Source organism: Streptomyces sp. NPDC014006 (assembly GCF_043088925.1).
Lineage (GTDB): Bacteria > Actinomycetota > Actinomycetes > Streptomycetales > Streptomycetaceae > Streptomyces.
This window is the reverse complement of sequence record NZ_JBICAJ010000017.1, coordinates 1-57,671: the sequence shown is the minus strand read 5'-3', so window position 1 is coordinate 57,671 and position 57,671 is coordinate 1. Positions and strand designations below refer to the sequence as shown.

The 57,671-nt window shown below is 67.6% G+C and carries 42 protein-coding genes and 14 pseudogenes (1 of these 56 running past the window's edge); 28 read left to right on the top strand and 28 right to left on the bottom strand.

Going from position 1 to position 57,671, the window contains the following annotated elements; translation table 11 throughout:
* Together ACF1GV_RS37805 and ACF1GV_RS37800 are read right to left on the bottom strand one after the other, a co-directional pair.
* Positions 1–2,047, bottom strand: the 5' portion of a protein-coding gene (locus ACF1GV_RS37805) for a WD40 repeat domain-containing protein (RefSeq protein WP_391690592.1). The gene continues 251 nt to the left of window position 1, outside the view; 2,047 of the gene's 2,298 nt are visible here — the first part of the coding sequence; its start codon is at positions 2,045–2,047; the stop codon falls past the left edge of the window.
* The gene (locus tag ACF1GV_RS37800; protein WP_391690589.1) at positions 2,044–4,194 is read right to left on the bottom strand and encodes an AAA family ATPase; all 2,151 of its coding nucleotides are present in this window, start codon (positions 4,192–4,194) and stop codon (positions 2,044–2,046) included. The genes ACF1GV_RS37805 and ACF1GV_RS37800 overlap by 4 nt, the downstream gene beginning before the upstream one ends.
* An 18-nt stretch (positions 4,195–4,212) precedes the next feature.
* On the opposite strand from ACF1GV_RS37800, the gene ACF1GV_RS37795 reads away from it, so the two are divergent.
* Entirely contained in the window at positions 4,213–5,700 is a 1,488-nt protein-coding gene (locus tag ACF1GV_RS37795; protein WP_391690587.1) for a hypothetical protein, read from the top strand.
* A gap of 148 nt (positions 5,701–5,848) precedes the next feature.
* Positions 5,849–5,980: pseudogene (locus ACF1GV_RS37790) on the top strand (MerR family transcriptional regulator); the annotation flags it as partial.
* 182 nt (positions 5,981–6,162) lie between these two features.
* Here ACF1GV_RS37790 and ACF1GV_RS37785 read toward each other — a convergent pair.
* Positions 6,163–6,291: pseudogene (locus ACF1GV_RS37785) on the bottom strand (IS256 family transposase); the annotation flags it as partial.
* A gap of 233 nt (positions 6,292–6,524) precedes the next feature.
* The gene (locus tag ACF1GV_RS37780; RefSeq protein WP_391690584.1) at positions 6,525–7,208 is read right to left on the bottom strand and encodes a hypothetical protein; all 684 of its coding nucleotides are present in this window, start codon (positions 7,206–7,208) and stop codon (positions 6,525–6,527) included.
* Positions 7,209–7,385: 177 nt separating this feature from the next.
* Here ACF1GV_RS37780 and ACF1GV_RS37775 point away from each other — a divergent pair, with 177 nt between their 5' ends.
* The 3 genes and pseudogenes from ACF1GV_RS37775 to ACF1GV_RS37765 all read left to right on the top strand — a co-directional run.
* A complete protein-coding gene (locus ACF1GV_RS37775; RefSeq protein WP_391690722.1) occupies positions 7,386–8,705 on the top strand; it encodes an IS630 family transposase in 1,320 nt (439 codons plus the stop codon).
* Positions 8,706–8,776: 71 nt separating this feature from the next.
* Positions 8,777–9,043, top strand: a complete 267-nt coding sequence (locus ACF1GV_RS37770) for a hypothetical protein (protein ID WP_391690581.1) — start codon at positions 8,777–8,779, stop codon at positions 9,041–9,043.
* A gap of 49 nt (positions 9,044–9,092) precedes the next feature.
* Positions 9,093–9,533 (top strand): annotated as a pseudogene (locus ACF1GV_RS37765) (transposase); the annotation flags it as partial.
* 169 nt (positions 9,534–9,702) lie between these two features.
* On the opposite strand, the gene ACF1GV_RS37760 reads toward ACF1GV_RS37765, so the two are convergent.
* Positions 9,703–9,843 (bottom strand): GIY-YIG nuclease family protein, encoded by a 141-nt coding sequence (locus ACF1GV_RS37760; protein ID WP_391690578.1) that lies wholly within the window; start codon positions 9,841–9,843, stop codon positions 9,703–9,705.
* Between the two features lie 455 nt (positions 9,844–10,298).
* Here ACF1GV_RS37760 and ACF1GV_RS37755 point away from each other — a divergent pair, with 455 nt between their 5' ends.
* Both ACF1GV_RS37755 and ACF1GV_RS37750 read left to right on the top strand, forming a co-directional pair.
* Complete coding sequence (locus ACF1GV_RS37755) at positions 10,299–11,258, top strand: DUF4240 domain-containing protein (RefSeq protein WP_391690576.1); 960 nt, start codon at positions 10,299–10,301, stop codon at positions 11,256–11,258.
* A gap of 350 nt (positions 11,259–11,608) precedes the next feature.
* On the top strand, positions 11,609–12,964 hold the full coding sequence (locus tag ACF1GV_RS37750; RefSeq protein WP_391690573.1) for a hypothetical protein: 1,356 nt from the start codon (positions 11,609–11,611) through the stop codon (positions 12,962–12,964).
* A 109-nt stretch (positions 12,965–13,073) separates the two neighbouring features.
* Here ACF1GV_RS37750 and ACF1GV_RS37745 read toward each other — a convergent pair whose 3' ends face one another.
* Positions 13,074–13,841, bottom strand: a complete 768-nt coding sequence (locus ACF1GV_RS37745) for a transposase (protein WP_391690718.1) — start codon at positions 13,839–13,841, stop codon at positions 13,074–13,076.
* Positions 13,842–13,964: 123 nt separating this feature from the next.
* Here ACF1GV_RS37745 and ACF1GV_RS37740 point away from each other — a divergent pair, with 123 nt between their 5' ends.
* Both ACF1GV_RS37740 and ACF1GV_RS37735 read left to right on the top strand, forming a co-directional pair.
* Positions 13,965–14,372, top strand: coding sequence for a hypothetical protein (locus tag ACF1GV_RS37740; protein WP_391690570.1), 408 nt, complete (start codon positions 13,965–13,967; stop codon positions 14,370–14,372).
* Positions 14,373–14,527: 155 nt separating this feature from the next.
* The gene (locus ACF1GV_RS37735; RefSeq protein WP_391690567.1) at positions 14,528–14,731 is read left to right on the top strand and encodes a helicase associated domain-containing protein; all 204 of its coding nucleotides are present in this window, start codon (positions 14,528–14,530) and stop codon (positions 14,729–14,731) included.
* 82 nt (positions 14,732–14,813) lie between these two features.
* Here the strand turns inward: ACF1GV_RS37735 and ACF1GV_RS37730 are convergent.
* Together ACF1GV_RS37730 and ACF1GV_RS37725 are read right to left on the bottom strand one after the other, a co-directional pair.
* A pseudogene (locus ACF1GV_RS37730) lies at positions 14,814–15,624 on the bottom strand (IS5 family transposase).
* Positions 15,625–15,781: 157 nt separating this feature from the next.
* Entirely contained in the window at positions 15,782–16,096 is a 315-nt protein-coding gene (locus ACF1GV_RS37725) for a CPCC family cysteine-rich protein (RefSeq protein WP_391690565.1), read from the bottom strand.
* A gap of 282 nt (positions 16,097–16,378) precedes the next feature.
* Here ACF1GV_RS37725 and ACF1GV_RS37720 point away from each other — a divergent pair.
* Positions 16,379–17,217, top strand: a pseudogene (locus ACF1GV_RS37720) (IS5 family transposase).
* Between the two features lie 659 nt (positions 17,218–17,876).
* Here ACF1GV_RS37720 and ACF1GV_RS37715 read toward each other — a convergent pair.
* Both ACF1GV_RS37715 and ACF1GV_RS37710 read right to left on the bottom strand, forming a co-directional pair.
* Positions 17,877–18,350 (bottom strand): hypothetical protein, encoded by a 474-nt coding sequence (locus ACF1GV_RS37715; protein ID WP_391690562.1) that lies wholly within the window; start codon positions 18,348–18,350, stop codon positions 17,877–17,879.
* 693 nt (positions 18,351–19,043) lie between these two features.
* Positions 19,044–19,783: pseudogene (locus tag ACF1GV_RS37710) on the bottom strand (transposase); the annotation flags it as partial.
* A 95-nt stretch (positions 19,784–19,878) separates the two neighbouring features.
* Here ACF1GV_RS37710 and ACF1GV_RS37705 point away from each other — a divergent pair.
* Positions 19,879–20,429: pseudogene (locus ACF1GV_RS37705) on the top strand (hypothetical protein).
* Between the two features lie 445 nt (positions 20,430–20,874).
* Here ACF1GV_RS37705 and ACF1GV_RS37700 read toward each other — a convergent pair.
* The 4 genes and pseudogenes from ACF1GV_RS37700 to ACF1GV_RS37685 all read right to left on the bottom strand — a co-directional run.
* The gene (locus tag ACF1GV_RS37700; protein WP_391690559.1) at positions 20,875–21,270 is read right to left on the bottom strand and encodes a DUF6009 family protein; all 396 of its coding nucleotides are present in this window, start codon (positions 21,268–21,270) and stop codon (positions 20,875–20,877) included.
* On the bottom strand, positions 21,267–22,772 hold the full coding sequence (locus ACF1GV_RS37695; protein WP_391690715.1) for a phage/plasmid primase, P4 family: 1,506 nt from the start codon (positions 22,770–22,772) through the stop codon (positions 21,267–21,269). Before ACF1GV_RS37695 ends, ACF1GV_RS37700 begins: the two co-directional genes overlap by 4 nt.
* A 23-nt stretch (positions 22,773–22,795) precedes the next feature.
* The gene (locus ACF1GV_RS37690; protein WP_391690556.1) at positions 22,796–23,911 is read right to left on the bottom strand and encodes a bifunctional DNA primase/polymerase; all 1,116 of its coding nucleotides are present in this window, start codon (positions 23,909–23,911) and stop codon (positions 22,796–22,798) included.
* Positions 23,912–24,610: 699 nt separating this feature from the next.
* Positions 24,611–24,847, bottom strand: a pseudogene (locus ACF1GV_RS37685) (DUF5701 family protein); the annotation flags it as partial.
* 753 nt (positions 24,848–25,600) lie between these two features.
* On the opposite strand from ACF1GV_RS37685, the gene ACF1GV_RS37680 reads away from it, so the two are divergent.
* The 3 genes from ACF1GV_RS37680 to ACF1GV_RS37670 all read left to right on the top strand — a co-directional run bounded on the left by ACF1GV_RS37680 (position 25,601) and on the right by ACF1GV_RS37670 (position 27,495).
* A complete protein-coding gene (locus ACF1GV_RS37680; RefSeq protein WP_391690553.1) occupies positions 25,601–26,230 on the top strand; it encodes a hypothetical protein in 630 nt (209 codons plus the stop codon).
* Entirely contained in the window at positions 26,227–26,715 is a 489-nt protein-coding gene (locus tag ACF1GV_RS37675; RefSeq protein ID WP_391690550.1) for a hypothetical protein, read from the top strand. The genes ACF1GV_RS37680 and ACF1GV_RS37675 overlap by 4 nt, the downstream gene beginning before the upstream one ends.
* Positions 26,716–27,129: 414 nt before the next feature.
* Complete coding sequence (locus tag ACF1GV_RS37670; RefSeq protein ID WP_391690547.1) at positions 27,130–27,495, top strand: DUF4440 domain-containing protein; 366 nt, start codon at positions 27,130–27,132, stop codon at positions 27,493–27,495.
* A 131-nt stretch (positions 27,496–27,626) separates the two neighbouring features.
* On the opposite strand, the pseudogene ACF1GV_RS37665 reads toward ACF1GV_RS37670, so the two are convergent.
* Positions 27,627–28,034: pseudogene (locus tag ACF1GV_RS37665) on the bottom strand (transposase); the annotation flags it as partial.
* A gap of 8 nt (positions 28,035–28,042) precedes the next feature.
* Here ACF1GV_RS37665 and ACF1GV_RS37660 point away from each other — a divergent pair.
* Positions 28,043–28,390, top strand: coding sequence for a helix-turn-helix domain-containing protein (locus ACF1GV_RS37660; RefSeq protein WP_391690545.1), 348 nt, complete (start codon positions 28,043–28,045; stop codon positions 28,388–28,390).
* A 184-nt stretch (positions 28,391–28,574) separates the two neighbouring features.
* Here ACF1GV_RS37660 and ACF1GV_RS37655 read toward each other — a convergent pair whose 3' ends face one another.
* Entirely contained in the window at positions 28,575–28,847 is a 273-nt protein-coding gene (locus ACF1GV_RS37655; protein WP_391690541.1) for a hypothetical protein, read from the bottom strand.
* A gap of 150 nt (positions 28,848–28,997) precedes the next feature.
* Between ACF1GV_RS37655 and fxsT the strand changes: the two genes are divergently transcribed.
* Positions 28,998–32,018 carry an FxSxx-COOH system tetratricopeptide repeat protein gene (gene fxsT / locus ACF1GV_RS37650; protein ID WP_391690538.1) on the top strand — a complete coding sequence of 1,007 codons (3,021 nt, stop codon included), beginning with the start codon at positions 28,998–29,000 and terminating at the stop codon, positions 32,016–32,018.
* A gap of 166 nt (positions 32,019–32,184) precedes the next feature.
* Here fxsT and ACF1GV_RS37645 read toward each other — a convergent pair whose 3' ends face one another.
* Complete coding sequence (locus tag ACF1GV_RS37645; RefSeq protein ID WP_391690535.1) at positions 32,185–32,802, bottom strand: DUF6082 family protein; 618 nt, start codon at positions 32,800–32,802, stop codon at positions 32,185–32,187.
* A gap of 276 nt (positions 32,803–33,078) precedes the next feature.
* Between ACF1GV_RS37645 and ACF1GV_RS37640 the strand changes: the two are divergent.
* The 6 genes and pseudogenes from ACF1GV_RS37640 to ACF1GV_RS37615 all read left to right on the top strand — a co-directional run.
* A pseudogene (locus ACF1GV_RS37640) lies at positions 33,079–33,425 on the top strand (transposase); the annotation flags it as partial.
* Positions 33,426–33,496: 71 nt separating this feature from the next.
* Positions 33,497–34,028 (top strand): annotated as a pseudogene (locus ACF1GV_RS37635) (transposase); the annotation flags it as partial.
* A gap of 399 nt (positions 34,029–34,427) precedes the next feature.
* A complete protein-coding gene (locus ACF1GV_RS37630) occupies positions 34,428–35,693 on the top strand; it encodes a ParA family protein (protein ID WP_391690532.1) in 1,266 nt (421 codons plus the stop codon).
* Positions 35,690–36,763: a ParB/RepB/Spo0J family partition protein gene (locus ACF1GV_RS37625; protein WP_391690529.1), complete on the top strand. Its 1,074-nt coding sequence runs from the start codon at positions 35,690–35,692 to the stop codon at positions 36,761–36,763. The genes ACF1GV_RS37630 and ACF1GV_RS37625 overlap by 4 nt, the downstream gene beginning before the upstream one ends.
* A 78-nt stretch (positions 36,764–36,841) precedes the next feature.
* Positions 36,842–36,973: pseudogene (locus ACF1GV_RS37620) on the top strand (GNAT family N-acetyltransferase); the annotation flags it as partial.
* 64 nt (positions 36,974–37,037) lie between these two features.
* Entirely contained in the window at positions 37,038–37,193 is a 156-nt protein-coding gene (locus tag ACF1GV_RS37615) for a GNAT family N-acetyltransferase (protein ID WP_391690740.1), read from the top strand.
* A gap of 647 nt (positions 37,194–37,840) precedes the next feature.
* Here ACF1GV_RS37615 and ACF1GV_RS37610 read toward each other — a convergent pair.
* From ACF1GV_RS37610 to ACF1GV_RS37585, 6 genes and pseudogenes are all read right to left on the bottom strand, one after another.
* Positions 37,841–38,188 (bottom strand): hypothetical protein, encoded by a 348-nt coding sequence (locus ACF1GV_RS37610; RefSeq protein ID WP_391690526.1) that lies wholly within the window; start codon positions 38,186–38,188, stop codon positions 37,841–37,843.
* 1,104 nt (positions 38,189–39,292) lie between these two features.
* Positions 39,293–39,456 (bottom strand): annotated as a pseudogene (locus tag ACF1GV_RS37605) (IS256 family transposase); the annotation flags it as partial.
* A gap of 260 nt (positions 39,457–39,716) precedes the next feature.
* Positions 39,717–40,028: a replication initiation protein, RepL2 gene (locus ACF1GV_RS37600; protein WP_391690524.1), complete on the bottom strand. Its 312-nt coding sequence runs from the start codon at positions 40,026–40,028 to the stop codon at positions 39,717–39,719.
* Positions 40,025–40,477 carry a MarR family transcriptional regulator gene (locus tag ACF1GV_RS37595; protein WP_391690522.1) on the bottom strand — a complete coding sequence of 151 codons (453 nt, stop codon included), beginning with the start codon at positions 40,475–40,477 and terminating at the stop codon, positions 40,025–40,027. Before ACF1GV_RS37595 ends, ACF1GV_RS37600 begins: the two co-directional genes overlap by 4 nt.
* Before the next feature lie 1,016 nt (positions 40,478–41,493).
* The gene (locus ACF1GV_RS37590) at positions 41,494–41,847 is read right to left on the bottom strand and encodes a hypothetical protein (RefSeq protein ID WP_391690519.1); all 354 of its coding nucleotides are present in this window, start codon (positions 41,845–41,847) and stop codon (positions 41,494–41,496) included.
* Positions 41,848–43,175: 1,328 nt separating this feature from the next.
* On the bottom strand, positions 43,176–43,409 hold the full coding sequence (locus tag ACF1GV_RS37585; RefSeq protein WP_391690737.1) for a hypothetical protein: 234 nt from the start codon (positions 43,407–43,409) through the stop codon (positions 43,176–43,178).
* Here ACF1GV_RS37585 and ACF1GV_RS37580 point away from each other — a divergent pair.
* Positions 43,308–44,177, top strand: a complete 870-nt coding sequence (locus ACF1GV_RS37580; RefSeq protein WP_391690712.1) for an alpha/beta fold hydrolase — start codon at positions 43,308–43,310, stop codon at positions 44,175–44,177. The genes ACF1GV_RS37585 and ACF1GV_RS37580 overlap by 102 nt on opposite strands.
* A 12-nt stretch (positions 44,178–44,189) precedes the next feature.
* Here the strand turns inward: ACF1GV_RS37580 and tpg are convergent, their stop codons facing one another.
* Complete coding sequence (gene tpg / locus ACF1GV_RS37575) at positions 44,190–44,747, bottom strand: telomere-protecting terminal protein Tpg (RefSeq protein WP_391690516.1); 558 nt, start codon at positions 44,745–44,747, stop codon at positions 44,190–44,192.
* A gap of 12 nt (positions 44,748–44,759) precedes the next feature.
* Positions 44,760–47,000 (bottom strand): telomere-associated protein Tap, encoded by a 2,241-nt coding sequence (gene tap, locus ACF1GV_RS37570; protein ID WP_391690513.1) that lies wholly within the window; start codon positions 46,998–47,000, stop codon positions 44,760–44,762.
* Positions 47,001–47,121: 121 nt separating this feature from the next.
* Between tap and ACF1GV_RS37565 the strand changes: the two genes are divergently transcribed.
* The 4 genes from ACF1GV_RS37565 to ACF1GV_RS37550 all read left to right on the top strand — a co-directional run bounded on the left by ACF1GV_RS37565 (position 47,122) and on the right by ACF1GV_RS37550 (position 52,164).
* Positions 47,122–47,382: a type II toxin-antitoxin system Phd/YefM family antitoxin gene (locus ACF1GV_RS37565; protein WP_391690510.1), complete on the top strand. Its 261-nt coding sequence runs from the start codon at positions 47,122–47,124 to the stop codon at positions 47,380–47,382.
* Complete coding sequence (locus tag ACF1GV_RS37560) at positions 47,379–47,624, top strand: type II toxin-antitoxin system RelE/ParE family toxin (protein WP_391690507.1); 246 nt, start codon at positions 47,379–47,381, stop codon at positions 47,622–47,624. The genes ACF1GV_RS37565 and ACF1GV_RS37560 overlap by 4 nt, the downstream gene beginning before the upstream one ends.
* A gap of 832 nt (positions 47,625–48,456) precedes the next feature.
* Entirely contained in the window at positions 48,457–51,126 is a 2,670-nt protein-coding gene (locus ACF1GV_RS37555) for an ATP/GTP-binding protein (protein WP_391690504.1), read from the top strand.
* A 102-nt stretch (positions 51,127–51,228) separates the two neighbouring features.
* Positions 51,229–52,164 carry a phosphotransferase gene (locus ACF1GV_RS37550; RefSeq protein ID WP_391690501.1) on the top strand — a complete coding sequence of 312 codons (936 nt, stop codon included), beginning with the start codon at positions 51,229–51,231 and terminating at the stop codon, positions 52,162–52,164.
* Positions 52,165–53,323: 1,159 nt separating this feature from the next.
* On the opposite strand, the gene ACF1GV_RS37545 is transcribed toward ACF1GV_RS37550, so the two are convergent.
* Complete coding sequence (locus ACF1GV_RS37545) at positions 53,324–53,584, bottom strand: hypothetical protein (RefSeq protein ID WP_391690498.1); 261 nt, start codon at positions 53,582–53,584, stop codon at positions 53,324–53,326.
* A complete protein-coding gene (locus ACF1GV_RS37540; protein WP_391690709.1) occupies positions 53,581–53,886 on the bottom strand; it encodes a DUF6247 family protein in 306 nt (101 codons plus the stop codon). Before ACF1GV_RS37540 ends, ACF1GV_RS37545 begins: the two co-directional genes overlap by 4 nt.
* A gap of 594 nt (positions 53,887–54,480) precedes the next feature.
* On the opposite strand from ACF1GV_RS37540, the gene ACF1GV_RS37535 reads away from it, so the two are divergent.
* Positions 54,481–56,898 (top strand): UvrD-helicase domain-containing protein, encoded by a 2,418-nt coding sequence (locus tag ACF1GV_RS37535; RefSeq protein ID WP_391690495.1) that lies wholly within the window; start codon positions 54,481–54,483, stop codon positions 56,896–56,898.
* A gap of 391 nt (positions 56,899–57,289) precedes the next feature.
* Here the strand turns inward: ACF1GV_RS37535 and ACF1GV_RS37530 are convergent.
* A pseudogene (locus ACF1GV_RS37530) lies at positions 57,290–57,486 on the bottom strand (IS1380 family transposase); the annotation flags it as partial.
* Positions 57,487–57,671 lie beyond the last annotated feature (185 nt).

The following is a 57,671-nucleotide window of genomic DNA, read 5'->3' as shown; positions in this document are numbered from 1 at the left end:
CGGGACTGAGCTGCCCGACCTGATCCGCTGTTAGCGCGTCCCAGAGTTTGAGTGTGCCGTTCTGACCGGCACTGGCAACCAGCATTCGCCTGTCATCTCCTGTGCTGGTGCCGAAGGCGATGTCGTTGACGAAGAACTGACCGCATTTGATGGTGGGGCCGTGCTGCTGTAGCTGCCGCACGTTCCATACCCGCACCGCACCGTCACTTCCGCCCGACGCCAGGTACAGGCCACGTGTGTTGCGGTGCGTAGCAAGGCACCGGACGCTGAAACGGTGGTCGCGGAACTTGGCAAGCAACGTGGTGCTGCGCAGGTCCCATACACACACCGAACCGTCGGCGCTGCCGCTTGCCAGGCGATCGGCATCCGTGTCGGCTAGCGGCACCATGGTCGTAGCGGGCAGATGATGCCCGTGCAGCTCTGCGAGGATGCCTGCCTGCGCGTCGTCTGGGTCGGTCAGGACGATGCGGGAGTCGTCCAGAGCGGCCGCCAGATGAGGGCGTCCGTGCAGCCGCGGCCACGCCAGTGCACTGGCCACGTGCCCCTTCAGCACGGTCCGCGGCTCGCTGGCTCGGTAGACGTCGCCCAGGCTGATCCGGGCGGCTCGTGCGGTAGCCAGGACGGGTGGCTGGCCCGGGGACAGAGCGCTGGCCGTGACACGGTCCCAGCGCGCTGGCGCGGTCTGGAACGTCTCTCTGCTCAGTGGCCAGCTGCGGACCGTGCCGTCGGCTCCGGCGGTGACGAGCAGCGGCTGCCTTCGTCCTGCGATGCTGGTCAGCGCGGTGACGGGCGATGCGCGGCCGGGCAGGGACATTCCGATGGGGTCGAGATGGGGCAGGGCCCAAAGGCAGACGCCGCCGTCGGCCTTGGTAGACAGCAGGGCGGGCTCCGTGCCCATCTCGGAGACCAGAAGAGACGTGATGGCGGATGATCGCTGCTGAAGTGCCGTCTGCTTGGCGCGCCCCCCTTGCGTCGCCTCCCATAGGGAAAGATATCCCTGCTCGTCTGCCACGGCGTAATGGCCGGCAGTGGGGAGTGCCACGATGGATCGCACGCGGCCCGCGTGCCTGGATAGGGGCCGGCTCCAGCGGCCGTTGAAGCAGTACACCCGGTCATGCTGGGCGAACAGCAGCCACTCGCTGCGGCTGTCAGGTGCCGGCAGCGCACTCAGGAGGCAGCGGTCCTCGTCAAGCGTCGGTAGTTCGACGTCAACCGTGTGGAAGACCGCGGGGTGCAGGCTTGCCAGATAGCCGTCGCTGAAGGCTGCCAGAAGGACCGCAGTGTGGTCGGCGGGCCGGTAGAGAGCCAGAGAGCTGACCCAGGTGCCTGGTCGCCGTGGGACGGCGCGCATGACCATCTGGCCCTGGACCGCGTCGACGATGGCAACCGAGCCGTCGTTGCTTCCCGTCGCCACCATGCGGTCACCGGGCAAGGCGAGGATTTGGGTGATCTTCCCGTCGTGGACGTGCAGCGGCGCGTAAGCCGTGTTGCCGTCGTGGTGCAGGGCGTGCAGGAGCCCGCGTTCGTCTCCCGCCATGACCAGGGGCCGTCTGCCGGATTCTCCTCGTACAGTGGCGAGGGCGCTCATGGGTGTGCCATTTACCAGCCATACGTTGTCTGGTGTGGTGCCATCGCTCCATACTGGTGTCACTGGTGACTGGTCGAAGGTGTCCGGGCCCGTCGAGTCCTCTCGTGAAGGTGCCGCCTTGTGATGGGCCAGGCGCAGGCTGCTCGCGCGGGAGAGGGGATCGACGTTGCGGGCGTACGGCTCAAGCAATGCCCAGGCTTGCAGCCAGCGGCTGCCTGGTCCCTGATCGCCGGTCGCGGCCAGCAGTCGCCGCACTGTGAGGCTCGACTCCCAGGGCAGGAGAGCCGGCGGCACGTGCTCGTCGTCCAGGACCTGGCCGTGGGCAGCGTGCTCGGCCAAGTGCCGACGCAGGTAGGGATGCGGTGGGATGCTGGGATCGTCGGGTACGAGCTCTGCCAGCGCCGTGGCGATCTGGCGGTGGATCTCCGCGTGACGGTCGTGCTGCTGCGGATCGTTCACGTCTCGCTCCCGCTGTCGGGCTGCTCGTCGCCGGTCAGGTCGTCATCGGTGTTCATCAGCACATCCGTCAAGGCCTCGTGAGCCGGCCGGTACACGACCCGATTGTCCTCGTGGTCGTGAGCCAGATAGCCGCTCAGCCGCCCGGCCAGGAGCTTCTTGATCAGTGCATCCCACTCGTCGCGCCCCAGCTTGCGGCGCAGGAAGACGCCTGCCATCTGCGGCCAGATGTCCGACCACGGAACTCCTGCTCCCTGGGCGAACGCGGCAGCCCGCAACAGTGACAGGGCAGCGTCGCGCGGGATGCCGTCCTCGTCCTGTTCCACCAGGCGCAGATCCTGAATCAGCAGCCCGCGGATCCCCTGTCTCAGCTTTTGCTGCCACTGGGCGTCCACGGCCAGGGTGGCAGGGTCGTCGGCCTGACGCAGCTGCTCCCCCGCCAGACGGGCGTCGATGAACGAAGGAGTAAGCACCGGGGCGACGTCGGCGGCGATCGTACGGGCGCTCTCCTGATGACCCCCGGCACAGATCAGGGCATACAGGTACTCCTCGATGTCCGCTGCCGTTTCCTCGCCGTCGGTACGCTCCACCGCAGCGGTGCGAAAGACCTGCCGGAGCTCATTGAGCAGACCGTGATCGTCATCCGCTACCAGGCCCTCGGAGACAACAGGTGGACGCGTGGAGCGGATACCGATCAGCAACCTCACCGCCGGTTCCGTCACAGCGGGATCGTCTTCCTGCCGCTGCCCAGGTACCGCGGCGGCCGGCTGGCAGAAGGGACTCAGCGGCCCCAGCACGTCATGGACAATTCGCTGCCGCTCCGAAGCCTCGTCCAAACCGTCGATCACCAGTGTGATCGGGCGTCCCGCGGCTCGTACGAAGTCGAGCAACTGGCCCTTCCACCGCACCACCTGGTCCTCCGCGGGGCCCACCTTCTCGGGCTGAACGCCTAACTCCCTCAGTAGGTCACCCGCCACCTGGGCGGCATTACGGCGATGGGCCAGCACAGCCGCGTTCACGGCGCCTTCCGGCGGGATCGCTTCCGCGTCCGTGAGCTCCACAGCAGCCTTGAACAAGGGGTCGGCACGAAACCGGGAGTCGCTCAGCACGACGGCGCGTGCCACCACGGCCGACTTCCCGCTGCCGGCGCTGCCCGTGATCAGTAACACCCCGCGCTTGTGGTGCGGGCTCAGGAACTCGGCCACCTTCCGGTTCAGCGCCTTGCGGCCACGGAAGTACCAGCCATCGTCGCTTTCATGGGTGCGCCCGGTCGCACGGTCGAGCCAGTAGTGCTCGGTCGTCGTCGCCTGCCGCTCCCCCGCTCCCAGCAGATCCTTCGCATGCCGGTATCCCGGATTAGGCAGGCACGGGCTGGGCGCTTCGTAGCCACTGCCATCGACGAGCCGCCTCAGCCGATGCAACTTGCGATCACCGGCACGCAGCGCCCGCTCGTACTCCGCCATGAACTCGGCCACGCTCAAATACTCGGTGGTGATGCCGGCCGACGTCCGCAGCCGGTCGTACACACTGCGCAGCACTGTGGGGAAGCGGCGTACCTGCACGGTCTGGTTGTGATCACAGGTGACCAGCACGTCCAGCTGGCACTGCTGCCAGCGCTCCGGGCCGATGTCCTTTACCAGGTCTGTGAGTTCCCGATCCAGTTTGCCCGCATAGCAGGCATTGACGATCACCAGAACGTTCTTCACGTGCGAATCCAGTGCAGCCGCGATGATGTCGCTGGTCCGCACCGCCGTCGCCAGCTGGCGCCGCTGCACCGACTGGGGCAACTTCAAGAAGTGGGAGCCAGATGGGCCGGCGATGCCGTGGCCCGTGATGAACAGGACCAGGGCGAGTCCCCGCATCTCTCGCACGCCCTCATCGCGCAGCAGGGCTTCGATATGGTCGCGGGAGGTCAGCTCCCGTGGGGGTACCTGGCGGAACTCGGGCAGGAGACCACCGTCGCCCCACCACTGCGCCACGACTTCGAGTTGCTCGTCGATGCCCTCGGCGAACTCTTCTGCCTCATCCTCGTCCACGTCGTCGTAGTCGCGGACCGCGACGGTCAGCAGCGTCCGCTGCTGATCTAGGTCCTCAACGTCCGCCCCGGCTAACGCGATTTCCGCACGAACGTCGCCCCCCATGTGCTGCATATCACTAGTGTGACAGGTATGACACACCAGTCGCATGGGTACAGCCGTAATCCGTCTCCCGGGATCGAAGCCGAGGTCCTCCCGGACATCACACACGACGCCGTAGTCGTCGTCCCCGGCATCATGGGTAGCGAACTCCGCGACACCACCAACAACAAGGTGATCTGGGGATTATCAAACGCCCGCTGGCTCAGGAAGGCCTGGTTCTCCCGCACCGGCCTCGTCCCCCTCCAGCTCACCGCCGACGAACTGGCAGGAGACTACGGCCGCATCACCGCCCCACGGCTGCTCACCACCCCCGCCTGGAGCCCCTTCTTCAACGGCTTCGAGCCCTACCACGCCCTTCTCAAGACCATCGAATCCGTAGTCGCGCACCCAGACGCCATCCTCACCTTCCCCTACGACTGGCGCCTTCCCGTCTCCGCCCACGCCCGAGCCCTCGCCAAGGCCGCCCGAGACCACCTCACCCGCTGGCGCAACCACGACGCACACACCGCCGCCCGCTCAGCCGCAGTCGACCAGCGCGAAGCACGTCTCGTGTTCATCGCACACTCCATGGGCGGCCTGCTCACCCACGCAGCCCTCACCCTCGGCGGCGACAGCGACCTCGCCACAGACACCCGCGGCGTCATGACCCTCGGCACGCCCTACGACGGATCCGTCGTCGCCGCCAACATCCTCAACGCCATCCAGGGCGCACCCATCCCACTCCCCCACCACCGCCTGGCCACCGCAGCAGCCACCATGCCCGGCGTCCACGACCTCCTCCCCCGATTCCTCTGCCTCGAGGAGGGCCCCAACGTCCGCCGCCCCACCGCATCGGACGTCTCCGACCTGGGTGGCGACAAAGAACTCTTCCTGTCCTCCCAAACCTTCTTCGACACCCTCAACCAGCAGCCCCTGCCCCGGCTACGCCCTGTCGCAGGCATCGGCCAGGACACCGTCCAGTCCTTCCAGCTCACCGCCGGCGTCGTCTACGCCTCCGAATACGCCTTCCGCACCGACAACGACGGCGAACTCAAGCGCGACCTTCACGGCAGGCCGCTGCGCTACTCCGGCAAGGGCGACGGCACCGTCCACCGTAAGTCAGCCTCCCCTGTCCGCAGAGCGATCCCCGTCTACGCCCAACACGGCGCCCTTGCCAGCGGAAAGCAGGCCCGGCGGACCGTCGCGGACTTCCTCGTCGAAGACGACCACCTCGGCCTCGACCAAGCCGACGGCGGCCTGGGCCTCAATCTGCCCGACCTCGTCCATCCCACGGCACCGTGGGATCTGACCGTCACCGGCACGGACGATCCTGCAGGCCTCACCTGCACGATCGAAGCCATCGAGAGCGACTACACGAAGCCTGCTCGCCTCCAGGCCGACGGCGACAGCCACCTTCGGGCACGGATCACTGTGCCTGACGACGGTCTGTACCGCGTCACCCTTACCTCGCCTCACAGCCCCGAACTGACCCAACTGGTCTTCGCCGGCCCTGACACCCTTGACCTTCTGGACGAGTGATCCATCGGCAACTCGCGCAGATGACCGCCACGCATCGCCCGCCGCAGCACTGACGCCCGGCAGTCGGTGCGGAACTGCAGCACCAGAGCCCCAAGTAGCTGAGGGAGCTGGACGCTAACCTCCGTACGCCGGTACACGCGGGGGAGGCCGGCAGGTGCTGGACCGGGAGGTTTCGGTGTCCGAGGTCGCGGCCGCCCACGCCGATGCCCTGGAGGTGCAGATCCGCACGCTGCGACTGCGGCGCGGTGTGCTGCGCGCGGTAGCCAAACGCGGCTCCAGCGCCGGTCACCCCCGCGCGGAACGCTACTGGCACCTCCTCACGGTCATCAACGGATGGCCCCTCCCGCCCAGCCTGGCTCCGGTACACACGTCGTTCATGCAAGCCTTGCGCGCTCGCACCGGGCAGCCATCCCGCGTGGAGTAATCCGGTGTCCGGCGGCCGGCCCGTCATCGCGGCTTCGATCAGGCTCCGAGGGCCTCGGCGCCTTCGACAGGGCGGCCTCCCTCGAAGGGGGCTCCGGCGCGGACGAGGGTGACGAGGTGAGGGGCGTCCACCGCGCGCCATCCTTGCTGGGCGGACTCGACGCGTTTGACTCGAGCCGGCATCCAGATTCATCCAGGACTTCGATGGGGCCATGACCCCCGTCGACTGGACCTCATGCAGCCATCCCGACAGGTACCCCCTCCCTCACCCGGGTGCGGCCCGCCCCCGCCCCTCCCGGGCGAGGGGCGCCGCGGGTACGCCTACACCGCTCCCCCGAGCCGTCGATCTCGCGAACGCGTACCCGCTCTGCCATCCGCACATGATCTCGTTCAAGGCACGGTCATGCGGGTGTCCCGGGTGGCGCGTAGTGGCGCAAGTAGTAACGCACATGAGGCTCGAGTCCCGACAGGTCATCGCCGTTGAGCGCGTGCCAGAGACGGTTCTCGATCCAGAACCGATGCGCGAACTCCTCGAACGAAGCTGCACACCAGAGGATCGCGGCTCTTTGCTCCTCCGGATCGTCGAGATCGGTCTCCGTCTCTTCCCCATCGCGCCACGCCTCGTACTCGTACTCGTAGTCGAGACAGGAGTGCACCACGAACGCCTCACCCGAAGGACGGAGGTAGAGGTACCAAATAACGCAGTCCTGTTGATCCCGCAGGAATCGCACGAGAAAGGCACCAGACTCTGCCGGACAGGGCAGGGGCTCTGAGATATCGGTCCAGCAGCCGGTCACCGAGACCTCATCCAGCGAGCCGTGCAGCTTCGAGTCGGCCTGGAAGGTGACGAAGTCCCGAGGCAACGTCAAGCCCTTGGCCGCAAGGTTCTCTGCCAAGCGATTGAGCGCCGTAACCTGGTCGGGAACAGGTTCGCCGGTACCACCAAGCCATTGAAAGGCGCCCGTGAACTCGGTGGCGAGAGGCGGCAGGCTCTCGCAGGGGTAGTACTCATAGGTGTAGCCGCAGGGTCGGTATTCACCCAGGTCAGTGGCACACCAAGCAGAGTCGAAGCCGACCGAGGACAAGTCAGGCCCTGATCGTTCACCAGGCATCGGCCCCCATTGATCACCGTGAGCGGAGTCGTCGACGTCAGCATCGCACTGCTTCCTGACACTCCCTGCGACGGGTGCTAGTGTGCTGCGCCAGAAATTCTGAGGGTTAGTAAGTACCCTGTTGTCATGTCGCATTCGGGGCCTTCTGCTGTGGAGATCACGTTGTCCGAGGCCGAGCGCGCAGAGTTGGTGCGCCGGACGGAATTGCCGCACCGGCGCTCGGCCGAGAAGGCCCGCATCATCCTGGCGTGTGCTGACGGTATGTCAAACGCGGGTGTCGCACGGATCGTCGGTGTCCAGGCCAAGACGGTCGGCAAGTGGCGTCGGGCATTCGCCGCAGAGCGGATGCCCGGGCTTGAGGACGCCGGCTGGATCGGCCGGCCGAAGGCCGACCTGATCCTCGACGATGCTGAGCGCAGGCAGCTGCAGCAGTGGGCGCGGCAGGCCAAGACCGCCCAGTTCCTCGCGTTGCGAGCCAAGATCGTGCTGCGCTGCGCGGAGGGCGGGACGAACCAGCAGGCTGCGGCCGACCTCGGCATCGACAGGTCGACCGTGGACCGCTGGCGGGCCCGGTTCATCGCGAAACGCCTTGACGGTCTTCATGACGAGCCACGCTCGGGCCGGCCGCCCTCGATCCTCCTCGACCAGGTCGAGGAGGTCGTCGTGGCCACCCTGGAGTCGGTCCCGGGCCAGGACACGCACTGGTCACGGGCCTCGATGGCCCAGCGCACCGGACTGTCGAAATCGACGATCGGGCGAATCTGGAAGCGGTTCGACCTCAAGCCCCACCTGCAGGACTCCTTCAAGCTGTCCACCGATCCGCAGTTCGTCGCCAAGGTCGTCGACGTCGTCGGCCTGTACCACCACCCGCCCGAGAAGGCGGTCGTGCTGTGCGTGGACGAGAAGAGCCAGATCCAGGCGCTGGACCGGTCCCAGCCGGTGCTGCCGATGATGCCGGGCATGCCCGAACGGCGTACCCACGACTATCTGCGGCACGGCATCACCAGCCTGTTCGCCGCCTTCAACATCGCCGACAGCACCGTCATATCGGCACTGCACCGCCGCCACCGGGCGATCGAGTTCAAGAAGTTCCTGATCCGGATCGACAAGGCAGTGCCCGCCGGGCTCGACGTGCACCTCGTCTGCGACAACTACGCCACCCACAACACCGCCGAGATCAGGACGTGGCTCGGCAAGCACCCCCGCTTCCACGTCCATTTCACCCCCACCGGCTCCTCTTGGATGAACCAGGTGGAGCGGTGGTTCGGCCTCCTCACCGACAAGCTCATCCGCCGCGGCGTCCACACCTCCGTGAAGGCACTGGAGGACGACATCACTGCGTGGATCGACACCTGGAACGAGAACCCGCGGCCCTTCACCTGGACCAAGACAGCCGACGAGATCCTCAACTCCCTCGCCGACTACCTCACCAAAGTCGGAACCACCGACCAGAAAACAGAGCAGAACTAACCCTCAGGATTTCTGGCGCAGCACACTAGTGCCGCGGCAGGCAACGTTTGCCCCGCCTGTACGGTCGGGGCATGGATGCCAGCGGCCAACCGACTCTTGATGAGATCGAAGATCGCTTCGTTGAGCTTGTCGCGGGCCGGTTGCCCCGGGATGAGGCTGACCGCTGGGCGGCGAGGTGGGTGATGGAGGACAGGATCGTCTGGGACGACTTGTCCTGGTGGGCTCTGAACCGCCTCTATGGCATCGATCTTCCCACGAGCGATGACGGCGGCTACCTGCACGATGACGAACAGATACGGGAATGGCTCGCTGAGCTGAGGAAACGCCGAGCGATGTGAAGCCGTCGCAGCGCCGTCCTGCAGTCCCGGTCGCTGCCAGGATGTGCGCATGGCCGAACGGGTGCGGGTGCGTGAGATCGATGACGACGAGGGCCGGAGACTGCTGCGGATCATCCGCAGGGGCACGGGATCGGTGGTGACCTGGCGACGGGCCCAGATGGTGCTGCTGTCCGCGCAGGGCATGTCCGTGACGAAGATCGCCGAAGTGACGTTCACCAGCGCGGACCGAATCCGGGACGTGATCCACAACTTCAATACCGACGGTTTCGACTCGCTCTACCCGAAGTACAAGGGTGGGCGCCCGAAGACCTTCACGCTCCCCGAGCGTCGGGAGATCAAGAAGATCGCCAAGTCCAAGCCGGCCGAGCATGGCCTGCCGTTCTCGACCTGGAGCCTGGCCAAGCAGGCCGACTTCCTGGTCGCCGAGGGGGTGGTCGACGACATCAGCCACGAGGGCCTGTGCAGCCTGCTCCGCGAGGAAGGCGTCTCTTCTAGCAGCTGCCCGCGAGGACGAGTGAAGGACGCCGCGTCGTTGAGGGCCTGGATCCGTTGCCAGGGGTCGGGCAGCACGTTGAGGACGAACATCGAGGTGACCAGGTCGAATCCGGTCTGTACGGGGCGGGGCCAGCCGAAGTCGTGCGGGTCGAAGCCTTCGGCGTTCAGGCCCGCCGAGCGGTAGTGGGCGACGTCGGCTCCGCGACCGCGCCGAGGGTGAGCCGCAGGGTCGAGCCGGCCGCGTTGCCCCGGTAGTGGTAGCGCACCCGCTTGCGCAGGTTCTGGGTACTGGTCCGATTCGCCATGTACCGCGGGGCTATGCCGACGTAGAGCAGGCGCCCAGCGTCCAGATCCGCGTGGGGCGGCTGTTCAAAGTGCTACCCGTAAACCCCTGCCGCTGCCGGGACAGGGTTCGGACGCACCAAGACCTCTGGCGCCGACCACAACCGATGGGGACTGACGAGAGCATCAGCTTCCACGAATCCTCCAGGCGTGCCACGAGTGATCGCCGCAGGCTACTGGTCGACGCTGACAGAAGGTCCCGGCTTGCATAGCTACGTGACATCAGCTTGGGAAGCTGCGAGCATTTGCAGCCGGTTCACGTGGTGACCTGGGTGAACGGCTCGGGCGTGACCTCCTCGCGTCCGACCGCTTTCACCGTGGTTCCCCGCTGTTCCCCGCTCGATCTGGTGCGTTTGTGGTGCGGCCTTCGCGACAGCCACAGCCTCCGCTGTCGGATCCGAGTGCCACGATGGCCGGCATGGGCGAGGACGTGTTTTGGGCACTGATCGAGGAATTCCGACCGGCCGGGCCTGACCCCGATGCCGATGGCCTCGCGGCGGCCCTTACCACTCGGCTTGCGGCCGGGCCGGTGTCCTTGATCGCCGAGTTCGCCGAGCAGTTGGCATGGGCGCTGTACCGATTGGACCTCCAGGAGTACGGCCGCGGCCTCTCCGGCGACGCGTTCCTCTACACGCGTGCGGCCGTCGTCGCCGATGGCCGCGAAACCTACCGGCGGGTCCTCCTCGATCCCGCGCGCTTCACGACTTACGCCGCGGGCCTGATGTGGGCCGCGTCTCTGCTCTATGTGCCAGACCGGGCATACAAGGCCCTCACTGGGCAGGAGTGGGATCGCGGCACCCGCTACTCGTACGAGTCCTACTCAAACCGGGCTGGCTGGGGGCGGCAGGCCATGATCGACGACGAGCTTGTCGAAGCCGTCCGTGCCCGCGTCGCCGACCGTGACCTGCCCCCGCCGGCAACGCTGGAGGACGTCGCGGCGGTCGAAGCCGCTGTCGGCCGCCCGATGCCGCAGTTGCTGCGGCGTCTCTACCTCGAAGTCGCCAACGGCGGCTTCGGAGTCTGGGAATGCCTCTCGCTGACGGACACCGGCAATTGGTTCAGCGACGAGCGGGACATGATCGAGGCCCACCGGCTCTTCTCGGCTATGGACGACTCCGGCATCCCCGCAACGCCCGAGGGGGTCGTCCCGCTCATGGACCGCGGCTGCTGTATGTGGACCATGATTGACTTCAGCACTCCCGAGGGCCGCGTCTGGGACTGGGATGCCAATAACTGCTGCGTCCTGGTGCCGACCACCTTGACCCTCGCCCGGTGGCTCACGGGCTGGCTGGAGGGCTGGATAGTCCCAGGGCCGTACTCCCCGTTCCGCATACACGCCGACGGCTGCCCTGACCGGCAACCGTCAGTGTCTTCATAACGGGCTCGGCTCCCAGCACCATCCCGTCATCGACGTCCTAGGGCTCTCAGACACCACCGCTGTTCAGGGCGCTGCGGACGCGACGTCGTATAGGGCTCGCCCCAGGTCGTCCAGGGTGCGTCCGCGTACAGTTCCGCGGTGATCGTGTGGCCCTGGTCGCTGTCGTGCACGACGACCCGGTGAGCGATGACAGCTCAGCGGTGGCGGGGCGGTCCGGGCCGCCGGTGAGGCGGAGCTCGCGGGCGGCAACGGTCAGTACTTCGGCCTGCGCATCGACAGCCACAGCGTCACTACTACGCGATATTCGGAGCTGGAGGTGATGCCACGAGTGGGGGCTACGGTACGTTGCTGTGGGCGCTGCTGATCTTGACTATCGGGCCCGGACGCAGACTGGTTGCATCCCGCCGGGCCTGGTCTCCAGGCTTCTCGAACTCGGCCATGCCGAGAAGGTGGAGTTTTGGGCCGGCCATGGGGAGTGGTTCTGCGCGCGGGAGTGGGCGCGGTTGCTCGGTGAACAGGGCCGATGGGCTGAGGCGCTGGAGGTGCTCGCCCCGTATCTGGCTACGGGCTGGTGGACGGCCACCGAGACCACGGCGGAGTTGCTGGAAGGCTGGGGGCGGGCCGACGAGGCGATGGTGCTGGCCCGCGCTGGTATGGAGGCCGGGCATCGTCTGGCGCTGGAGCCTTATGCGCGATTGCTCGCCCGGCACGGCCGCGGCGAGGAGGCGTTCACTTTGCTGCAGCCACACATCGACGACTGGTTCCTGGCTGCGGCCCTGGTTGCCGTCGCTGAGGGCGCCGGCCGCGACGAGGAGGCTGTGGCACTGCTCGCCGCCCGGATCCCGGAAGAACACCGTTGCGACACGCTGTGGTGCTGTCGCGGCCTCGATCCCGGCACGGCGATCCGTTTGCTCGCCACCATTCGTGAGCGCCAAGGCCGCGTCGATGAGGCCATCGCCCTGCTGCGCACCCGCGACGACACCTCGTTCAACGGCCGGGACCCGCTGGCCGATCTGCTGGCCCGGCATGACCGGATCGGGGAACTGCGCGCCTACGCGGCAACCGAGGAGCTGGGAGATGCCGCGCGGCGCCTCGCGGAACTGCTGGAGGGATGCGGCGACGTTGAGGGCGCGATCGCGGTATACCGGCAGGCCGACCGGCCCTTGGCCCTCGACCCCAACTCGGCTGTCCAGCTGGCGCAGCTCCTGGCCCGGCACGGCCGGGGGGACGAGGCGATCGATGTCATGTGCGGCCTCGCCGAGGCCCGCAACGGGGATGACTGGATCCTCCACACCCTGTCCGACCTGTGCCTCGACCAGGGCCGCCCCGCGGACGGCCTGGCATACCTTGACGCTCTCGCCGCCGCCCGCGAAGGCGAGGAGTACTGGGATCTGTACTGGATACGGCTGCCGCTGATCGCCGCCCGCGACGGAGTCGACCAAGCGATCGCACAGGCCCGCTCCCATCCCGAGGGCGCCACCTGGTACGCGGCTGCGCACGTTGCCGAGCTGCTCGCCAGCGCCGGACGCACCGAGGAGGCCGTCGCCGTCCTGCTCCCCCACGACGCCCCTGCCAACAGCCACGACCTGGCCGGGTACCTCATCGACATCGGCCGCATCGAAGATGCCGTGGCCATTCTTCACAAGCACAAACCTCGTCCGCCGCAGCCATCGACCCCCGCTTGGAGCGAAGAACCCCCGTTCTGAAGAGCTGAGGCGCAGGCCGCGGCCGCGTTCCGGCCGGGAGCGGGAAGCGGGCCGCTCCAGCCGCTCTGCCAGCCCATGCGCCTAGAGGTTGTCCCGTAGGGGGTGTGAGTTATCCGGTGAGGGCCAGGTTGTGGAGCCTGGCGATGCCGAGCATGGCTTGGTGAACGCCGTGGCCCTTGAGCCGGCAGTCCCGCAGGATCTTCCAGTTCTTCAACCGTGACAGGGCGTGTTCCACGCGCGCTCGCGCCCGGCGGTGGACGGCGTTTTCCGCTTCCTGCTGCGGGCTGAGATGCGTCTGGCCTCGTCGTTTGCGGTGCGGGATGAGCAGGCCGGTGCCTTGGTAGCCTCCGTCGGCGATGGTCGGTGCACCGCGGCAGGCCCGGTCGACGCCGGACTCCGTAAACGCCCGGCAGTCGTTGCGGCTGCCGGGCAATGGCAAGCCGATCGCCACCACCAGGCGGCTGTTGGCGTCAATGACGACCTGCAGGTTGGTCGAGTACCGATAGTTCTTGCTCGAGGCGGCGATGCTGCGGTCGCGGGTGGGCACCAGGGTGCCGTCGACGATGTAGACGGTGTCCTTGCGCGGCCGACGCGCTGGCGAGATGGCCAGCAAGGGCGCCAGGTGGTCCAGGATGCGGTCGGCCGCCGACTTCGAGACCCCGAACAACGGCGCCACCTGTCGCAACGTGAGATTCGTGCGCCAGTACGTCGCCACTAGCAATACCCGGTCCTCCAGGGGCAGCCGCCACGGCCGACCCCGCTGCACGTCACCACCACGGCGCCGCACCAACGCGACCAGCCTGGCGAACTGCACCTCGGTCAGTCCCGAGAACGGCTCGATCCACTTCGGATCATCTGCTGAGATCACCCCACCCATGCCCAGCCAACGCACCAACCACCCCACCGGTTACGGGACAACCTCTAGCCTCGTGAAAGACGTGCCGAAGCCGGACTGGGCCCAGTGACACCGAGAACCCCAAGGACAGGAAGAGCACGGAGAATGCCGGATTTCGTACGAGAGGGACGTCTGTTCCGGGTGGTCAGCTTCGCGGCGTCGCACCGGATGCTGCTGTTGCGCAGCGAACCCACTGCCGTCGATGGAACGGACACCCGTATCGAGGTGTACTTCGGCCACGTCGAACTGATGCTGCTCAAGCCCATCTATGAGAAGGGCATTCACATCCGCCGGGCGTCGGAGGCGGAGTTCGCAGTGCTGAAGGAGCGTCATGACCTTCCTGCGGACGATGCGGACTTCACCTGGATAATCGAACCGGACGGGGACAGCTTCATCGTCGCCGGCGATCCCGCGTGGCGTGAAGCGGCCCGCGAGTTCGAGGACCCGTCCTTGTTCGACTTCACCCAGCCCTGGCCGCCGGACTTCCCCGCGGAGTACGGCAGCATCGGCTGATGCGCTCGACACGCTGAGGGCGCCCCCTGCCACAGGGGGCGCCCTCAGCGTTCGGCACATCTGCTAAATCCCTGAGAGATCGTGCTTTCGATGCCGCAGGGCCGACCGCGTCCCGGCCGGCCGCGCCCACAGGGCCTCCGGCCCCCGGGTCCGGCATGACTCCCCCTCCTGTTGGCGGCTGGCTCGCCAGGCAGTTCCACGCCCAGGAAGGGCACCTGCGGGTACGGCGCAAGCACGGCTTCGTCGACGGTGTGCAGCATAAGCTCGGGACCTGGCTCGACAACGCCCGCCGCAGGGCTGACCGGCTCACCCGGGAACGCCGCGCCGAACTCGACGCGCTCGGCACGAGGTGGAGCTGACCTGCTGGGTGGCTGGCTGCGCGGCGCCTCCGAACTCTCAACCCTTCTCACAGCAGACCCGAAGCCCCGCTAACTGATCATTTCAGAATGACGTTCGGAGTCGTCGCAAGCAGATGATGCTGCAGGCGAGTTGCAGCAGGCCGAGATGGAGGTCGGCGCGTATCTCGTAGCGGATCCGCAGCCGTTTGAATTGGTGGAGCCAGGCGAAGGTGCGCTCGACGACCCAGCGGGTCTTTCCCAGGCCGGAGCCGTGGGCGGTGCCTTTGCGGGCGATCTTCGGTGTGATGCCCCGGGCCCGGAGGAGGCTTCGGTACTTGTCGTAGTCGTAGCCGCGGTCTGCGAACAGCCGGCGCGGACGATGACGCGGGCGACCTCGCCGCCCGCGGATGCGGGGGATCGCGTTCAGCAGAGGCATCAGCTGCGTGACGTCGTGACGGTTTCCGCCGGTCAGGGACACCGCAAGGGAAGTTCCGTTCCGGTCGGTGATCAGGTGGTGCTTGCTTCCCGGGCGGGCGCGGTCGACCGGCGAAGGTCCGGTGTGAGCCCCCCTTTGAGGGCCCGGACGTGTGAGCCGCCGATCGCCGCGTCGTCCATCTCCAGCAGCCCCGCCTTGCGCAGCTCGGCCAGGAGGAGCTCGTGCAGACGCGCGGCCAGACTCCGGCCTCGGTCCAGTCCCGCAGCCGCCGACAGGCCGTCACACCACTGCATCCGATCCGCTCCGTGGGTACATCGGCCCAGCTCACGCCCTTGCGTAGCACGTAGACGATCCCGCGCAGGGCGGCCCGGTCGTCCACCGGCAGCCGCCCCGGATACCGGCGACGACGCGGCGGACGAGGAGGGAGCAATGGGGCTAGGCGGTCCCACAGGTCATCAGGCACAAGATCATCCGACATCCGCAGAACTCTGCCGCCCACCAGCCCGACTGCCAAGCCCTGGGCCAACCTCATGGCTCTGTACACAGCTACAGCGCCCACAACGGCTGTTCCGTTCGGCATAGCCGCGGTGCCGGCAAAGGCTGAGGAGATTCCCGGTGTGGACCAATCCCTGTACTCAGATGCGACGACGGTTCGGGCGCGAACGCCACCTGCCCGGGCCGCCATTGGCTGCCGATCTCGGATCTGTTGCCCTCGTTGTTGTGACGTACTGCGCGTAGCGACGACGTGCGTCGCTCAGGCTCTCCGCTCCGTTAGGGCCGCCCCAGACCTCGTCGGCGTTCGGATCGTCCTGGCCATCGTCTTCCCAACTGCACTCGGCACAGATCTGGAACTGTCCGCGGGCTTCCAACGTCAAGAGCTTGCAGCAGGGACAGGCATACGGACCGCAACCGGGCGGGCCGGCTCTGGGCGGTTCTCCGGGCGGTGTCACGCGTCGAGTGTTGCATGATCTGCGAGGAAGCCCTGGGCTGGTCGCTCATTCTGAAACGAACAGTAAAAGAGCGTTTTGTCCCGGCAGAGTTGTTTCCTAGTGTTTCTGTGGCGCATCGCCGTGGGTCCGTTGAGGCCGGAGGGATCTTGCGAGGGCTGTGTGACCACGGAGGCGAGACCTCGGCCCGTTTCGGTGTACTCGCTCCTGTCTGATCCCAACGCGCCCCCGGATGCCGCCGTTTGCGCCCTGCGACGGTGCCGTTCCTGCCACTACTACCGAAACATGACGCGACCGCGGCCGTATCCAAGCGACCTGTCCGACGCACGCTGGAAACTGATCGGACCCGCGCTTACTTCCTGGCGGGCAGAACGCAGAGGCAGGGGCTTGGACATCGGACGCCCGCCCGAGCACGACCTGCGCCGCATCATGGACGCCATCCTCTACGTCGACCGCACCGGCATCCCCTGGCGGTACCTGCCGCACGACTTCGCCCCCTGGGAAACCGTCTACGGCTACTTCGCCGCATGGCAGAAAGAAGGCGTCTTCGACCAGCTCAACGGGCTGCTGCGGCGCCTGGTTCGTCAGGCCGAGGGTCGGGACCCCGAACCGAGTGCCTGCGTGCTGGACGCACAGAGCATCAAGACCTCCGCCAACGTGCCCGCCGCTGGCCAGGGCATCGACGCAGGCAAGAAAATCGCAGGCCGCAAGCGCCACATCGGTGTCGACGCCCTCGGACTGCTCCTGGCCCTCTGGGTGACCGCGGCGAGCGTCTCCGACAACGTCGGCGGCATCCACCTGCTCTCCCAGATCGCCACCACAAGCCCCACGTGACCAAAGCATGGGCCGATACCGGATACCGCACCAAGGTGATCGACCATGGCGCCCGCCTCGGGATCGACGTCGAAGTCGTGCAGCGCGAAGCCGGCGTCAAAGGCTTCAAGGTGATCCCACGACGCTGGGTCGTCGAACGGACCTTCGGCTGGCTCATGCACCACCGCCGCCTGGCCCGCGACTACGAAACCCACCCGCATCGCTCCGAAGCCATAATCCACGTCGCCATGATCGACCTCATAAGCCGACGCCTCACCCGAGAATCCACCCAGAACTGGCGCGGCACCTGAACCTCGAACCAAACAACCCTGCCGGGACAAAAACGCTCTTTAAGCACCGTCAGCCCCTCCCCAACCTCTCGGAAGCTCTAACGCCCAAAGGGGAGAGCGCCAGAGCCGACGGCCCCAAGCAGTTGCCCGACTCCGGCCGGTGCACTCGATGAATGAACCCACTCCTTTCCCGAAGGGAGCGGGCAACTTCGGGGACTCACCGACCGCCGCGCCGCCGACCAAGGGCAAGGGGCCGCCCCGTGCCGCGCTACGGCTTCGCACACCCCGTGATGGCTCTCGAACGCGACGGCTTCCTGCGCCGCGACCACACTCCCCCGCCCGTCCGACGCAACATCACAGCCACGAGCCCCCTACCCAGACCAGATGCGCGGCACCGTTCTCCCGCTCCATCCGGATCCACAGGCAACGCGGTCTCGGCGACGGCTCAGCGCGGTCCTGGCCTCCTGCAGTAGGGGCTCCCTGGTATTCGCGTCCTCAGCGCGGCGGTGCAGGCCGGACGACGCCATCGGCGCGAGGAAGTAGCCGGACGCGTCGCTCCCCGACAGCACTTCAGGAAGCGACGAGCTGCCGACGTACAGAGAAGGGCCTGCATCCGAGGTAAGCGCGCTCACGGAGGAGATCAGTCAAAGCTGGCCTTCGTGGGCGTCGCGCGCAGGCGGTCAGGCTCGACGGTAGCTGTCGACCGGGCCGCCCCAGCCGCCGGCGGGCCCGTCGAAGTCGATCATGAGCAAGGAGCCGTCCGGTTTCACCTTCAGGTGACCCAGGCCGCGCCCGCCGTCCTTGCCACCCTGGCAGGTGTAGGTGATGGTCGCAGATTCCTCACCGTTTTTCTTCACCGGGACGAAGGTGCCCGTGCACGAGAGCCTGGCGCCCTCGGCCTTGGCTTTGCCGTCCTTGATGATCAGGGTGTCCAGTGTTGTGTCACTGGGGGTGGCGATGTACTTCCAGGTGCCAGCTGCCCGTTCCAGGAGCGTGCCCTGAGGGGCGGTCACCCCCGCGGGCTTCTCCGTTGCGCCGGTGGTGGCACTTGCCGTGCCGTCTGCTGGCTTCTCATCCGCGCTCTCGCTGCCGCAACCGGCGGCCATCACGACCACGGCGAGCGTCGCGACCGCTATCCATCGCTCCTTGCGCACGACAACACCCGTTCTCTCCTTGTGCTTTTACAACGGCCGCAAACGTAACAGGTGCTGGTGGGCGAGCTGATCAGGCCCTTGCTGCAGCACCCGAAAGTCGGGCGGCACGGCTGAGTGCCCAGATGTCTTGTCACTGCGGAGACCTCGTCAACGACCGTGCAAGGTGGCCAACCCCTTCGTGCCTTCTGCGATGTGGTCACCGTGAAGCTGATGCGGATCGGCGCTCGATCTTTCTTGACGGTCCGCCGACGGAGTCGGTGGACCGTTTCGCTTTCGGTGGCTGATCGCGGGCAGGCCGTGGGCCCGAGTGTTGCGTCGGGTGGGCGCCGGGTTCCACTGCTCCGGGTGGGGTGGTGCTACTCGCAGGGATAGGGAAGCTGCTGGTCGGCTGCTGGGTGGAGCCGACGCGGTAGTGGAGGCGGCCGAGGACGCTGGCGAAGGTGGAGAAACCCAGGACGTAGTCGGCTTCAGCGATGACGGACCGGTGCGTCGGCTCGGCCGGAACCGCCGTGGGCAGCAGAAGGGCAGGCAGACCGCGGCCTCGATCGCGGCGTGCTCGGCGAGCAGGACGGCGGCGCTCTGCGAGGGCGCGGCCTCGCGCTCCCACCGCAAGTACGGCAGGAAGTGACCTAAGGGCTGTCCCGCGAAGATCTTGAAGTCGCCTCGCGCATGGTGGGCCGCCGTGCGGCCCGCTGCGATGCCTAGCATGGCGTGGTGGACGCCGTCGCCTTTGAGGCGGCAGTCGCGGAGGATCTTCCAGGTCTTCATACGGGCGAAGACGTGTTCGACGCGGGCTCGGACCTGCTTGTGGGACTTGTTGTGCTCCTCTTTCCAGTCCGGGAGTTTGCTCTGGCCGCGCTGTCGGCGGTGCGGGATGACGAGTCCGGTGCCCGGGTAGCCGCCGTCGGCGATCGTGACGGTGTTGCCCACGGCGCCCTTGGCCCCGGACTCCTCCCACGCCTTGCAGTCGTTGCGGTTCCCGGCGAGCGGCCGGCCGACCACGACGACCAGCCGGGTGTCGGCGTCGATGACGACCTGGTGGTTGGTGGAGTACCGGTAGTTCTTCGACCGTTCGACGACGGCGTGGTCCGGGTGGGGACCAGGGTGCCGTCTGCGATGAGGACGGTGTCCTTGGCGAATCGCTTGCGGGGCTGAGAGCGAGCAGGGGTCCGAGGTGGTTGATGACTCGGCCGGCCGTGGACTTTCGAGACACCGAACAGCGGATCGAGCTGCCGCAACGTCAGATTGGTGCCCCAGTAGGCCGTGACCAGCAACACCTGGTCCTCCAGCGGCAGACTCCACGGCCGGCTTCGGTGGACCACATCTGCTCCATCACGCCGCAGCGTGGTCAGTAGTTTGCCGAAGCGGCGCGGGCTCAGACCTGCGAATGGAGCTATCCGGGACGGTTCCGATGCCGTGATCACACTCGCCACATTGTGATCATCACTCAGGCTTGGCTCAATTGCCGAGACGCTCCCACAGCTACGCTGATCAGGGCAGTCCACAGTGCGCAAGACCGGGGGAATTCGTGAACCGACCGCTGCTGTTCCTCAACGTGGACGGGCCACTCAACCCCTATGCAGCCAAGCCGGAGAGGCGCCCGACGGCTACACCACACTCAGAGTTACCCAGAACGACGCCCAACAGCACGACACGGGCCTATCGTCCCGACGACGCCCCCTACGAGTCTGGCTCAACCCAGAGCACGGACACATCCTGCCCCAGCTCGGCTTCGAGCTGTGCTGGGCCACCACATGGATGGACGACGCCAACCGGTGGATCGCACCGGTCCTCGGCCTCCCGGAACTTCCCTTCGTCGACTTCGGCGCCGCCCTACTGCAAGAACGCCCTGATGGAGTCCACTGGAAGACCGGACCGCTGGTGGCCTACGCAGGCGGCCGCCCTTTCGCCTGGGTGGACGACGAGCAGAGCGAACTGGATCAGACCTACGTGACCACCCACCACCAAGGGCCCGGGCTCCTCCACCACGTCAACCCGCGGATCGGCCTACGGAAGAACGACTTCCACACGCTCGCCGACTTCGCCCGGTCCCTGGACACCTCGCGGACCACCGGCTGAGTACCTCGCCAGCCCTTCAGACCGCTCCGCACTCGGAGCCAAGATCTTTGCAGGACAGCCCTTAGTTAACGCTGGATGACGGCGCGTTCGTCTTCTCGCAGTGGGGGTCCCTGCAGGTGGGGCTTTTGCGGCCCGAACAGCATGGGGATGAGCATGTCCCGGGAGAAGAGGCGGGTGTTACAGTCCTCGATAAGTGGCTGCGAGCCACTTGAGGCTGCCCGCGCTGATCCACAGGAATGGCAATTGCTCTCGACCTGTTCTGGTGCCGGGTCATGTCCAGGGTTTGCGAATACCACACGCTCTGGGCCCGTCGCAGCGCACTTGCCCTCGAAGCACTCCCGCAGCCGTGACCGTCAGGTCCTGGAAAGCATCCATCCGAACCGCTGTCTGGGACTGTTACCGCGTTCCCCGAGATCCTGACACAGGCGGCTGCAGAAGGTACTGATCACGCGGAGGTGCGGTGTTCGTGTATGGCGGGTGAGAGCGGGCCGCCTTCGGACCGCTCTGTTTTGACGCCTTTGAGGCGTGGTTCGAGGGTGCGGGGGTCGACGGCTTCGGCGGGTGCGCTCTTGGCATAAAGCCCTTGGGGCTGGCTGTCGCGGTCGTGGGGCAGGAGCCAGAAGACGCGGCGGCGGAAGGTTCCGGAGGCGCGGGAGGGCTTTGCGGTGGTGCCGAGGATGGCGTAGCCGACCATGCGGCCATCGCGGTGGTAAGCGGGCTTGCCCTTGCGGGTGGGCAGGCGGTCCAGGCTCTGGCGGACGTAGTCCAGGGTGTCGATGTCCTCCAGCCACACGATGTCGGTCTCGTGGCTGATCTCGTCCTCGGTGATCAGGGAGCTCATGAGCCGGCCTCCCTTTCCTCGTCAGTGAGCAGTCCGATGCCCGGGTAGTGCTTGCGCTGGTTGGACAGGATCATCTCCTTGGGCGAGGCCAGGCCTACGAGTTCCCGCGTTCGGGCCGCGAACGCCCGGGACGACATGGCCGGTGCTCCTTCATTCTGGCACCAGGTCTTGTAGGCCGCGTAGAGGGCCGTCTGCTCGGCGCGCAGCTCGGGGGCGAGGAGGCAGCATTCTTCGTAGAAGCGGCCGGTGTGGTCTTCGGTTTCGGCGTAGGCGGTGGTGGCGATGCGGACGCGTTCGGGTCCGGTGAGGTCGCGGTTACCGGCGAGGTAGCGGCCTGCTCCGTCGATGAGCCAGCCGAGGATGCCGGGGCCTTCTTCGGTGACGAGGATGTCCGCCAGGTTGTCGATCTTGCGGTCGTCGGGGACGACGCGTTCGAAGGGGATCAGGCGCATGCGGCGCCAGAAGGCGAAGCCGCCGGTGCCGACCTCGGGACGGTGGTTGCCCAGGAGCCAGAGCTTGTGGGTGGGCTCGAAACTGAAGAAGTCCTGGCGCATGCGCCGTGCTTTGATCCGGTCGCCGCCGGTGAGGTGCTTGACGCGGGCTTCGTCGAACTTGTCGCCGGGCTTGACCTCGGAACAGACGATGACACGGCGTCCGTGGAGTTCGGCGAGATCGGTGGGATGGCCTTCATAGGGCTTGGCCATGAGGAAGCCTGGGGGCGCGGCGTCGGCATAGTCGCCCAGGAGTTTCATCAGCACGTCCAGCAGGACCGATTTGCCGTTCTTGCCCGAGCCGAACAGGAACGGCAGGACTTGGGCACCGACGTCGCCGGTGACGGAGTAGCCGAGCAGCAGCTGCAGGTAGGCGATCATCTCCCGGCCTTCGGCATCGTCGCCGAAGGTGTCGGTGAGGAAACGCTGCCAGCGAGGGGTGGGCGCGGCTTTGGGCCCGACGGTGGTGGAGCGGGAGTGGAAGTCCTTGTTCGGGTCCGGTGCTCTAGTTACTCCGGTGCGCAGGTCGACGATGCCGTCGGGAGTGCACAGGGCGTAGGGGTCTGCGTCCAGGCGGGATGCGTTGAGGACCATGCCGGGAGCGGATTTGGCCTGGGTGAGCATGGCGTTCATGCCGGTGGTCGACAGGGCGCGGCGGCGGTGCTTTTGCAGGGCGGTGGTGGTGAAGACGCCGCGGGGGTCGTGAGTGGCGATGTTCTCGGCGAGGTCTCCGGCGGCCCACAGGACGGTGTCGTCCTCGTCGATCTGCCAGCGGGTGATGTCCCACCGGTACCAGCCGATCCCGGGCACATGCCGGTAGTCACGGGAGTACAGCTTGACGAACAGCTTGGCGTTGCCGCGGTCGGTGAGGGTGTCGGGGAGCAGGCCGTGGGCGGTGGCCTCTCCTGACGCCGCGGTTCGTTCAGGGTGGCCCTGGGGCGGCAGGGGCAGGGACGATCCTTGGGCGCGGATCTGGGCGGCGACGGCTTCGGGGTCGAACTCGAAGAGCATGTCAGGGTTGGGCGAGGGCGAGGTCACGGGCGCCTCCCGCTCGCGTGCAGGGGGTTTTTGAGGCCGGCGGTGAGCCCGCTGCGGATGATCTGGTCGATGCGACGGTCCTGGCCCGGGCGGGCTGCAGCCGCGGCGTCCCTCAAGGCCTGCTCGGCTTCGTCCTGTGGGAGGCGGCCGGCCGCGATGAGCCCGCCGATGGTGTAGGCGGCGCGGTTGAGGACGTCGGAGAAGCCGGCGCCTTCGGCGACCTGGCCACAGGCCTCGACGGGAGCGAGGACCGCGGCGAGGGTCTGCGCGGTGCGGCCGCGTCCGCCGCCTGCGGAGAGGACTGCCTGCTGTGCTCGGGGCGGGACATGACGGGGCGCCGGAACGGTCTGGGCCGGGAGGTGGCCGGTGCGCTCGAGTTCCTGGGCGAGCCACTCTGGCAGGGGCGCTGGCTCACGGCTGTCCCCGATGGGGGTGTAGGTACCGCTGTGGGTGGTGGTTCCGGGAGCGATGATGTAACTGCCGTGGGCGCGGATGTCGACCTGCCAGGCCAGGGCGCGGCCCGTGCCGGAGCCGACGGAGGACAGCCAGCGGCGGCTGCCGGTGACTCGGTACCAAACGTGCAGTCCACCGGAGGGCGTGCGTACCCGCATGGTGGCCTCATCTTCTGCGGGGTTGCGCTGGCCTCGCAGGGCAGCCAAGACGGCAAGAGTGTGGAACCCACTGGCCAAGCCAGTGAGGTCGACATGGTCACCGATCGGGATGCCGGGCAGGATGCGGTCACGGGCCGGCGGCTCGGCGGGGTGCGCGTCAATGTCGATGACAACCAGGCCGGCTGGACCGCAGGAGACTCCGATCCCCATCTGAGGGTGTGCCCCCCACCACTGCTGGATGAGGTCCTGGTCGAGGGTGGCGGCGTAGAAGCCGTGACACCAGCGGCCTGCGGGCAAACAGGCGCAGCCGGCGGGCGGGTGAGGGTGAGCTCGGCAGTCCCGGCAGTTCGCGGCGGGTGTTTTCTGGCCTGGGGCGAGGGGGTGGACAGGCCAGCCGTGGCGAGCGCACCAGCGGGCTGTGGCGAGAGAGAGCTCAGCGACTGAAGACTTCGAGGCGGGCCGGCGTGAGTCGCTGGTGGAAAGCCCCAGGTCAGCAGACACATGCACCCCCTATCAGCGACTGAAGCGACTCAACGATGGACACAGCCTAGCGAACGGAACCGGTGGGAAAGGTGAGCACATGCCATTAAGGAGTAACTCCGTGTCGGCAGTGCGGTAGGTGATGGGCGAGCAGCGACTGAACCTGCAAGGCAGCGACCGGAGCCCTTCAGGCGCTGTCCCGATGAGTCGAGCAAATGCGCAGGTCAAGCCAGGTAGAAGCGACGGAACAGCGACTGAAGCGACTCAAGGCTTCTATATATGACACACACGTACACACAGGAACGGTCTCATATACCCGAACTTCAGTCGCTTCGGTCGCTGATGAGCCCCCGATGGCCGATCAACCCCCTTCTGACCTGCGCTTTTAGTCCTTCCCAAACCAGCGACCGAAACTCCTCCGGTCGCTGGCCGTTCAGTCGCTGCCGCCCGCCCACACGATGCAGTGCATCATCGTCAGACATCGAAAATATGCACATAGCAGGGTGATTAGACAGCAATCGACCTGGTAGTAGACCCCGAGCGACTGAAGCGACCGAAGCGACTGAGCCACGCGCATTCCTTCTCGTCGATCCATGTCTGCTCGACCGGGCTGACCGCCGTCACTCGTCCCGCTGGCGCGCGTATGGTGCGCGCCGTCTGAACCGACTTGCCGTGATGCAGATCCGGGCGGGGAGGCGAACAGCCACATAACCAGGAGCGCTACTGGTCCTTGCGGTCCGTGGCGGAGGCGAAGCCCAGCCATGTGTGGTGGTTGCCCCTCCAGCACCAGCCGACCTTCGGGGCGTTGCGCCGCTTGGGACCGTCGCGCCCGGTGCCGTTGCTGATCCAGATCGCCGGGGTGCGGGCATCCAGGACGCAGTTGGCCTTGCGCAGCCGAGACCCGATGGTCATGAAACACCGCTTCCGTTCGAAGACCGCCGGCTGCTGGAGCACCCACTCGGTGAACCGCCGGTGTGCGGTCGGCCCGGACGGGCCGAAGATTGGCGGCAGTTACCGCCAGGTACACCCTGTCGTGGCCACGAGCAGGATCGCCGCCATGGACCTGGTGCCCGACGGGGAACTTCCGCACGGTCACCTGCGCCGGGTGCCGTCAGGCGCTGACCCCCGCCATCACCTGCCCGCTGTGCAAGACGCCCGGCGCCCGGGAGGTCGGCCTGCCGATCCCCGGCACCGACGACTCCGCGGACTGCACCCGCTGCGCCAGCCCCGCGTGCGGCATCAGCTGGGGTCTGCACCCGGCCGCGGACCGCTCATGCCCCGAATGCGGAGGCTCCGGCCGCACCGGGCGCGGCACCATCTACAACCCCCGCTGCACCTGCGGCGAGCTGACCAAGGCCTAACCACACACCGGCCCTCGCTGTCCTACGACTTCGGTCAGGGACAGCGAGGGGCGATTTTTCGTGTGTGCGGCCCGGGAGCGGCCAACGGTGTGCGTGCCGCGCGCCGTAGCGACCGTAGCAACGGCCAGGGCACGGCCGCCCCGGCACGCGACAGACGCGAGGGCCGCGCCGTCTGCGTCCGGCGCGGCCCTCGCACGAGTTGAGGCTATCCACCCCACCGCTGCCGCGTGAGCGCTGCCGCCCTCAAGTCTTCCTCAGAGAATGGATCATCTCGTTGTCGCGCACATGACCGTCACATAGTGTCCAGGAGCTCGATCGCCACGGGGGCGGTCCACCGGAAAGGTGTCACATGGGCATCGGTTCACGGCGCGCATCGACCAGCGCTGCCATCGCCGCGCTTCTTGTGTGCTTCGCTACCACGGGAAGCGCAGTCGCTGAGGAGGCGCCGACCGACCAGCCGACCACCTCCACCGACCAGACGACGGAGATAAACGACAGGCAGGGCTGGGAGGAGGAGACCGAACAGCCGGTCTACGAGCGACTCCCGCATCACTGTGATGGCCCGTCGACCTGGTACAGCATGTCGAAGCAGGCGTACCACATTCCCTCATGGTGGAACGGCACCAAGTTCAAGGACGGGCCTGGGGGCACCATATCGGTGTCCGTGACCAAGGCGGGCACCATCAGCGCCGAGGTCTCGGGCAGCGGCGAGTACTCGGTCGGCGCCATCCTGGCCAAGGCCAAGACCACGATCTCCGTCAAGATCGGTGGCAGCGTGACCATCACCACCGGGCACAACTACTCGCACGACATCAGCAAGAACAAGTACGGCCACCTGCAGTACGGTTCATGGGGATACAAGGTGTCCTGGAAGCAGTACCGCCGCAGCGGCGCCTGCGGATCCGTCGAGATCGGCCATGGCACGGCGACGCTGCCGACCTCCGAGACGGGCTGGAAGTATTGGGAAACCGCCTCATGACCCGTGCGCACCGTCGGACGGGACTTACCGGATGCGCCGCGCTTGCCTCGGCGCTGCTCCTCGTGTCCTGTTCTTCAGGCGCCGACAAGGGGAAGGACACCGATCACTCCCCCTTGCCCGTGCCGAGCCGTTCCGCGTCTGCGGGAAGTACGGACGAGAAGAGACTCACCGAGCAGGCACAGGCTGCCCTAGCTGCTGTGCACAGCGGTCAGCTGGTCGAATCCGGTGCAGAGCGGGTGACCGACGGCATTCACACCGAGCCCGATTTGACCAAGGGCAAGGCGTACAAGATCTACGTGGTCTGCTACGGCAGCGGCAGCGCACGACTGACGTTGAAGCCGGCGAGTGCGGGCAGCACGACGACGGTGCCGTGTGATCAATCGGTGGTGCAGCAGCGGATCACCGGACAGAAGCCGCTACGGATGGACGTCGATGGAGCTCAGGGAGCGACGGGCGTGATTGCCTGGCGGATCGACGCGGTGTGACCTGTGTGTCTGGCAGGAAGGGCCTCGGCGCTGTCGCCGAGGCCCTTCCTGTGCTGTACAGCGGGACATGCCCTCGACTCTGCGTCCCCGAGATCCGCCGGCTTGGGCCTTCTTCCCCCGTACGCAGGCCAGAGCCAGCCACACGGACACGCCGAAGCGCCCGCCCGGCCTGTGCCGGACGGGCCGCTCCCCCGCTGGCCGTGCTCTCAGATCCCAGTGACGCCCGCAGCAATGTACGGATGCCGGTGGCTTCGTTCACGTTTGGCGGCAGCACTTGTGCATGAATTCCGTTGGCAGTTGAATGATCACTCCGCCGAGAGATGTTCTCGAGTTTTGACGGCAGCGCCGTGCCGTCGTCGCCATCGAGTGATCAATTCACTGTGCCTTGGCAAGCGGCGTCCGTAGGGTTTGCGCATGGCGGATGAGAGTGAGCGGGCCGTGCAGGCAGCTATCGATGGGGAGATGCGGCTTCTCGATCCCGAGGTGCGTGCTTCCCCGGCCCGTGTCCTGGAGCTTCTGCATCCGGAGTTCACCGAGATCGGGGCTTCTGGGCGCCGGTGGGACGTGGAGTCGATCCTCACGGTGACGAGCGGCGGCTCGGTGTCCCCGGAGTCTCCGGTCAAGGTCAGTGAGATGTCCGGAGTCGTCCTCGCTCCGGGCATCGTTCATCTGACGTACTTCGCAGACAACCAGGGCCGTCGGGCTTGGCGGAGTTCTGTGTGGCGCCTGACGGAGACGGGCTGGCGGATGTACTTCCACCAGGCCACTTTGACCGGGTGAGTGGGCGGGACCGCCGCCCGCGCGGGCGGCGGTCGCCCAGCCGAATCGGGCGGCTTCAGCTGGCCGTGGCTGGCGCTTCCGCTCGCGCGCGGGTGCTGACGAGTCGGTAGACATCCCACGCGGCTTACCCGTCAAGCAGCTGCCACGGGAAGCTCCGGCGACGGCTGATTGGGGAAGGCCTTCGCTTCGTCGTAGGCCTCTCCTTGCTGGAGGCAGTAGAAGAAGAGCATGCCCATGAATCGGTTGCGCTGGGCCGCAACATGACGGTCGCCGGCTTCCCGACGGCGGTCGTAATGGGCTCTGGCCCCTGGTGACTTCGTGAGGGAGACGAAGGCCCAGACGTATCCCACCGCGGCTAACCGCTGGTTTTTGACCTTGCGGCTCATCACCTTGCAGCTCTTGCCGCTCGCGCGGGTCACCGGAGCGCTGCCCGCGTAGGCCTTGAGCGACCCGGCGCTCGCGAACCGGGTCCGGTCGTCGCCGATCTCGGCCAGGACCCGGGCCCCGGTTAACGACCCGAGGCCCGGGAAGCTGGTGATCCGCCTCGGTGTCCGCGCTGTTCACCAAGGAGCCCTCGCAGGTGAAGATGACCACGCTGGCCGCGTTGTGCACGGCACTGGAATGCACCCCCAACGACCTGATCGAGGTCGACACCACACCCGTTGAACGGCCCATCACACCGCCCCGGCCCGTCGCGGAGGTGCCGCAGGCCGCCTCCGCCCGGGGCCGGTCGAGCCTCCCCTGTGACCGGCGGCGACCAACGTGGGCAAAAGACAACGGGACTGCATCGCCTGCGGCGGACCGGTCGACTGCGGGGCATCGGCACTTCCCGAAGGTCGGGGCTGATTCGCTGCTGACAGGTAACGCAGGAGAAGACCGCGGTCAGGCACCCTGACCGCGGACGCCTCAACATCCCATAAGCCACCCCGACAGCCTCCCACCCACACGCCCACCACACCCACCGAACCTACGAAAAGATCAGTAGTGGGGCACGGGAGCGTGAGGGACGTCAGCGGGGGCCAACCGGCGCTGCTCCGGAGTCCAGCGACCGGTCGGGCACCCACCGGCACCGATGTCCCTCAGCCGCTGCCCCGGGCCGGCGAGGTCATGACCTGACCGAACTGACCAACCTCTGGGAGCCGCCCCGGCCCGCCGCTCGCGCCGGGAGCAAGCAACATCGTGGACAGCGCCGCCGCCACGGCCGCTGCGGCCATCACGGCCTGCCCTAGGTCGCCCCTTCGCCGCGGCACTCCCGCCGCCGTTCGCCGCTGTGTCCAGCGGTGAACCACCACGCCCGCGAGCACCGCGAGCCCGGTGACGACCAGCGCCCCGGTGCTGACATAGAGATTCATGGATCAGCCCCTTAGTGAGTTGTGGACTTGCCCGCGTGCGTCGTTGGGGACCGTTTACGGACAGGTCTTCCATCCGGGTGGGCAGCGTTTGCGACTCACCTGGATGTCCGGCAGGGTCCCCCGGACCGCAAGTGAGGGAAAGCGCCCTCGGTGACGGTCCCGGGCATTTATGCTGGTCAGCCATCGCGCGGCCCGCGTCCGGTCCTCATCCGGTCCGGACGCGGTATCCGTCGGATGGAGGGAGCCAGGGGGATGCCGGAACATCACAGGGATCCGATCAAAGATCCGGTTGAAATGCTGGGCAGGGAGCTGGCCGCCCTGTACAAGGCGGCAAAGAAGCCCTCCTACGAGGAGCTGGCAGAGGCCACGGGAACGCCCAAGTCCACCCTGCACGAATGGGTGGCTGGCACATCCGTCCCCGCATCGAAGAACCAGTTCGCGACACTGATCGCGGTGCTGCGCAACGTCGTCGCCCACCGCGAAAGCGTCCCGTACGAGGGTCACTCCGACACTTGGTGGGAAGAGCTGAGGCGGCGGGCGTGGCGCCACAAGCAGACGGTGGCCAAGCAGGGCCACCGCCTCAAACCGCGCCGGGCCGTGGGGCACGTGCCAGTGACCGTCGACTGCTACGAGGACCGGGCCGGCTTGCGTGGTCTGCTGGAGACGGCCGCACCGGGCGGCACGACCGTGCTCGGCCAAGTGATCACCGGCATGGGCGGGGTAGGCAAAACCCAACTGGCCGCCGCCTATGCCCGGACCGCGTACGACGAGGGCGCGGTAGATGTGCTCGTGTGGGTCACCGCCTCCTCCCGTGCCGCGGTCACAGACGGATTCACCGATGCAGCCGCCCGGCTGCTGGACGTCCAGCACGACGATCCAGGCGCTGCGGCCGCGTTCCTGAACTGGCTAGCCCTCGCCCCCGGGACGAAGGACAGTAGCCAGGTGCCCGGCGCCCGGTGGCTGATCGTCCTGGACGACGTACCGCAACCGGAGGCGTTACGGGGGCTGTGGCCGCCCGACGTGCCGCACGGGCAGACCCTGATCACGACCCGTAATCGGGACGCCGCCCTCATGGACTCCCACCGGCGCCGCATCGATGTCGGCTGCTTCAGCCCCGAGGAGGCCCGCTCCTACCTCGACGCCAAGCTGGCCACCCACGGCCGACAGGAGGCCCCGGACCAGGTCGCGGGCCTCGCGGAGGATCTCGGGCGGCTGCCACTCGCCCTCTCCCAGGCCATCCCCTACATGGCGAACCGGCGGCTGGACTGCGCCGCCTACCGCGCCCGGCTGGCGGACCGCGCCAAGACCCTGACCGATGTTCTGCCCGCCGCCGGCGGACTGCCCGACCAGCAGAGCAGAACCGTGGCCGCAGCCTGGGACCTGTCCATCGAGCTCGCCGACCAGCAGCCGCCCGTGGGACTCGCCCGCCCGGTCCTGCACCTTGCCTCGCTCCTCGACCCGAACGGCATTCCCGGCACGGTCCTGACCGCGGAGCCAGTCCTCGCCGCGCTCCAAGTTCACACACCCCGGTCGGCCTCCGGCATACCGTCCCCGGACGGTATCCAGGAGGCGCTGTGGAACCTGCACCAGTTCAGCCTCATCGAACACAGTCCGGAGCACGCGTGCCAGACCGTACGCGTGCACCAGCTCCTCCAGCGCGCTGTTCACGAACGGCTCCCGGACGCCGTCAGGCGAGCCTGGATTGCCACGGCCGCGGACGCCCTGCGCATCGCCTGGCCCGACGTCGAACGCGACGTCGAGCTTGCCGCGGCCCTCCGCGCCAACACAGACACGCTGTATCAGCGTTACCCCGAAACCCTGCGCCTGCCCGTCACGCACGACCTGCTCTACCGCTGGGGCCAGAGCCTGGGCGAAGCAGGCCGCGCGGACGCGGCACGCGACCACTTCCAGCGCCTGATTGACGCGCTGGAGCCGGAGCTCGGGCCCGATCACCTCGACACCCTGAGCGTGAGGAACCACCACGCCCGCTGGCAGGGCGAGGCGGGTGATGCGGCCGGCGCCCGCGACGCCTTCGAGGCGCTGGTCCCCCGCATGAATGCGGCACTCGGAGACGACCACGCCCAGACGCTGATCGCCCGCAACAATGCGGCCTACTGGCGGGGGCGCGCGGGGGACGCCGCGGGCGCGACCGAGGGGCTGGCAGAGCTCCTGCCGGACATGGTCCGCAAGCGCGGCCCCTTCCATCGCCAGGTTCTCGCAGTCCGCGGGAACCTCGCACGGTGGCGGGGCGAGGCAGGAGACACGGCGGGCGCCATCGCCGCCATGAGCGAACTCCTGGAGGACCGTCGCAGGGTTCTCGGCTCCGAGGACCCGGACACCCTGGCCACGCTCCACGACCTGGCGGCCATGAGAGGTGAGGCCGGTGACGCAGCCGGCGCGGTGGAAGCCTACCGCGACCTACTGGACATCCGAGGCAGAGTCCTCGGCGATCACGACCCCAACACCCTCCAGACCCGCAGCAATCTGGCCTACTGGCTGGGGCAAGCCGGTGACCCGGCCGCCGCAGTCGTGGCATACACCGAACAGCTGGAGTATCAGAGCGCGTTACTCGGCGTGGAACACCCAGACACGCTGGCAGTCCTTAACAACCTGGCCGGCATGCGGGGGGAATGCGGCGACGTGACGGGGGCCGCGCGAGCGTTCGCCGAGGTAGTGACACTCATGGAGCGGGTGTACGGCGACTGTGCGCCCGCCACGCTGACCGCCCGCAACAACCTGGCCCACTACATGGGAGAGTCCGGCGACAGCGCCGGCGCCCTCGACGCCTTCACCAAACTGCTGACAATCCAAGTCGAGGCTTTGGGCAATACACACCCCTCTACCTTGACCACCCGCATCAACCAGGCCACCTGGCTAGCACGCACCGGCGACACCGCCGCGGCCGCCAAGGCCTTCGGCGCCCTCATCGGCGACACGGCACAGGTGCACGGGAAGACCCACCGCATGACGCTGGCCGTGCTCGCCAGTTTCGCCGGGTGCCTACGAGAAGTACGCAGCGCGGAGGCCACCGTCCGGGCGCTGACAACCGCCCTGTCCAGTGTCGAGCGGTTCTGGGGCACACACCACAGCCTCACCCGGCTCCTCCGAGACGAGCTTGTGCGCCTGCGGAGCAAAGGGAAGGGCGGACATGGCACCAGCAAGAAGCGCTGACGTCGATTCAATGCAGGTCAGCAAGTCTGCTCCCCGCGCAGGCGGGAATGGTCCCGGCTGGTACAGGTCGACAATGCGGTCCTGCTCCCCGCGCACGCGGGCCGTGATCAGATCCGAGCTCGTGACACCTCCGGCGAGGAACGCGACACGGCACTGGCCTGGGCGGCTAGGCCCTGTCCGGCCAATCTTGAAACTCCAGAAGTGCTGGCGCCGGTCCCGCCGCCACAGCAGCGTGGTAGCGCTCTTCCACCAGGCGAACGAACACACGGTCACGGCGATCGCCCGTCCCCATGGTGCGGCGCCACCCTGGCCCTTCGCGTTGCCACTGTTCGCGCGCGACCTCACCGCGGAAGTGCCCGTCGAGTTTCACCGCGAGCTTCTCGACGGACAGATGGCCGATGCGGAAGCGATGCAATAGCTCTCCGAGAGCGAGGGACGTCACTAGATGCTGCCGATGCCGCTTCAAGGCCACTGGCGTATCGGGCGGTGACCACGCCAGGAGCAGGTCCGGATCGCTCAGCGCAAGCGTCGCGAGCTGGAGATGGCTGTCTCTGATGGCCTGCTCGTGGCTCGTGCGAGTCTGCTGGACCTGATAGAGGAGCGAGAGAGCCACACCGACGAGAGCGATGGCCGAGAGTACGACGGACACGGCCCCGTACGTCTGACTGATGTCACTGAGCTTCCCCCAGTCGGTGTTCGCGGGAGCCAACGCGACCAGTGTGAACGGGGTGGAAACGATTAGGCCCAGCAGTCCGAGCGCGAGCAGGGCGTACGCCAGGGCCATCCGTAACCTTCGCGTGCGCTGCACCCTGCCGATGCCAGTTCTCATATGCCCCCCCTAGAACACTGACTGCCGGCTCGCTGATCAGAATGAAGCTGGCGTTGGCGTCTGGCAAGGGGCCGTCGTCGCCTGCTGGCGGCTCCGCGAGTCCGTCACTGGTCGACACAATGGCCACGCTGTTCCGCTGCGGCATCGCTTGCACCCGCACCCTGTCCTTGGCTGGCAAAGGACGCAGACACATGATCGACCGGACAGGCTCAGGACGGCAGTGACGACCCCGGCCGGGAAGAGCGGCGGCACATCAGGCGACGACGCAAGCTCCGCTTGAACCAAGCCTGGCTCGGCAGATCTCGCGGTGGACTGACGAGCAAGATTCATCTCGCTGCGGACCGCAAGTGCCGTCCGTTGTCCCTCGTCTGACGTTGGACAGGCCGCCGACAGCCCGCAGTTCGTCCCAGTGCTGCAGAAGGCGCGCATCCGGCCTCCCGTCGGCCGGCCCTGAACCCGGCCCGACGCCGTCGCCGCGACAAGGCCTATTCCTCCCGCGCAACCGCTCTTGCCTGCGGAAACGCAACATCACGGCAGTCGTCCCGGAGAAGAAGGACCAGGCCGTCAACCGGAAGAAGTAGGGCAGCCTCGATGATCTGGATCAACGATCTCCTGAAGGCAACTGGCTGATCACAACGTCACACAGGCCCTCGAGGAGCCGACCCTGGTGGTCTGGACACCCAGAGTGTCCTCACGGCCGCCGGGGTCCCGTCCCAGCCACCACGACCGGCCGGGACCCGGCCAAGCGGGCGCCCGGCCGCAAGCGCGGCCTGGCCGTTGACGTCCTCGGCCTGGTCATTGCAGCCGTCGTCCTCGCCGCGAACACGCACGACATCGCCGCGGGCATCATCCTGCTGGACCAGGTAGCCGAGCACGCTGGCGGAACCGTCCGCGAAGCCCTGCGTCGATGAGGGCTTCAAGAAGCAGGTCGTCATGCACGGCGTCGGTCTGGGGAGCGACGTCGAGATCGTCGAACGCAACCCGCAGGACAAGGGGTTCGTGCCGCAGCCGAAGCCGTGGAGGTCGAGCAGACCTACGAGATCCTGATACTGCACCGGCGTCTGGTCCGCAATTACGAGCACCGCCCCTCCTCCTCCGCCTCCCGCGTCTACTGGGCCATGACCCACGTCAACCCTCCGTTCGGCAGGTCTGGCCTTCGGAGGAAGGCGCGCACGCGGTGATGCATGTCGCTGGTGTAGTTGACGGGAATTCCCAGCCAGCGGTGCTTGGTCGGTAGAGAGCAGGACCCTGTGGTCCACGAGCACGGCGGCCTCAAGGTTCGGCGCTCAGCCGTCAGGTATTACCCGGTAATGGTTGGCGCGCTGATCGGTTGCCGTAGATCAGGACAAGAACACTGTGTCTGCGGACCGGGGTTGGTGTGGCCTTGTCTCGAGCGGGGTGCACGCGCCGAGCTCCGAGCTGAGCCGGTAGCGGGTGAAAATGGACATCTAGGGATCAGTTGGTCGCCATGCTCGCCGAGCGTAGCTATTACCCGGTAATGACCTGTTCCGGAGACCAACTCTTCTTAGGTAACGTGTCGATGCCCTCAATGGATCTTGTGTGTTAGTAAGGTAGCGCCCATGAGTTCTCCAGCCACCTCCGGCGACCGTGAAAAGGTCGTCTCCAAGCTGCCGGGCTGGCTCCGGCAGAACCTCAAAGTGAGAGTCGCCCAGTACGGCATCGAGATCCAGCAGGCCGTACAGCAAGGCATCACCGACTGGTGCCGCCTCGCCTCCACACCCGACACCATCGACACCGCCGGCGCCGACTCGTTCTCCACCTTCGTCCCCCCTGCACAGTGGGACGAGTTCCGACGCATCGCCGCCGAACGCAAGGTCTCCCTTGCACAGGGCCTGGCCCAGTCCATTCAGCTTTGGCTCGACAGCAACCCCTCACCAGACGTCGAACGACCGGCCATCACGCGGCGGATCATCGTCTGCAACCAGAAGGGCGGAGTCGGTAAGACGGCCATCACCGCCGGCGTCGGCGAGGCTCTGGCCGAAGACACCAACCAGCTCCGCCCCGTGCGCATCGCCAAGCAGCTCCTTGAGGCACTCCGCGCATCCGAGGGAGACGACGACACAGCGCAGGCCCAGGAAGACCCCCTGGACGTGGAAAGCCTGCCCGGGCTCGGCATGCGAGTCCTGCTCGTCGACTTCGACCCGCAGTGCCACCTCACCAACCAGCTGGGTGCCCAGCCGCTGCCCATGGACGGCGACAGCCTCACCAACCACATGGCTGGATCCGCCAGGGGCGATCTGAGCGACCTCATTGTGGCCATCGAACCGGAGACATTCGGTGACCGCCTGCACCTCCTGCCCGCATGCAACGACGCCTTCCTCCTGGACGTCCGCCTGTCCAGCGTTCGGGCCCGCGAAGCAGCCCTCGAGCGGGCTCTGGCACCGCTTGAGGCCGACTACGACGCCATCATTGTGGACTGCCCCCCTAGCCTCGGCTTGAGCATGGACGCCGCCGCCTACTACGGCCGCCGCCGCGACGGCGAGGAGCCCGGCAAGTCCGGCGCACTCATCGTCGTCCAGGCCGAAGACAGTTCCGCCGACGCCTACGGCCTGCTCACGAGCCAGATCGAGGACCTGCGAAACGACCTCAGCATCGACATCGACTACCTCGGCATCGTCGTGAATCTCTACGACGGACGCCGCGGTTACATCGCCACCTCCTCCCTGCAGGGCTGGGTTGACATAAAGGATCCGCGCGTCGTCGGCCTCATCGGCGACCTGAAGGAACAAAAGGAGGCCGTCCGCGTCAAGCGACCCTTGCTGTCCTACGCGCCTCGAAGCCAGCAGGCCGTCAGCATGCGCGCACTCGCCCGGGAGATCTCATGAGTAAGGCCAAAGCGCTCGGAACTGGCCGCTTTGGAAGCACCGCTGCTCCTGTCAGCGCCCGCCGCCAAGCGGTCGCGGCAGCCACCGGAGTCCCCACTGACGGTGTTGCACCCCCCACGAAGCTGCCCGTCGACCGGATCAGTACCAACCCCGACAACCCGCGCTCCAGCCTTGGCGACCTCACCGAACTCGCGGGTAGTCTCCTTGAGCACGGGCAGAAGCAGGCCATCACGGTCATGAACCGCGACGCCTACTTGAAGGCGAACCCGGCCCGCGAAGGCGAACTCGAAGCGCACACCACGCATGTCGTCATCGACGGCAGCAGCCGACTCGCCGCCGCGCGTGAGGCGGGCCTTACCCACGTGAAGGTGTGGGTCGACGATGAACAGGGCCAGGACTCTGAGTCTCTGCTCGAGTCGGCACTGGTAGCGAACATTCATCGCCAGGACCTCGCCGAGTTGGACGAGGCACGGGCACTCCAGCGCCTCCTTGCAATCCACGGTTCGCAGACGGCACTGGCTAATCGACTGCACAAGTCTCAAGGCTGGGTTTCCCAACGGCTCGCGCTGCTCAACCTGACACCAGAGCTGCAGGAAAAGATCGGTTCGGAACCCATCAAGCTCCTGCGAGCTGTCGGCAACAAGCCGCCCGAGCAACAGGCTGCAGCCCTTGAAGAACTGAAGCAGCAGCAGGTCGGCAAGGAAGCTCGGAAGCCCGCGACGAAGCAGGAAGCGCCTGCCGAAGCCGCGACGACGACGGCGGCACCGGCGCGAGCGGGCAGCCACCCGGCGCCCGACCATTACCCGGTAATAGCTCAGGCCCCCGAACCTACCGTCGCCGCGCTACAGCCAAGGGCAGACCGGTCGGAGGAGAATCGGAGCCTGCCCGCTCAGGTAGCTCCAGAGGCCCCTGGGGAGCAGTCGGCGGACCGACTTCCGAAGCGGTTCCCGTACGACGACGGGGTGTCTGCCGCGCAGTACTTGATTCACAAGATGCCGGCCGACGAGTTCGACACCATGCTGTCTCTGCTTATCAAGCACAGGGACAGTCGCGTTACTGCCACGGGTTGACCTCGTGCTTGTACACAGAGGGCCGGTTTCCCACCGCGGGGAACCGGCCCTCTGCGTGCCGCGGCAGGCACTTTCCGCGTGCGCGACAACAGGGACTACACCCTGGGCGCGTTCGGCAAGGGCACCGGCGCCCTGGTCGGCTCGTACTGCCTGACCCTCGTCAGCCGCGGCGTCTGGGACCTCGGTTACTGGGCGGTCAAGGAACAGCGCGGACGCGGGTACTCGGTGGAGGCCGCTCGGGCCCTGTGCGACTGGGGCTGGGAATACCCTCGAAGTGCACCGCATCGAGTGGTGGGCCATGGCCGGGAACACCGGCTCGCGTGCCGTCGCCGAGAAACTCGGCTTCGTCGAAGGGACGCTGGGCAATCGCGGCATCGCCAACGACGGCAAGCCGCACGACTGGTGGGCGGGCGGACTACTGAGGCCCTGATGCTCAGACCGGTGCTTGGCCAGCGGCGTTTGCTCTTCTGCAGGGACGTTCCCAGCTCGGTCAGTTCCCGCAGAAGAGCCACACCCGTTGTTCATCGGCAGGCCGTGACGTGGCAGTGGCCGCACAGGTTCTTCGAGTGTGACCAAGAAGTGGGCGCGTGCGGCCTTGCCTCATCCTGCCTTCTGCGCCGTCTCGCGCACACATCTCGGCGATTTGATCGAAGAGTTGGCCGACCGTTGCTTGCCCGGTGCGAGTCGGAGCTTCGTAAGCGACGTGGTGCCGAGTGGCAGCGGGAGGCCGGTGGGGCCCGAAGCACGACCTGGTCTTCACCGACCGCCTGCTCGTCACCCGGTCCACCTGCGCACCGGGCTCCCACGCGCCGCGCTCGCCGAGCTGTACGGCGTCGCCCGCGGCTTCATAGGTTTCGGACCGTTCGGCTCGCCGACCGACCTGCCGCAAGCCGAGCACCGAGCTCGTGCCCGCCCGCAGCCCGCCTGGTGATCAACCACCAGCCGACCGCCAAGCCAGCACGCCCAAACCTCAATCGCGGACCAAGTCGCTAGCACCGGCGTTCACGAAGGGCGTGGGTTGGGCGTCTGGCGACGGCGAGGCAATGCGCTGGTTGCGGGCATCTTCAGTGGTGGCCGTCAGGTGTCGCCTTCTTCCTGATGCTCTTTACTGCGTCCGGGCGTGCTGTCACTTGCGTGGTGGCGGTTGACGTGGTTGTTGATGCTCTCCTGGGCGCCGCGATAGCCGCAGCTGTGTGGACACTCCAACCAGATCCCCTTGTTCACGGCCGCCTTGGTGACCGAGGTGGCCTCGGTCGGGCCGTATCCATGTGTGTGAAGCATCTGCGCCACAGACGCGTCGTGGTGGATGGCGAGGAAGGCGGCCTCGGCGGTCTTGTCGTGGCCGGCCGCGAAGAATCGGCCGTAGCCGATTTCCTTGCCGCAGCCGCAGTAGCAGTGCCCGGTGGGCTGGACCGTCTCTGTCATGCCTTCAGGTTATCCATCCTTGGAATCCAAGGCGATCCTTGGATTCCAAGGATTGACACTCAAAAGTCGACAGCCTAGAAGGCCTCCAGGAGGGCCGAACTCTCCAGCGCTGGTATGAAGAGACGTCCTAGTACTGGATAGGCCGCCAGACGGCCACACAGTCGATCCGGGGCAATCCCAGGCGCCCGAAATCCGCGCGACGGCGATGGGATGGCCTCCATCTGACCGCTCTTGCCTCGCGCAGAGGTTAGAGCGCCGAAACCGTGGCCTTGGATGGTGCCGGAGTGGCTTCGGTCGAACGCCGCACCGAGGCCCGGCTGGTGTCCAGGCCTGCACCTGTCGCCCGAACGGCTGCGCCACCTGCCTACATCCCGTCGTCGATCGCAGGGGGAGCTGAACGGTAGTCAGGGAAGTGGACGTTAACGGTACGCATTAATTCGTTGCTGCTCAGCTGAGGTGGCGCCCAGTCGCGGCGGCACGCGTGATCGACGAATCCGAAGTCCAGGGACGTGGTGGTGCTCGATGAAGTGCACAGGTCCCTGCGCTGCGCCATCACTACGAGCAATCGTCAAGACCTGTGGATCGGTCGATCTCACTTTCGTTCCGGGTGAGTTGGTCGCAAGGAGTTCGACTTCGGAGCGTCGTCGCTCTCCAGGTAGGTGGTGTGGTGCTGTCCGCAGCCGGCGTAGGGGTGCCGTTCGGGGAACATCAGGTGTAGGGCGGCATCGGCCACCAGCTTCTCGACCGTGGTGACGTCTTCGACGTGGAAAGCCAGGTGGTTCAGCCCTGGGCGGCCGCGGTCGTGCTCTTCGGCGGAGAGAGCCAGCGACTGGCCTTCCCAGCTCTCGAAGAGTGAATACCCCAGCGCCTCCAGCAGCCAGCCGCGCGAGGCGACGCGCGGGGAGGTCCGGCACCCACAGGTCGACGTGATGCAGCATGCCGTGCGACGGCCGGCTCATGCAGCGACCGCCTCGGTGCGTTCGACTAGGACATGTCCGCCCAATCATGTGACTGTCTGACTGATAGCTCGTTGTGTCAGGCATGGGGCGGGGCGATCTAACGGATGCCGAGTGGGGACGGTTGGGGCCGTTCCTGCCGGTCACACTGCTGCGTGAGTCGGGTGACTGTGGGCGGGAGAGCCCGGCCGCGCTGCCGGGGAACTGCGCGAGCGCCGGGATGACATCGGCCGAGGACAGTCCGTGCGGGTGGAGCAGCGGCAGCACCTCGCTGATCTTCGGGAACTTTCGGCACGACAGCGGCGGGATCGCGTAAGTGCATGGCTCCACGAGCGCTTCGCCGCGCCCCTCGGGCTCTGGGAGAGGCGGAAGCCGCGGGGAATTGAAGCTGAGCATGATGATGCCGTCGGCCGTCGTCGCGCCGCCTGGCAGGTATCGGCTGCGACCCATATTCGCGTCCTGCCGAGAGCAACGTCGGCGGGATGCGTCGATGTACGTGAGGTCAATGAGCACCGCCCACAGGACCGGTGCTCATTGACCTCACGTACATGAGTTCTGGTGCAGAGCAGGCCTTAGGTAGCGCGCCGCAGAGGGACGACCACCTCTGCACCGGTGCACTTCGCGCTGAGCCGGTAGTAGCTGATGTGGGCGAGCCGCTCGGTTTCCTCGAGCCATCCGGCCTCGACGACCTGGCGTCGGGTACGGGAGAAGACAGTCGGGGACATACCGACCAACTTGGCGAGGTTGGCGCCTGTCTCGATCACGGCGCCGGCGCGGTCCGTGGGGTGCATGGCGTAGAGCATGACGACCAGTCGCTGGTTGGCGGTCATGCCTGCGGTGCGCTGGAGGATGTCCAGGAGCTTGTGCTTGTCGTCGTTGTTCACTGGGCCTCCCACCGCAAAGGGCTTGTGTTGTCGAAGCCGGGAATGTCCGGCGGGTTGCACGTCTTGACCGCTTCCCGTTGCTCGATTCCCGTTCCGTGGAATGCGATGTATGGGCTGATTCGGTAGAGCCGGTAGTTGCCGATGCGTCCGCGTTCGATGAGGATGCGTCGCTTGAGCAGTTTCCGGTTGATCTTGCCGACAGCGTCGGCGGTCATCCCGACCTTCTTGGCGATGTCCGCACCGGTCGCCCTGAGTGGTTCCATGCCGGCGGGAGAGACTCCGATCCACCAGAGCACCATGAACTTCTGGCTTGGGGTGAATTCCTTGCTTTCGGTGATCGCTTCGACCCGGGCCTTGTCGACCTGGATGTGCTCGCCGGAGAAGGCGTAGGGCGCATAAGGGATGGCCTCGCCTGTGTCGGCGTCGACCAGTCTGCGTACGGCTCCCAAATCGGGCCCTCCGTGCTGGGCATGTTCTCAACGTGTATGAGCAGCGGTCCTTGGGACCGACCAGATCAACGTAGCGTACATGAGCGCTGAGTTCATCAAGTCCGCCCCTAGGGCGTGTCGCTCAATCTGGCGGCGATCCATCACAAGTGCCCAACCGCTCAACAGGCGCGCCTACTCATGAACGTGACGTCAATCTGGGCAGATCGCGAAACAGTGGTCACGGTCTTTCAGACACGTTCACCACGTCCAGGGAATCGTCCTGCACTGATCTCCAGAGCTGACTGCGTGATGCTCAGAACTGCATGCCAGATCCCCAGAGCGTCGCCTGACACTCGTTTTCGCAGGTCATCCGGCATCTGACGGCGTGCTCCTCTCTTACATCAGGACACGCCCTCACGTCCGACCGCACCTCCACACACCGGGCACTGACGGCCGGTCGCGCACTGCTTTGCTCAACCGCCCCCCGGGTACGCATACACGCGCACCCCCTCACTCCTGTCGCTGAACACTCCGCCCCACTCCCCCGTCCTCGGCCGACGAAAGCACGCCCCAACGCATCCGCACTCGATCGACGGCCCGTCACGTGTGTCTCCACCAGCCCTCGACCGCACCAGCCACGCTGCTTACTTGTGGGCTCGACGAGTCGCAGTCGCCCGATCACGCACGCGTCCCTCCGGCGCACCGCAGGCCCCCAGGGCCGAGGATGCACCGGCCGGTAGGCGCGGAGAGCCGCACTTCGGATGCGACCTGCCGAGGGCGGCTCGCTCCGCGATCAGCAGACCGGTGTCATCCAGCCCATGCAAATGCTGCGCTGCCGGACCACCGCTGTTGCTTTCCAGCGAGCACCGACAGAGCCGTAGCTCGAGGCCCTCCCCGATCGCTTATTAGGATGTGTGTCGGAAGTGCTGATCGTGCGCGCAAGAGCAACTCCTAGCGTCCGGGCCCATGACCGACAACGTGTGCGTGGGCAGCGGGCAGGGATGTCGGACTGGACTGAGGATGGCTCCTCGGGAACCTCACGGCCTCCTTGGTTCCGATGTCGAACACCCGGGTGATCTCGTCGCGGTCATGAACCGCTCGCCGGGCTCGTAACTGCGGTGGATCGCGGTGCGCATCAGCCTGTAGGCGCACTTGGTCGGAGTTGTGGTACTGACGCTGTACAGCCAGTAGCCCTCGTGCAGGGTCACCATCCTTTCGGCGGCAAGCTGCCCCAGCGCGGAGCGGACCACGGCTGTCCACCGCCTGAGGCCCCCCGCGATCTCGACCAGCGCGGGCAGATGGGTGCCCGGCTCGATGCACGAGAGCCGCACCCAGCGGCGCACCGCCTGGACGTCGTCGTCGCTCGCCGCCACGTTGTCCGCCGTCGTCATGCCCGCACCCCTGTTCTCCGTTCGACGGGGACCAGCCTGGTGGGCGACGCGGCGCAGGCGCCACAAACTTGCCGCGACTTGTGAGGACCGGGGCTGCGCGGTCCGGGTGGATAGTTAGCGTCGATGTCGCCCGTGACCGGGCAGGCCGGCCGGGATCGCGTACACGCTGGAGCCACTGTTACCGGTGACCGGCTTCGCCCACTCTTGGGTCGGCGCGGGAGGCACCATGCGCAGCAACCCGTCCACGACGGGGCGGGAAGCAGGAGCTACTATCGGCTCTCCGGAGAGGGGGCACCGCTCCCCCTCCGGCATAAAGTGCTGGGCCAGTGTGTCCTTGTGAGTGATCCGGACCCAGGTACCGTACGGGCACTTGTAGTTGTTTTTCAGTTCAGAGCCGGTCAGGACCACTTCGCCCGACTTCGGGCAGATGCCGGGGCGTCCCGGTGCCGAGTGCTCATAGAGGTGACCGTTGCGCAGACTCGCCTTCGTCGGGGTACCGCATTCGGGGCAGACGCATGACTTCGTTGGTGCCAGACCGCGCCTCGGCATGTCGTCACCTTTCGCTCTGCCGGTAGACCTCTGGTCAACTCGCCTGGGGCGAGGGGCTGTTTGGTTCTCCCCGGCCCGGCAGCCGTCCACACCTGAGTACTGTCGCGCCCTGTCCAGCAGACAACGAGACGTGCGAGGCCTAGGAAGGTCGGTGCTGAGAACCCGTACGGCTACGACCCGGAGACGAACACGGTCCGGGTCGGTCAGCATGATCTGGTCCGACTCCTGCTGATGTTCCGCACCCTGATGAGTTAGCAGCAGGCAGGCCGGTGGAGGCATATGGACGAGTTCGACCTGTCCTTCGAGCGCCTGGCCGATGCCGTCGAAGCCGCTGCTGAGCCCGGAAGGGCAAACGTTGGAGCGGTCCTGATCTGCGGATGCGCTGCATCACGGCCGAAGCCGCCTATACCTGGGCCATCAGCGCCCGTACGACGGCGGGACGCCGGTGAGTGGAAGGTCCCGACTCCCATGCCGTGGCGGAGGGGTCCAGGCGCCGGACGAGGGCGCTGTGCGGCTTCAGCTGGGCGGAGGAAGAGGGCCGCGCCGTGGACGGGCTACTGGAGTGCCGCGAGTGTCTCCGCGAGGTCCAGGTCGGTGCCGATCGGCCCCGCGGCGGATGGTGACTCCTTCGCGCGGATGCGTTGCCGCCGGGTGACTACCGGTGGATACGGCCGCATCACGATGCGGAACGCCCGATCCCGGCAGCTGCAAGACACCGTTGGCGAATCAGGCAGTTGTGTCCACGGGATCCGCGGGGGCATGAGGAAGGCTGTGTCGGTTCAGCACTCGTCGGCAAAGGGGGCCAGCTTGCGCAGTCTGTTGGCCTGGTGGTCCTCGGGTGCGGGTACGGGGTTGTCCTGGGCCTGATAAGTGCCGTGGTGGTGTGTCAACGAGGGCGGGGGGTTCGGGGCTTGTTCGAGGGCTTTGAGACCAGGCGGGTTCAGGTCGATGAAGCGTCGATTCTCCTTCGCTTCGGCGGGGAAGGGCCGCCGGTGGTGCTGCTGCACGGCCACCCCAGGACATCTGCGACCTGGCATCGCGTCGCCCCTCTCCTCGTCCGACGCGGTTTCACCGTGGTCTGTCCCGACCTCCGGGGGTACGGCCGGTCCACCGGTCCGACGCCTACCGCAGACCACGCGGGATACTCCAAGCGGGCCGTCGCTGGTGACGTGGTCGAGGTGATGCGCTCCCTCGGCCATGCCCGGTTCGCGCTCGCCGGGCACGACCGCGGAGGCAGTGTCGCGCTGCGTCTCGCACTCGATCGTCCCGACGCGGTCTCGCGGGTGGCGCTGATCGATTGTCTGCCCCTCACCGAGCATCTGTCCCGCATCACGGTCGACTTCGCTACGCAGTGGTGGCACTGGTTCTTCTTCGCCCAGCCGGATATTCCCGAGCGGGTCATCAACGCCGATCCGGACAGCTGGTACCACGGTGATTCCCAGAGCATGGGGCAGGAAAATTACGACGAGTGGCGCGCGGCCACGAGAAACCCCGACGTGGTGCGGGCGATGCTGGAGGACTACCGGGCCGGCCTCACCATTGACCGGCGGCACGAGGAGGACGACCGCGCCGCTGGGACACAGATCCAGTGCCCGGCATTGATCCTGTGGTCGCTCCGGGACGACCTCGAGGACCTGTACGGGGACCCGGTGAAGATCTGGCGGCAGTGGGCACCGGACGTACGCGGACACGGCATCGACTCCGGGCACCACGTGGCCGAAGAGGCTCCAGAAACGCTCGCGTCCTCCCTTGCGGGCTTCTTCGCCGGACGGCCTGAGTAGGGGCGCGGCCTGCTACAGCTCGAACTCCAGGTGCTGGACGTCCGTGAAGCGGACGTCCTCGAGGGAGCCGGCGCGGCGGCCGCCGTCCTGGAAGTACACCTCCTTGAGCGCGTCGGCGGCGATCTGCTGGAGCTGGGCGTCGCCGGCGCCGGCCTCCTGGGCTTCGAAGAGGCGGGCGGCGTACTGCGGGGGCAGGGCGACGGTCAGGTGCCGGACACGGTCCTCGTCCGTTGACCCGATCGGCGCGGTGTAGCCGAGCCGGGCGCGGGTGTCGATGACGATGCCGCCGGTGGTGGCCGCCTGCTGCCGGGCCCTGGCACGGATCTGCGGCTGCCACCGCTTCTTCACCTCGCGCTCCAGGCGCGCGGCGAGGTGAGGGCGGGGTTTTTTGATCTCGTCCTTGACGTACCGCTCGACGGTGCGCTGGGAGACCCGCAGCAGCTGGGCGACCGCCCTGGTGCCCTTCATCTGCCTGACCAAATAGCGCATCTGCGCGCCCGCGCTCTTGGGCGCCGGACGGGTGAACGCCTTTTGCACCGCGGCCTCCAGGCCGTCCCCGAACAGGCTCATCGTGGCCTTCTCCTACTCACCGTTGTCGACGTCGGTGACGGTGCCGTCCTTGATGTACCGGGCCAAGTTGAGCTCCGGGGCGTGGAACCGCTCGCGGACCTCTTCGCCCCACAGGACGAGCTGGGTGCCCTCGTGCTTGACCAGGCCGGGGTTGATGCCGAGCTTGAAGCCGCCGGGCAGCGGCCTGCCGTCTCGGTAGGGAAGGAAGTCCAGCGGGCTCGGTCCGTTCGAGGCGTAGACGACGCAGTCGGACAGGATCGCCACCGGGTACTGACCGGTGAACGCCGCATGCTTGACGATCTTCCTGTGGAGGTTGATGCGGGTGCGGGAGATGACGGCCGCGCGGATGTCCGGCCGCCAGGTCGGGCGGGACAGGGCGCGCCACGGCTCGCCGGGCCGCCAGCCCTCGCCCCGGGGCCGCTCGCGGAGCTTGCCCAGGCCGCCCTTGACCGTGGCCTTGATGGCCGTGGTGACGATCGCCAGCTCCGGGTCGCGGGCCTTGTAGCCGTCCATCGCGGCGAGGAAGTCGGTCGGGTTGAGGTCGGCGTCGACGCCGAGGTCGGCCATCGTGGCGAGGTAGGCGTCACGGAGCCGGTTGTACCAGCCGTCCAGGTAGCGGCCGTTCTCGTAGCGCACCCAGGCCTCCAGCGGGCGCACGTCGTAGCCCAGCTCCTGGGCGTAGGCGACGGTGGGCGTCGCGTACCAGGCCGGGCCTTCGGGCCGCTCGCCCTTCGGCGTGAACGGGCTGGGCAGCAGGTTGCCGTCCAGCTCCACCCACTCCTTGCCGACCTTTACCCGCGACAGGTCGACGTGGGACAGGTCGACCAGCCAGGAGCCGGGCAGCTTCGGGTCGAAAGCGGGGGCCTTGACGTGCGTCGCCTCGCCCAGGCCGACGTTCAGCCCGTTCGCGCCGGCGGCGAAGGCCATGTTGACGTCGATGCCGACCAGGTGCCGCAGGGTGCACTCGGCATCGGTCATCGGCCGTGCCCAGTCGTACGCCTCCTCGAACAGCTTCTCCGCCGGGCCGCGCACGTGGAAGCGGGGCAGGTCCTTGAGGACCGGGTGGCCGTCGGGGACCTCGCACGGCGGCCAGTTCATCGGGTCGATGGCGCCCTTGCCGAGCGAGCCGGGGTTGTGCTCGGAGTGCCGCTTGCCGTCGGCGTCCGGCTCGGAAGCGCGCGTCGGCGGGTGCAGGGCGGTCATCAGCTCCAGGCCGGTCACGGCGGTGGAGCCGCGCGGCGTCATCACCCGCGAGGCGTACACGCCCAGGACGCGGGCGAGTTCGGCCGGCGGGAGCTGCCCGGCCTCGCCCCAGTGCCGGGTGTCCAACGCGTTCCAGGACGGGATGCACAGCTGCACGCAGGCCCGCTCCGAACCGGTGGCGGGGCGGTAGATCCGCGCCCACGGGCCGAAGCCGCGCTTGGTCAGCTTCCACTCCGCGCGCGCGAGTTGCTTGATGACCTTGTGGCCCTCCGGGATCCGCCCGGCGTGCTTCTCCTCCTCCGTGAGCGTGACGGGCAGGCCGTACCGCTCCAGTGCGGCCTCGGTGAGCACGAGCAGCGGATCGGCGTCCTTGCCCGGCCCGGACAGCTTCGGCTGACCGAGCTTCGCCTCGCGCAGCGTCCAGTCGACCAGGGCCGGGATGCTCTTGGCGGGCACGTCCAGGACCAGGCCGCCGGTGCAGTACGCCAGCACCTTGCCGTCCTCGACGTCGACGACCGCGAGCGGTCCGTTTTCGAACCGCGGGTCGGTTCCCGCCGGGGTACCGGCCGGGGCCGCCTTCTTCGCCCCCTGGCGGCGCGACGTCGACGACAGCCTGGTGGTGCGCGCCGGACGGGGCGCGGCCGCCGGAACAGCAGCGGCAGGGGCAGGGGTCTGGGTGTTCTCGGTTGCAGTCACGTCCGCAGCCTCGGACGCCTGGCCTGTGGACAGAGTCTGCGCTTCCGCTGGGACGGGTGCGGCGGTGAACGTGGTCGGCACCGCCGCGTCCTGAACCGGCGCGGCAGTGGCGTCGGCGGGGTAGAGCTCCGCGAGCTTGTCTAGCAGCCGGGCGTAGGCGTCGCGCTCGGGCGGGCGGGGCTCGGTCTTGCCGTTCTCCCAGCCGGACACCGTGGCCCGGCGTACCTTCAGCGCGGTGGCCACTTCGTCGATCGTCAGGCCGTGCGCGGCACGCAGCCGCTTGCGCTCCGCCGGCGGCGGCAGCTTGGCGCGAGACGCGACCAGCGCGTCGACCGCGTCGAACAACTCGGACATGGAACACCTCCTGACCGACATTCTACCCAATGAAACATACGTTGCACGTACATTTGCCGTACGAATTGCGTACGAATACGTTCGGTGGTCTCTAGGTGCACACTTCCGTAAGGTGGTGTGCATGACGGAGACGACCTACTCGATCGTGGAAGCCCGCGCCCGCCTGGGCGCCATCGCGCGCGAGGTCAGCGCCACCCGTGAACCGGTCGCCATCACCGACCACGGACACACTGTGGCCATACTGGTCAGCCCCGCCGACGCCCTGGAACTGCAGGAGCTGCGGGCCCTAACCGCCTACCGCGCCCGCCAGCAGCGCGGTGAGGACGCCGGCGTCTCCCATGACGAGGCGTACCGGCGCGTGTTCGGCGGCAGCGAGGCGTGAGCTACGAGATCATCTGGGAGCCCGAGGCCCTCGCCCAGGCGGAGCGGTTCGCCAAGGACGACCCCGACGGCGTACGGCAGGTGTTCACCGCCGTCGACCGCCTCGCCGACAACCCCCGCCCTGACGGCGCCTTCGGCAGCGCCGACCTGCTCCGCATCCACGTGGCCCAGTACCGGGTGATGTACGAGATCAGCGACCGACAGATCCGCGTCAGCGTCATCCACCTCGGACGCGTACGCTGACCGGCCCTGTTCGGAACCGACTTGCGGGCCAAGGCCTCGGCGGCGGTGGCGGCGCGGTTGGCCTCGGCGGCGTGCCGGCGGGTCTCCGCGGCGGCTGCCCGTGCCTCGGCCGCGGACCCTCCGGCGGGCGCGGCGTAGTCGGCGGCTTGGTCCGCGGCGGCGTCTGCCTTGTTGGCGTTCCCGGTGGCGCTGCGGGATGCTGCTGCCGCTTCGGCGGCGGCGAGAGATGCCTTGCCCGCCTGCTGCCGCCTTGGCGGACCGCTTGGCGGTGTAGGCGGGGCGTTGGAGGCACGGCTGGCGGCTTCGGCCGCGGTCTGCGCCGCGGCCAGCGCGGCGCACCGTGCCGAACGGTTTGCGGCGTTGGCCGCGCCGACGGCCTGCTGAGCGGCTTCCGCTGAGGCCCGAGTCGGGCGGCCTGACGGGCCTGTCCCGGGCCACCTTCGCAAGCAGGTTCCGGATGGCGTCGCCTTCACCATCGCGAGCGTGCAGGCCGCGGATTTCAGCGTCGAGGACTTTGAGCGCCCGCGGCGCAACGTCTTGGCGTCTCGCCTGCGGTGGCCGAGCGGGACCGGGCGTGAGACTGGTGGGCTCGCCTGTCGCTCGATGCGCTTGCCACGGTGAGTGATCGCTCCGGTCTCCGCCCCTGCCCTGGCACGCCCTCAACGCGCTTCAAATGAGCGGCACTGCTCGGGGTGATGGCCAGTCAACTCTGTTTCTGCGTAAACCCATCTCGGTAGACTGAGGGCTTCGTGAGTCCGTGTCGGCAGGGTGGCAGAGCCGCAACGGTAGCCCGGTCGGCCGAGTCGGCGATGCCATGGGAAGGAACCCAGACGTGCCCAGGTCGGATCTTCGTTCGTTATTCCGCTCCAACCAGCCTGACCTGGCTGCCGAGGAGGTGTTCGCCGACCGGCAGGACGAGTGGGGCGCTGTCGTCCGCAGCCTGGTCGCGCACATCGCGAGCGTGCAGGCCGCGGATTTCAGCGTCGAGGACTTTGAGCGCCCGCGGCGCAACGTCTTGGCGTTTTATGGCATCGGCGGCATAGGCAAGAGCACACTGTCCAGGAACCTCGAGCGCCACCTCGGCACGCAGGGCCCTGGCGTCCCCCACTGGACACCGGTACCGGCCGCTGCAGGCCGTTTACTGCCAGTACGCATCGATCTGTCCCGCACCTCAGGGATCGACTTCGAAGACGTCATGCTGGCGCTGCGGCTGGCCGTGGCTCCGCTGGGCCGCCCGATGGCCGCCTTTGACCTGGCACTGCGCCGCTACTGGGAGGCCAACCACCCCGGCGACTCCCTCGAGGAGTACCTGCGCCGCAACAACTTCCTGCGCCGCTTCGCCTCCTCGGTGTCCCTGCCAGAGCAGATCCAGTCCGCGCTCGGGGACCTGGCACAGAGCCTGTCGCTGCCCGGCTCGGTGGGCAACCTGGTGGGACAGAGCCTGCGCGTGGTCGTCGGCGCGCTGCGCGAACACCGGCAGACGGTACGCACCCTGGCGCGCTGCAGCCGGCTGGCGGACATCCTAGAGGCCGACCAGGACCTGGACACGCTCAGCTACTGCGCCCACCTGTTGGCCTGGGACCTGGCGTCGCTGCCGACCGGGCAGGCGGCGACGCCAGTGGTGCTTCTCGACACCTTCGAGGACGTGGGCGACCGTACACACCGCGACCTGGAGCGGCTGTTGCAGCGGGTGGTGTGGCTCATGCCTAACGCACTGTTCGTGGTCACCGGCCGGAACCGGTTGCAGTGGGACGACGAGAAGCTCGACGGGCAGCTGGACTGGACCGGGCCGCATGCCTGGCCGTATCTGGCCCCCGGGTCCACCGCCGAGCCGCGGCAGCACCGCATCGGCTACCTGTCGGCGCAGGACTGCGAGAAATATCTGTGCCAGCGGCTGACGCGCGAGGGCGAGCCGGTGATGGACCGGCGCGTCCGCCAGCAGGTGATCGCGCGATCCCACGGCTTGCCGCTGTATCTGGACCTGGCGGTCATGCGGTTTTTGGACCTGTACCAGCGCTCCGGCCGGCAGCCGTCGGTGCAGGAATTCAACCTGGACTTCCCCGCTCTGGTCGCCCGCACCTTCCGGGACCTGTCGGCCGAGGAGCGTCACGTGCTGCGCGCGGTCAGCCTGCTGGACTCCTTCTCGGTAGACCTGGCGACCGCTGCGGCAGGACTGGAGCTCGACGCACCGGCGCTGCAGCTGGTGGAACGGCCCTTTATCGACGAGGACCCGGGCGCGCCGTGGCCCTACCACGTGCACACCCTGGTTCGGGAGGCCGTACGCGACGCGGATGCCACCACCGAGGACCGCTGGTCCTCCGCGGACTGGCGCCGCGCTGCGCAGCGAGCCTTCAGTGCCCTGGGAGCGCAGCTGCCCGCTGCGGATGTCCTCGGTCAGCGTCAGCAGATGGTCTCCTGTCTGACTCAGGGGCTGCGCCTGGCCCGGGACTACCGTCTGGAACTCGGTTGGCTGGTGGATGCGGCGTACCGGTACGCGGCCGACTTCGTCTGGGAGGCCGTAGAGATCCCGGTCTCTGAGAATGGTGCCACCGGTCCGGCCCGTACCCCGGCGGAGGCCCTGGCAGAGACGGTGACCGCGATCGCCCGCCGCCAGCGCGTCCACCGGCAGCAGGTCGCCGACCAGCTCAGCGAGATCCTTGCCTCGAGCCTGCTGCCCCCGGACGCGGAGGATCTGGCCCGCTACCACCTGGCGGAGTGCCAGCGGGACCTGGGTCTGCACGCCGAGTCCGCTGCCGGGATGCGGCAAGTCGCCGCCGGATCCTCTCCCCTGGCACCCAGTGCCGCCCGCGGCCTGGTCCACCTCGCCCGCCGACTGGGCGACTTTCCAGCTGTCCAGGCCGCCACCGAGACCCTGGGGCGGGACAGCCGCTACCACCGTGCCCTGGGCGACCTGTGGTGGACCCAGGGCAACATTGCTCTGGCCTGCGCCGCCTACGCCAGCGCCCGCACCGAGGCCGAGCAGCAAGGGGCCCTGGGCGAGGCGGCCTTGAGCCAGGCCTGTCTGGCCTTCGCCGCGGCCTTCCAGGACCGCGCCCGCGCCGAGGAGCAGATCGCGCGCGCCGAGCAACTCCTGCGCAACGCGCACATCCGCTGGGCGCGCCTGCAGACCCGTATCGCCATCCTGCTGCGTGACGCCGGAACGGCCGACGACGTGCCGGCCCGGATCGCGCAGGCTGTGTGTGAGGCCGACGACAGCGGCCTGACCTCCTCCGCTGCTTATGCCCACCTGGCCCTGTGCTTCCACCACGCCGTACGGGGCAGCGCGGATGAACTCGCAACGGCCCGAGCGGCGCTGCGCGAGCGAGTCCACGGCGCGGAGTTCGCCTACCTGGTGGAGATCAGCCACTTTATGGACCACACCGAGCCGGACCTGGGACTGCCGCGCGCCGCCTGGGTCGACGGCACCGACGCCACCGCTGAGCGCTGGCACGCCATCGTGGCCAACCGCCGCGCCGAGAGCAGTGTCCTGCGCCCCGAATGACCTCCCGTCACCCGCACCGGCCCTGGTCGGCACCGCTGCCGCACCGGTACGGTCGAGCTCCCGTTTCTGCCCGCCTCGTCGTCCCTGGAGTGCTGAGTCCGCGTGGCCACCTACACCACCCTCGCCGACCTCGACCTGAACTCGATCGCCCGCCGCTACGACCTGAACGTGGTTGAGGTTCACCCCCTCAAGGGCGGCGCCGCGAACTCCAGCTTCCGCCTGCACACCGACGACGGACGCCGCTACGTACTCACTGCCCTGGACAACCACAACCCCGCCAGCGCCGCCGACCTCGCCCGCACCAGCCGCACCCTCGCGCGGCTAGGGCTACCCACCGTCCACGTCGTCCCCACCGCAGACGGCCAGGACCTCATCGCCGACGCCGAGAGGTGCTTCCTGCTTAAGCAGTGGATCGAGGGCGAGGTCTGCGACCCCCTCCCTGCCGAACACCTACCCGCCGCAGGTGAACTCCTCGCCCGGCTCCACAGCTTGCCCACCAACGCCCTCGACCTCCCGGCCGGAACCCGTCGCCTGTCTGGCGCCCACCGAGCGGCCATCACCGACTTTCCCGACCAGGATTTCGCGCGCTGGCTCAACGGCCACCTCGCCACCATCGACCGACACGAGGCTGAACACCGCCGTGCACCCGTGGTCACCCACGGCGACCTGTTCGCCGACAACCTCATCGTGCGACCCGACGGCACCCTGGCCATCATCGACTGGGAGACCGCATCCCTCGACGATCCCCTGCTGGACCTGGGCATGGCCGCCGTCGGCCTCGCCCGGAACGACGAGGGCACTCTGAACGCCGAGCGCCTTGCCCTACTGATCGACGGCTACACTCGGCTGCGCCCGCTCACCGCGGAGGACCACGCGGAACTGCCGACTGAGATCGCCCACGCCGCAGTGATCATCGCCTTCCACCGGTACTACCGCCACAGCGTGCGCTTCCCCGACCCCACCCGCGCCACCTACCATCGACTCATGATCGACTTCGTCGACAGCGTCTCAGATACGTGGTCGGAGTCTGTTTCTTAAATTCAATGCCGCCCTCAGGGTGTCCTCGGAGGTACTGCTCCAACGCCTGCCGTCAGAAGGCGTACCGAGTGCGGCATCGGTGAGGGCAGCTGCTCCTCAGTCGCCCCGGGCAACAGGGTTCCCGTTCCAGGCGCTCGACGCCACCATGGTGCGCTTCGAGCGCGCGGACACCCCGGTCCGGCCGGAGTGGTACCCCACCTGACCTGGGCAAGTTTCTAAAATCCGCCCTCAAATGAGGGCCCAGGGGTGGAAGCGGGCACCCCGGTGCCCAACCGGCGGCGGCCCGGCGGCCGCGCCTGCACCACCTCGTCCTCGACGGCCAGGGCGGGCGGCTCGCCGGCGGCCCGCTCGGCAGCTGTCCGGCCACGCTCGCGGCAGTCGCCAATTGGCGACTGCTCCTCGGCGGGGCGGGATCCGGTGCCCAATGGGCGGCGGGTGGTGCTCACCTCCCAAGTCTCCCAGTTCGCCGAACGGGTCGGGCCCACGGCGCCGCGCTGAGCGGAGCGCCCACGACGGGCCCGGCCACATCGCGGCAGCAGCTGCTCCCCATCAGCCACGGCCGGCGGTGCGGTCTCCGTACGCGCCCGCATCCGCGACGGCGGGAGTACGGCGCTCGGCCCGACTCCGGCGGGGTCGACGGCGGCTGGACCCCGGTCCGCCACCCCTCCCCTCCCCGCCAGCTCTCGGTACGCGCACAACAGCGAAGCCCGGCGGCCGGGCGACGTCTGGATGCACGCCACTCAGCTCCAGTCTCATCCGGCATGGACGGCGTTCGCCATGCGGCCAGGATGCCGTCCAGCTATTCGGACTGGCTCAGGCGTGCGCACGGGATCACTGTCATCGCGGTGAGGCGCTCGGCGGTGCGCCAGCCGCTGGCCGAGGCCCCGCCGAGCCCGGTCTCCCGGGTCGCCAGGTCGAAGGCCTGGGACTCCCCCCGCACCGCCCGGCGCGAACAGCGCTCCGTGGGTACCCGACCCAGCAGGCCGCCGTCATCGAGCGGCGGCCTGCTGCCTACTTCACCGACTTCCTGGCGCCCATCCGGCGGAGATGCCTTCAAAGGGGCCAAAAAAGGCGCAGCGCTAAACGTACGAAGCTACGATGCGAAACGCCCTGACCCCGGCACTTGCGATGCCGGGGTCAGGGCGTTGCCACCAGCTGGCTATCCCAGCCAAGTGATGTTGAGGACGGACAAGCGGCGCAGGGGCCGGTTCACCCAGTAGGTGAGGGACAGCTGGCCGACGGAGGCGTGGCGGATGTCCTTGCCCTCGGGGTCGTCGGCGTTCCACTGCCGAAAGCCCCACGGGTCGCCGGCGGCGGCGTCCAGGACGTCCCACACCATGTCTTCGACGTGCTCGGGCAGGGTGGCGAGGACCTTCGCGGCCGGGGCGGAGAAGCGGACCTTGTACGGCTGTTCGGTCACCGGCGCCGCCCGCGGAGCTCCGCCATGTCGATGAACTGGCTGTCGTCGTAGCCGGAGGCGACGAACGCGTCGACGGCCGGGGCAGAGGCGAGGCGGCCCTGCCACTCCTGGACGACCGCGTACAGCCCGCCGAGGGAGAACGTGCGCCGTGATTCCTCGAGCGCGGCCGCCCACTCCCGCTCGAAGGCCGGCACCCAGGTGTCGGCGCGCGAGTCGGCGCGCAGCTGGGCGAGAAGTTCGGCCGGCGCCCCCGGCGTGGGGGCGTAGGTTGTGACGGGTGCGTGGTCGGGCTGCGCGCTCATCTGGTCCTCCCGGCGGGTCTTCCCTTCACGGTACGCGCACCGGATGGCCGTGGATGCGGTCATGGCCAGATCCCTTCTACGGGGTGAGCGGCGGCACGAGGGCCGGTCCCGGCAGTTGCGAGGCCGGGGGCCGGCCTGTGGTGTGCCGACCGAGATCAGGCGGCGGGGCTCAGGGCCAGGCTGGAGTGGCGGCCGATGGCCAGGTTGACCGTGAGAGTGCCGCCGTCGGCGGTGACGGTCCGGTAGGCGGGGTGGGCCAGGAGCGGCTTCTCGGTGCAGGGGTCGGGTTACGGCTTGTCCGTGGACGGTGGTCTCCATCCGCTCCACAACGACCAGGGTCATACGCCTGTCCGATCAGCGCACACCGGCCGCGTGAGCCGGGCCTGCTGTCGCATCCTAGGACCTGCGCAGCAAGGTCTGTGTCGGCTGGCCCTGAACAGCTCGGATCACAGTGCTTGATCGGCCATATTTTCGATCTTCCGCAAGCGCATGCCTATTTTGATGACAGGGTGTCAGTGGGCGTTGCCAGGCTGATCGCGCGGCCAGAGCTGGCCGTAACCCGGAGGCTCGCGGTGCGGGTGGAAGAGGTGTGCTGTGGTCTTGAAGGCGACGGCGGAGCAGGAAGCTGCCCGTGAGGCGTTCGCCGCAGGGGACGACTTGGCTTTGGTGGCGGGTGCGGGTACGGGCAAAACGTCGACGCTCGCGATGATGGGTGCGGCTTCCCGCCGCCGTGGCTTGTACGTGGCCTTCAACAAGCCTATTGCGGTGGAGGCTCGGGCACGGTTCGGCTCGAACGTGCAATGTCGGACATCTCATTCGCTGGCGTATCAGGCGGTTGGCAGACGGTTCCAGAGCAGGCTTGAGGCATCGCGTCACATGCCGCTGAGCCGTACAGCGCGGTTGCTGGGCCTGCACCGGGACCTGGCCGTCGACAAGAAGCGGCTGCGGGCGACGACGCTGGCGCGGCTGGTGATGGAGATGGTGCGGCGCTTTTGCTATAGCACGGATGAGCAGGTGGCGGCCCGGCACCTGGGAACTGTGAACGGGCTGGACGACCAGGGTGTGCAGTATCTGGCGGAAGTCCTGCTGAAAAGAGCGCGATGGGCGTGGGAGGACATCTGTTCTCCCGACGGGCAGCTGCCCTTTCACCACGATCACTACCTGAAGATGTGGGCACTGACCCGGCCGCGGCTGCCTGCAGACTTCGTACTCCTGGACGAGGCACAGGACACTAACCCCGTGCTCGAGGAGATCTTCCTCGCGCAGGACGCTCAGCGCGTATGTGTCGGCGACCCGGCACAGCAGATCTATGAGTGGCGGCACGCCAAGGACATCATGAGCAGCTTCCCAGGGCAGCGCATGGAGTTGACGCAATCGTTCAGGTTCGGGCCGGCGATCGCGCAGGTGGCGAACCGGTGGCTGCAGGCTGCATCGTCGACGATGCAGCTCACCGGACACTCAGGCCGGGCTTCCGCGCTCGAGAAGGTCGAGGTCCCGGACGCGGTGCTGTGCCGGGGCAATGCCGATGCACTCGCCGAGGTGCTGCACTTCCTCGACGAAGGCGTCCCCGTCGCGCTGGTCGGGGGCGGCCAGCCGCTGCTGAAGATCGCCCAAGCGGCGATCGATCTACAAGCGGGCAGGCGGACCTCGCACCACGAACTGTTCCTCTTCTCCTCCTGGGCAGAGGTCCAGGAGTATGCCGAACAGGACTCTGCGGCAGGCGATCTCAAAGCCCTCGTGGACCTGGTCGACACCTACGGCCCGCAGCAGATCATCGCGGCCGTGCAGCGCATGGCCAGCGAGGACCAGGCGCGCGTCGTGGTGTCCACCGTGCACAAGGCCAAGGGCCGTGAATGGCAGCGGGTGCGCATCGGCAGTGGCTTCGCCCCGGAAGCGGGCGAGGACGCGGCCCGCTCCGTGCATCCGGCAGAGGCGCGGCTGATTTATGTCGCGGTGACCCGGGCCCGCGAAGTACTGGACGCCTCCGGACTTCAGTGGGCTGAAGCCCAGATCCGCACCGCCTCACGCGCCGACGCCACCACTACCCCCGACGGGGTGCCGCTGGCAGCGCTCCCGCTTACTGGCCAGCTGCAGTATCCGCGCTCACCGATGTCGCTGTTTCTGGCCCGGCATCTGCCCCGCACAGAGCGGCTCATCAGCGCCTACCAGCAACAGGTACGCACGCTGCCACCCGCGGCGCAGCCGATGAACGAACGGCGGCCCGACTACGCGGCCCTCGGACACACCATCGACTACCGGCTCAGACTCCTGCTAGGACGCGGCCCGGGAGAAGCGGTCGCCCTCGGCATCCGGCTCCTGGGCAACCTCGCGCCGCTGGATGGAGCTCCGGCTGCCGACGTACGCCAGAGCCTGCACAGCGCGGGGATCGAGCTGCTGGCCCGCTTGCGGGCCCACCTGGACGGCGCCACCCGGCTGGACGACGAAGAGCTGACCCGGCTGTGCCACGTGGCCGGCTATTTCGAGGCCGTCTACCGCAACGGAGTCTTCTCCCGGCGCCGCAACCTGCTCGCTTCCGCTGACGCGCGCACCACCCTGAACGATCTGACAGCGGCGGTCCCCGCCTACGTACTGGAGGACATCAGCGACCAGATAGCGCTCGCCGAACGTCCCTTCGCGCCCTTCCGGCTCCTGCCGGAGCACAAGCGAGTATGCGGACCGGTCTTCGCCGGCAGCGCCGACCTGGGAGGCGCTGACGCCGACTTCATCGTCGACGGACTGCTCATCGACTGCAAAGCCACCATCCGCCCGCACTCCCTCAACCGCGCCGCCGTGCAGCAGCTCGCCGGCTACCTGCTGCTCGACTACGACGACACCCACCGCATCGAACGCGTAGGCATCTACCTGTCACGCCACGGCGCCCTGATCACCTGGACCGTCCCCGAGTTCCTCACATCCCTGGGCGCCACCATCCCACTGCCTGCCCTGCGCCAACAGCTGAAAGACCACCTGCAACACGCCAGGCAGCCAAGGCAACAGCCGGGACACGACTGATCCGGGACCGCAGGTACTGCAAACCGTTCCGCTATGTCCGACTCCCGGTAGCGGGCAGCGATGACGCATGCCGTTATGGCTGGGCTCACTCCTCGCGCACGGATCCGGGTCCGGATCACCTGTCGACGGTGTCGTCCTTCGCTGCACGCCGCAGCTGCTGCTCAACGTCGAAACAGTTCAGGTTCTGGGCAACTGCGTAGCGGGCCACAGCGTTCTGGACTGCCGTGGCCGCTTCGAGCCAGATGCGTCGCTGCTTCGTGCGCTCGTCAGGGGAATCGAGCTGCTCGCACCTCGCGCGTTCGAGGTTGGCCGCTCGCTGCAGAGCGATCAGCGATCCCGGGAGCCCGTTCTGGTCCGGTTCGTCAGGGTGAGGCGTAGGGTCACCTGACAGGTCGTGGCCGGTCCCACGTGGCCGCAGCGGCCGCAGCACATCGGAGTACGCAGCTGGCAGCCAGTCGCGTCGGCGAGATCCGCCAGCAACCGCGCTCCCGCATGCCCGACCACCCCCGCCCCGTCAGCGGTGACATGAACCTTGGGACGCAAACCGATAGCCTGCACGCAGAAAGTGCCTTCCGCTTGGAACGACAGAACCCCTCGACAAGGTTCATCCTCCCAGCTCAGAAGGCACTTTCGCGTTCCGGACCACCAACTGGCCCCGCCTCAACCGAAATAGCGAGGCTAGAGGTTGTCCCGTATGGGGTGTGAGTTATCCGGTGAGAGCCAGGTTGTGGAGCCGGGCGATGCCGAGCATGGCCTGGTGAACGCCGTAGCCC

What these genes read in the sequence shown, in the direction of transcription:
- ACF1GV_RS37800 (WP_391690589.1), bottom strand. Translation starts at nt 4,194, where the DNA reads ATGCAGCACATGGGGGGCGACGTTCGTGCGGAAATCGCGTTAGCCGGG.
- ACF1GV_RS37795 (WP_391690587.1), top strand. Translation starts at nt 4,213, where the DNA reads ATGACACACCAGTCGCATGGGTACAGCCGTAATCCGTCTCCCGGGATC.
- ACF1GV_RS37770 (WP_391690581.1), top strand. Translation starts at nt 8,777, where the DNA reads ATGGATGCCAGCGGCCAACCGACTCTTGATGAGATCGAAGATCGCTTC.
- ACF1GV_RS37760 (WP_391690578.1), bottom strand. Translation starts at nt 9,843, where the DNA reads ATGGCGAATCGGACCAGTACCCAGAACCTGCGCAAGCGGGTGCGCTAC.
- ACF1GV_RS37755 (WP_391690576.1), top strand. Translation starts at nt 10,299, where the DNA reads ATGGGCGAGGACGTGTTTTGGGCACTGATCGAGGAATTCCGACCGGCC.
- ACF1GV_RS37745 (WP_391690718.1), bottom strand. Translation starts at nt 13,841, where the DNA reads ATGGGTGGGGTGATCTCAGCAGATGATCCGAAGTGGATCGAGCCGTTC.
- ACF1GV_RS37740 (WP_391690570.1), top strand. Translation starts at nt 13,965, where the DNA reads ATGCCGGATTTCGTACGAGAGGGACGTCTGTTCCGGGTGGTCAGCTTC.
- ACF1GV_RS37735 (WP_391690567.1), top strand. Translation starts at nt 14,528, where the DNA reads ATGACTCCCCCTCCTGTTGGCGGCTGGCTCGCCAGGCAGTTCCACGCC.
- ACF1GV_RS37700 (WP_391690559.1), bottom strand. Translation starts at nt 21,270, where the DNA reads ATGAGCTCCCTGATCACCGAGGACGAGATCAGCCACGAGACCGACATC.
- ACF1GV_RS37695 (WP_391690715.1), bottom strand. Translation starts at nt 22,772, where the DNA reads ATGCTCTTCGAGTTCGACCCCGAAGCCGTCGCCGCCCAGATCCGCGCC.
- ACF1GV_RS37680 (WP_391690553.1), top strand. Translation starts at nt 25,601, where the DNA reads ATGGGCATCGGTTCACGGCGCGCATCGACCAGCGCTGCCATCGCCGCG.
- ACF1GV_RS37675 (WP_391690550.1), top strand. Translation starts at nt 26,227, where the DNA reads ATGACCCGTGCGCACCGTCGGACGGGACTTACCGGATGCGCCGCGCTT.
- ACF1GV_RS37670 (WP_391690547.1), top strand. Translation starts at nt 27,130, where the DNA reads ATGGCGGATGAGAGTGAGCGGGCCGTGCAGGCAGCTATCGATGGGGAG.
- ACF1GV_RS37655 (WP_391690541.1), bottom strand. Translation starts at nt 28,847, where the DNA reads ATGAATCTCTATGTCAGCACCGGGGCGCTGGTCGTCACCGGGCTCGCG.
- ACF1GV_RS37645 (WP_391690535.1), bottom strand. Translation starts at nt 32,802, where the DNA reads ATGGCCCTGGCGTACGCCCTGCTCGCGCTCGGACTGCTGGGCCTAATC.
- ACF1GV_RS37630 (WP_391690532.1), top strand. Translation starts at nt 34,428, where the DNA reads ATGAGTTCTCCAGCCACCTCCGGCGACCGTGAAAAGGTCGTCTCCAAG.
- ACF1GV_RS37625 (WP_391690529.1), top strand. Translation starts at nt 35,690, where the DNA reads ATGAGTAAGGCCAAAGCGCTCGGAACTGGCCGCTTTGGAAGCACCGCT.
- ACF1GV_RS37610 (WP_391690526.1), bottom strand. Translation starts at nt 38,188, where the DNA reads ATGACAGAGACGGTCCAGCCCACCGGGCACTGCTACTGCGGCTGCGGC.
- ACF1GV_RS37590 (WP_391690519.1), bottom strand. Translation starts at nt 41,847, where the DNA reads ATGACGACGGCGGACAACGTGGCGGCGAGCGACGACGACGTCCAGGCG.
- tpg (WP_391690516.1), bottom strand. Translation starts at nt 44,747, where the DNA reads ATGAGCCTGTTCGGGGACGGCCTGGAGGCCGCGGTGCAAAAGGCGTTC.
- tap (WP_391690513.1), bottom strand. Translation starts at nt 47,000, where the DNA reads ATGTCCGAGTTGTTCGACGCGGTCGACGCGCTGGTCGCGTCTCGCGCC.
- ACF1GV_RS37565 (WP_391690510.1), top strand. Translation starts at nt 47,122, where the DNA reads ATGACGGAGACGACCTACTCGATCGTGGAAGCCCGCGCCCGCCTGGGC.
- ACF1GV_RS37540 (WP_391690709.1), bottom strand. Translation starts at nt 53,886, where the DNA reads ATGAGCGCGCAGCCCGACCACGCACCCGTCACAACCTACGCCCCCACG.